General features: G+C 44.6%; 44 protein-coding genes and 4 tRNA genes (1 of these 48 only partly in view). 19 read left to right on the top strand and 29 right to left on the bottom strand.

Translation table 11 applies throughout. The features are described from left to right. Nucleotides 1–166, top strand: partial view of a DMT family transporter gene (locus tag FTU91_RS00525; RefSeq protein ID WP_180080207.1) — the final stretch only. The gene continues 752 nt to the left of window position 1, outside the view; the window shows 166 of its 918 coding nt (coding positions 753–918); its start codon lies beyond the left edge, outside the window; its stop codon occupies nucleotides 164–166. Between the two features lie 19 nt (nucleotides 167–185). Here the strand turns inward: FTU91_RS00525 and coaE are convergent, their stop codons facing one another. From coaE to pilB, 4 genes are read right to left on the bottom strand one after another with little or no spacing between them, the layout of a single operon-like run. Continuing rightward, nucleotides 186–776, bottom strand: a complete 591-nt coding sequence (gene coaE, locus FTU91_RS00520) for a dephospho-CoA kinase (RefSeq protein ID WP_180042612.1) — start codon at nucleotides 774–776, stop codon at nucleotides 186–188. Between the two features lie 15 nt (nucleotides 777–791). Next, nucleotides 792–1652 (bottom strand): A24 family peptidase, encoded by an 861-nt coding sequence (locus FTU91_RS00515; RefSeq protein WP_180042611.1) that lies wholly within the window; start codon nucleotides 1650–1652, stop codon nucleotides 792–794. Beyond that, nucleotides 1652–2878: a type II secretion system F family protein gene (locus FTU91_RS00510; RefSeq protein ID WP_180042610.1), complete on the bottom strand. Its 1227-nt coding sequence runs from the start codon at nucleotides 2876–2878 to the stop codon at nucleotides 1652–1654. The genes FTU91_RS00515 and FTU91_RS00510 overlap by 1 nt, the downstream gene beginning before the upstream one ends. A gap of 27 nt (nucleotides 2879–2905) precedes the next feature. After that, nucleotides 2906–4618: a type IV-A pilus assembly ATPase PilB gene (pilB, locus tag FTU91_RS00505; protein ID WP_180042609.1), complete on the bottom strand. Its 1713-nt coding sequence runs from the start codon at nucleotides 4616–4618 to the stop codon at nucleotides 2906–2908. 280 nt (nucleotides 4619–4898) lie between these two features. Here pilB and tpiA point away from each other — a divergent pair, with 280 nt between their 5' ends. The 10 genes from tpiA to FTU91_RS00455 all read left to right on the top strand — a co-directional run bounded on the left by tpiA (nucleotide 4899) and on the right by FTU91_RS00455 (nucleotide 11997). Continuing rightward, entirely contained in the window at nucleotides 4899–5690 is a 792-nt protein-coding gene (gene tpiA / locus FTU91_RS00500; RefSeq protein WP_180080204.1) for a triose-phosphate isomerase, read from the top strand. Nucleotides 5691–5703: 13 nt separating this feature from the next. Then, nucleotides 5704–6033: a preprotein translocase subunit SecG gene (gene secG, locus FTU91_RS00495; RefSeq protein WP_180080201.1), complete on the top strand. Its 330-nt coding sequence runs from the start codon at nucleotides 5704–5706 to the stop codon at nucleotides 6031–6033. 53 nt (nucleotides 6034–6086) lie between these two features. After that, a tRNA-Leu gene (locus FTU91_RS00490) sits at nucleotides 6087–6171 on the top strand. Nucleotides 6172–6217: 46 nt separating this feature from the next. Next, nucleotides 6218–6294: transfer RNA gene (locus FTU91_RS00485), tRNA-Met, on the top strand. A gap of 73 nt (nucleotides 6295–6367) precedes the next feature. Next, nucleotides 6368–6444: transfer RNA gene (locus FTU91_RS00480), tRNA-Met, on the top strand. A gap of 92 nt (nucleotides 6445–6536) precedes the next feature. Beyond that, a tRNA-Met gene (locus FTU91_RS00475) sits at nucleotides 6537–6613 on the top strand. Between the two features lie 211 nt (nucleotides 6614–6824). Then, nucleotides 6825–7349, top strand: coding sequence for a ribosome maturation factor RimP (gene rimP / locus FTU91_RS00470; protein ID WP_086195210.1), 525 nt, complete (start codon nucleotides 6825–6827; stop codon nucleotides 7347–7349). 40 nt (nucleotides 7350–7389) lie between these two features. Further along, nucleotides 7390–8874 (top strand): transcription termination factor NusA, encoded by a 1485-nt coding sequence (gene nusA, locus FTU91_RS00465; protein WP_180080199.1) that lies wholly within the window; start codon nucleotides 7390–7392, stop codon nucleotides 8872–8874. Nucleotides 8875–8884: 10 nt separating this feature from the next. Next, the gene (infB, locus tag FTU91_RS00460) at nucleotides 8885–11590 is read left to right on the top strand and encodes a translation initiation factor IF-2 (protein WP_166169537.1); all 2706 of its coding nucleotides are present in this window, start codon (nucleotides 8885–8887) and stop codon (nucleotides 11588–11590) included. Further along, entirely contained in the window at nucleotides 11590–11997 is a 408-nt protein-coding gene (locus tag FTU91_RS00455) for a ribosome-binding factor A (protein WP_180080196.1), read from the top strand. The genes infB and FTU91_RS00455 overlap by 1 nt, the downstream gene beginning before the upstream one ends. A gap of 121 nt (nucleotides 11998–12118) precedes the next feature. Here the strand turns inward: FTU91_RS00455 and FTU91_RS00450 are convergent, their stop codons facing one another. From FTU91_RS00450 to FTU91_RS00375, 16 genes are all read right to left on the bottom strand, one after another. After that, on the bottom strand, nucleotides 12119–12517 hold the full coding sequence (locus tag FTU91_RS00450) for a Na+/H+ antiporter subunit G (RefSeq protein WP_180044584.1): 399 nt from the start codon (nucleotides 12515–12517) through the stop codon (nucleotides 12119–12121). 11 nt (nucleotides 12518–12528) lie between these two features. Continuing rightward, a complete protein-coding gene (locus tag FTU91_RS00445; RefSeq protein WP_086195215.1) occupies nucleotides 12529–12804 on the bottom strand; it encodes a monovalent cation/H+ antiporter subunit F in 276 nt (91 codons plus the stop codon). After that, nucleotides 12801–13322 (bottom strand): Na+/H+ antiporter subunit E, encoded by a 522-nt coding sequence (locus tag FTU91_RS00440; protein WP_086195216.1) that lies wholly within the window; start codon nucleotides 13320–13322, stop codon nucleotides 12801–12803. Before FTU91_RS00440 ends, FTU91_RS00445 begins: the two co-directional genes overlap by 4 nt. 2 nt (nucleotides 13323–13324) lie before the next feature. Next, entirely contained in the window at nucleotides 13325–15133 is a 1809-nt protein-coding gene (locus FTU91_RS00435) for a monovalent cation/H+ antiporter subunit D (RefSeq protein ID WP_180080193.1), read from the bottom strand. After that, entirely contained in the window at nucleotides 15133–15498 is a 366-nt protein-coding gene (locus FTU91_RS00430; RefSeq protein ID WP_166169527.1) for a Na+/H+ antiporter subunit C, read from the bottom strand. Before FTU91_RS00430 ends, FTU91_RS00435 begins: the two co-directional genes overlap by 1 nt. Nucleotide 15499: 1 nt before the next feature. Then, nucleotides 15500–18337: a monovalent cation/H+ antiporter subunit A gene (locus tag FTU91_RS00425; protein ID WP_180080190.1), complete on the bottom strand. Its 2838-nt coding sequence runs from the start codon at nucleotides 18335–18337 to the stop codon at nucleotides 15500–15502. A 397-nt stretch (nucleotides 18338–18734) separates the two neighbouring features. Continuing rightward, nucleotides 18735–20102 carry an AAA family ATPase gene (locus tag FTU91_RS00420; RefSeq protein WP_180080187.1) on the bottom strand — a complete coding sequence of 456 codons (1368 nt, stop codon included), beginning with the start codon at nucleotides 20100–20102 and terminating at the stop codon, nucleotides 18735–18737. A 30-nt stretch (nucleotides 20103–20132) separates the two neighbouring features. Beyond that, the gene (locus tag FTU91_RS00415; protein ID WP_180080184.1) at nucleotides 20133–21638 is read right to left on the bottom strand and encodes a 3'-5' exonuclease; all 1506 of its coding nucleotides are present in this window, start codon (nucleotides 21636–21638) and stop codon (nucleotides 20133–20135) included. Between the two features lie 13 nt (nucleotides 21639–21651). After that, nucleotides 21652–22434: a bifunctional phosphoribosyl-AMP cyclohydrolase/phosphoribosyl-ATP diphosphatase HisIE gene (hisIE, locus tag FTU91_RS00410; protein WP_180080181.1), complete on the bottom strand. Its 783-nt coding sequence runs from the start codon at nucleotides 22432–22434 to the stop codon at nucleotides 21652–21654. A gap of 230 nt (nucleotides 22435–22664) precedes the next feature. Then, nucleotides 22665–23744: a patatin-like phospholipase family protein gene (locus FTU91_RS00405; RefSeq protein WP_180080178.1), complete on the bottom strand. Its 1080-nt coding sequence runs from the start codon at nucleotides 23742–23744 to the stop codon at nucleotides 22665–22667. 163 nt (nucleotides 23745–23907) lie between these two features. Further along, nucleotides 23908–25008 (bottom strand): autotransporter outer membrane beta-barrel domain-containing protein, encoded by a 1101-nt coding sequence (locus FTU91_RS00400; protein ID WP_086195224.1) that lies wholly within the window; start codon nucleotides 25006–25008, stop codon nucleotides 23908–23910. Nucleotides 25009–25061: 53 nt separating this feature from the next. Further along, on the bottom strand, nucleotides 25062–26747 hold the full coding sequence (locus FTU91_RS00395; RefSeq protein ID WP_180080175.1) for a hypothetical protein: 1686 nt from the start codon (nucleotides 26745–26747) through the stop codon (nucleotides 25062–25064). A 204-nt stretch (nucleotides 26748–26951) separates the two neighbouring features. Beyond that, on the bottom strand, nucleotides 26952–28571 hold the full coding sequence (locus FTU91_RS00390) for an AarF/ABC1/UbiB kinase family protein (protein ID WP_180080173.1): 1620 nt from the start codon (nucleotides 28569–28571) through the stop codon (nucleotides 26952–26954). A 12-nt stretch (nucleotides 28572–28583) separates the two neighbouring features. Continuing rightward, complete coding sequence (locus FTU91_RS00385) at nucleotides 28584–29267, bottom strand: SCP2 domain-containing protein (RefSeq protein ID WP_180080170.1); 684 nt, start codon at nucleotides 29265–29267, stop codon at nucleotides 28584–28586. Between the two features lie 11 nt (nucleotides 29268–29278). Next, on the bottom strand, nucleotides 29279–30223 hold the full coding sequence (gene ubiE, locus FTU91_RS00380; RefSeq protein WP_086195228.1) for a bifunctional demethylmenaquinone methyltransferase/2-methoxy-6-polyprenyl-1,4-benzoquinol methylase UbiE: 945 nt from the start codon (nucleotides 30221–30223) through the stop codon (nucleotides 29279–29281). Nucleotides 30224–30391: 168 nt separating this feature from the next. Then, nucleotides 30392–31096 carry a hypothetical protein gene (locus FTU91_RS00375; RefSeq protein ID WP_180043268.1) on the bottom strand — a complete coding sequence of 235 codons (705 nt, stop codon included), beginning with the start codon at nucleotides 31094–31096 and terminating at the stop codon, nucleotides 30392–30394. 207 nt (nucleotides 31097–31303) lie between these two features. On the opposite strand from FTU91_RS00375, the gene FTU91_RS00370 reads away from it, so the two are divergent. Further along, nucleotides 31304–32722: a phosphate--AMP phosphotransferase gene (locus tag FTU91_RS00370; protein ID WP_180080167.1), complete on the top strand. Its 1419-nt coding sequence runs from the start codon at nucleotides 31304–31306 to the stop codon at nucleotides 32720–32722. Nucleotides 32723–32768: 46 nt separating this feature from the next. Here FTU91_RS00370 and FTU91_RS00365 read toward each other — a convergent pair whose 3' ends face one another. After that, complete coding sequence (locus FTU91_RS00365; RefSeq protein WP_086195421.1) at nucleotides 32769–33275, bottom strand: hypothetical protein; 507 nt, start codon at nucleotides 33273–33275, stop codon at nucleotides 32769–32771. A gap of 184 nt (nucleotides 33276–33459) precedes the next feature. Here FTU91_RS00365 and FTU91_RS00360 point away from each other — a divergent pair, with 184 nt between their 5' ends. From FTU91_RS00360 to FTU91_RS00335, 6 genes are all read left to right on the top strand, one after another. Then, on the top strand, nucleotides 33460–37152 hold the full coding sequence (locus tag FTU91_RS00360) for an exodeoxyribonuclease V subunit gamma (protein WP_180080164.1): 3693 nt from the start codon (nucleotides 33460–33462) through the stop codon (nucleotides 37150–37152). Between the two features lie 8 nt (nucleotides 37153–37160). Beyond that, nucleotides 37161–40859, top strand: a complete 3699-nt coding sequence (locus FTU91_RS00355) for a UvrD-helicase domain-containing protein (RefSeq protein WP_180080160.1) — start codon at nucleotides 37161–37163, stop codon at nucleotides 40857–40859. A gap of 63 nt (nucleotides 40860–40922) precedes the next feature. Beyond that, on the top strand, nucleotides 40923–42686 hold the full coding sequence (recD, locus tag FTU91_RS00350; RefSeq protein WP_180080158.1) for an exodeoxyribonuclease V subunit alpha: 1764 nt from the start codon (nucleotides 40923–40925) through the stop codon (nucleotides 42684–42686). Nucleotides 42687–43648: 962 nt separating this feature from the next. Continuing rightward, nucleotides 43649–43918 carry a 30S ribosomal protein S15 gene (gene rpsO, locus FTU91_RS00345; protein ID WP_005007057.1) on the top strand — a complete coding sequence of 90 codons (270 nt, stop codon included), beginning with the start codon at nucleotides 43649–43651 and terminating at the stop codon, nucleotides 43916–43918. A gap of 268 nt (nucleotides 43919–44186) precedes the next feature. Next, nucleotides 44187–46274, top strand: a complete 2088-nt coding sequence (gene pnp / locus FTU91_RS00340) for a polyribonucleotide nucleotidyltransferase (protein ID WP_180080235.1) — start codon at nucleotides 44187–44189, stop codon at nucleotides 46272–46274. Between the two features lie 259 nt (nucleotides 46275–46533). Then, nucleotides 46534–47769, top strand: coding sequence for a magnesium transporter CorA family protein (locus FTU91_RS00335; protein ID WP_180080155.1), 1236 nt, complete (start codon nucleotides 46534–46536; stop codon nucleotides 47767–47769). Nucleotides 47770–47879: 110 nt separating this feature from the next. On the opposite strand, the gene FTU91_RS00330 is transcribed toward FTU91_RS00335, so the two are convergent. The 8 genes from FTU91_RS00330 to FTU91_RS00295 all read right to left on the bottom strand — a co-directional run bounded on the left by FTU91_RS00330 (nucleotide 47880) and on the right by FTU91_RS00295 (nucleotide 56313). Further along, on the bottom strand, nucleotides 47880–48137 hold the full coding sequence (locus tag FTU91_RS00330; protein ID WP_086195236.1) for a YdcH family protein: 258 nt from the start codon (nucleotides 48135–48137) through the stop codon (nucleotides 47880–47882). Nucleotides 48138–48233: 96 nt separating this feature from the next. Then, nucleotides 48234–48572: a chaperone modulator CbpM gene (locus tag FTU91_RS00325; protein WP_166169495.1), complete on the bottom strand. Its 339-nt coding sequence runs from the start codon at nucleotides 48570–48572 to the stop codon at nucleotides 48234–48236. A gap of 10 nt (nucleotides 48573–48582) precedes the next feature. After that, complete coding sequence (locus FTU91_RS00320) at nucleotides 48583–49548, bottom strand: DnaJ C-terminal domain-containing protein (protein ID WP_180080152.1); 966 nt, start codon at nucleotides 49546–49548, stop codon at nucleotides 48583–48585. Nucleotides 49549–49691: 143 nt separating this feature from the next. After that, nucleotides 49692–50153: a DUF2147 domain-containing protein gene (locus tag FTU91_RS00315; protein ID WP_180080149.1), complete on the bottom strand. Its 462-nt coding sequence runs from the start codon at nucleotides 50151–50153 to the stop codon at nucleotides 49692–49694. Between the two features lie 429 nt (nucleotides 50154–50582). Then, nucleotides 50583–51038 carry a DUF2147 domain-containing protein gene (locus FTU91_RS00310; protein ID WP_180080146.1) on the bottom strand — a complete coding sequence of 152 codons (456 nt, stop codon included), beginning with the start codon at nucleotides 51036–51038 and terminating at the stop codon, nucleotides 50583–50585. 225 nt (nucleotides 51039–51263) lie between these two features. Next, the gene (locus tag FTU91_RS00305) at nucleotides 51264–52139 is read right to left on the bottom strand and encodes an Hsp33 family molecular chaperone HslO (RefSeq protein WP_086195241.1); all 876 of its coding nucleotides are present in this window, start codon (nucleotides 52137–52139) and stop codon (nucleotides 51264–51266) included. A gap of 50 nt (nucleotides 52140–52189) precedes the next feature. Further along, the gene (locus FTU91_RS00300; RefSeq protein WP_180080143.1) at nucleotides 52190–54031 is read right to left on the bottom strand and encodes a monovalent cation:proton antiporter-2 (CPA2) family protein; all 1842 of its coding nucleotides are present in this window, start codon (nucleotides 54029–54031) and stop codon (nucleotides 52190–52192) included. 59 nt (nucleotides 54032–54090) lie between these two features. Further along, entirely contained in the window at nucleotides 54091–56313 is a 2223-nt protein-coding gene (locus tag FTU91_RS00295; RefSeq protein WP_180080140.1) for a primosomal protein N', read from the bottom strand. 152 nt (nucleotides 56314–56465) lie between these two features. Between FTU91_RS00295 and gspF the strand changes: the two genes are divergently transcribed. Next, nucleotides 56466–57671 carry a type II secretion system inner membrane protein GspF gene (gspF, locus tag FTU91_RS00290; protein WP_166169485.1) on the top strand — a complete coding sequence of 402 codons (1206 nt, stop codon included), beginning with the start codon at nucleotides 56466–56468 and terminating at the stop codon, nucleotides 57669–57671.

Here is a 57671-nt window from a genome sequence, read left to right as displayed (position 1 = left end):
GTTTATGGCAGCAATTTTAGCGGTACCGCTATTGGGAGAGCCTTTAAGTCTGGCCATTATTTGTGGCTTGATCGGAATGGCGATCGGTGCATTACAGCCATGGCGCTGGATAGGTCATCAAGACAGTTTGCAGCAGCAACTTGATCAACAAAAAAAGCAGTCCTAATCGACTGCTTTTTTTAATTTCAGCGTTTCAAATAAGCTTCATGCAACGGTCTTAAATGGCTGTATAAATGGTCAAGATGACCGTCATTCAGCACAATATCATCAGCCAAACGACGCTTTTGTTCACGTGGCATCTGGGACTGAATAATTTTTTCAATTTGTTCAATGGACTGGTGATCACGCATAGCAGCCCGCTGAATCTGCAAATCAATTGATGCATCAATCAGCAGGGTATGATCAGTCAGTTCATGCTGGTTGGTTTCAAACAGCAGGGGAGAGACCAAGATTACATAAGGGCTGGTCGCAGCCTGCAGCTGTTGAATAATAGACTCTCGAATTGCAGGATGGGTAATACTTTCCAGCGTTTTACGTGCTTCAGGATATTTAAAAATATGTTCGCGTAAAGCCCGACGATTCAGCTCGCCATTGTCTGATAAAACCCAATCGCCAAAAGCCGCATGAATCTGTTGTAAGGCTGGCTGTCCTTTGGTTACTATCTCGCGCGCGACAATATCAGCATCGACCACAGTAATGCCCTGGGTTTCAAACCAGTTGCTGGCGGCCGATTTTCCACTACCAATCCCTCCCGTTAAACCCAAGATAAAAGTCATAGATGTCCCTAAAAATTACTGACCCAAATAGATTTTCATAATCTGCTCACCCCAAATAAAAGCAATCCATCCGGCAATGGCAATATAAGGGCCAAATGCAAAAGGCTGGTTCTCTTTGCGTACTTTCAGCAGAATAATGCCAATCACGGCACCGACGAAAGAAGAGAGCAATACGATCAATGGGAGCATCAATGGCCCCATCCAGGCACCTAAGGCAGCCAGAAGTTTAAAGTCGCCATAGCCCATACCTTCTTTACCGGTAATGATCTTAAACAGATAATAGACAATCCACAAACACAGGAAACCAATAATATAGCCCCAGATGGCAGAGGTTGGACTGGTATAGATACTATAGCTATTGATTCCCAAACCTAAGGCGGCCAGAGTTAAGGTATAGCGGTCTGGGAGAAGCTGGGTATCAAAATCAATAAAGGTCAGTGCAATCAGTACCCAGGTGAGGATCAGGCCAAACAGCATCTGCAGGGTAGGGCCGAAGACTGCCACAATAATCAGGGAACATGTTGCAGTTAACAATTCAATGAATGGATAGCGAATACTGATCGGATTTTTGCAAGAACCGCATTTGCCCCGTAAAACCAGCCAGCTGATGATAGGAATATTCTGATACCAGCGAATGGGTGTTTGGCATTTCGGACAGGTTGAATCTGGCTTGCTGAGGGTGATTTTTGTTTCGTCAATAATGGCCTGTTCGGGATGCAGCAATATTTGACAATCCTGCCGCCACTCTTGCTCCATCATTTTCGGCGTTCGATAAATCACGACATTGAGAAAACTGCCGATACAGAGACTAAAAAGCCCAACGGCAATATATAAAGCAGTTGGGTTAATCATAAAATAAGAAATGAAATCTTGCATTAAACCACAGAACCCATTTGGAAAATTGGAAGATACATGGCAATCACCAGACCACCAACCAGCACACCCAGCACGGCCATAATGAGGGGTTCCATCATCGAGGTTAAACCATCGACCGCATTGTCGACTTCATTTTCGAAATGCGTTGCGACTTTATCCAGCATGGCATCCAGTGCCCCAGACTCTTCACCAATCGCCACCATCTGTACAGCCATAGACGGAAATTTGTTGGTGACACGCATGGCAAATTGTAGCTGTTGGCCTGTGGCTACATCATCACGGATTTTCATCACCGCTGCTTCATAAACACAATTGTTAGTTGCGCCTGCAGTGGATTCCAATGCATCAATCAAGGGAACACCGGCCGCAAAGGTGGTGGCTAGAGTACGACTATAACGGGCAATAATGGCTTTATAGACCAGGTCGCCAAAAATAGGGGCTTTGAGGGCTGCTTTATCAAGAAAATCACGGAATTTTTTACTGCGTTTTTTTGCTTCAAGAAATCCGGCAATCATCGCACCAATGGCAATAATCAGAATAAACCAGTACTTTTGCATCCATTCCGACATATTTACCACCATTTTGGTAAAGGCAGGTAAATCGGCACCAAATGAACTAAAGAGGTCCTGGAACACAGGTACCACTTTAACCATCAAAATAATGGTCACGATCACGGCAACTACAATGACAGCTGCCGGATATTTCATGGCTTTTTTAATTTTTTGCTTTAACAGTTCGCTCTTCTCTTTATAGATCGCGACACGATCAAGCATGGTTTCCAGGGCACCAGACTGTTCACCAGATTCCACTAAAGAACAGAACAGGTTGTCAAAATATTGTGGGTACTTACGCAAGGCACCAGCAAAAGTATTGCCGCCTTCAACCTCACCTTTAATACCAAGTACTACTTCACGCATGGATGGATTTTCCAGACCCTCTGCTACAATCTCAAAGCTTTGAACCAAAGGAACCCCAGCTTTCATCATGGTGGCCAGCTGGCGGGTAAAAATAGTGATATCCAGGGTGGACACTTTCTTTTTCATTAAACCTTCGAGAATGTTTTTACGTTTTTCCCGAATATGTTTAATCGTGATGCCCTGCTTGCGTAAAGTCACTTTAGCAAGTGCCATATTCCGCGCAGGAAGTTCCCCTTTAAGTTTTTCCCCTTTACGATCAACACCTTCATAACTGAAGATGGGCATCATCTGTGCTTTTTTGACAGCCATGCGTTTATCCTTATTTTAAATTTTCATTTATTCACTGGTTACACGATTGACTTCCTGAAGCGAAGTCACCCCCTGCATAACCTTAATTAATCCTGAACGGCGTAAATTATTAAACCCCGATTTTTCAGATGCTGCTGCAATTTCAAGTGCATTACCATCTTCCATAATAATTTTCGAAATTTCAGGGGTCACTTTCATGACCTCATAAATACCGACACGACCTTTATAACCTTCACGGCACTCGGAACAGCCTACCGGTTGATATACCTGAAAGTCTGGATGTTTCAAATCTTCCTCAGTAAAACCCATTTCCAGCAGGCTGGGTCCAGGAATCTCTGCCGGAATTTTACACTGAGGACATAGACGACGTGCTAAACGTTGTGCAATCACTAGGTTGACAGAAGTTGCAATGTTAAAGGAAGGAACACCCATATTGCGTAAACGGGTTAAGGTTTCTGGTGCACTGTTGGTGTGCAGGGTCGACATCACCATATGACCGGTCTGGGCCGCTTTTACGGCAATTTCAGCTGTTTCCAGATCCCGGATCTCACCAACCATGACAATATCTGGATCTTGACGTAAAAATGATTTAAGCGCAGCAGAGAAGGTTAAACCGACTTTAGCGTTAACATTGACCTGATTAATCCCTTCCAGGTTAATTTCTACCGGGTCTTCAGCTGTGGAAATATTGGTATCTTCACGATTCAGAATATTCAAACCCGTATAGAGCGATACGGTTTTACCGGAACCGGTTGGACCTGTAATCAGTAGCATGCCTTGAGGTTTTTCCAGTGCTTGCATAAACAGTTCTTTTTGCTCTGGTTCATAGCCCAATGCATCAATACCCAGCATGGCACTGGATGGATCCAGAATACGCAGGACCAGTTTTTCCCCAAACAGTGTCGGTAAAGAGTTGACACGAAAGTCAATAGCTTTGCTTTTTGAAAGTTTGAGCTTGATCCGTCCATCTTGAGGTAAACGCTTTTCAGAAATATCCATTTGTGACATGACTTTTAAGCGCGAGGCTAAACGTGTGGACAGCTGTAACGGCGGATTGGCAATTTGACGGAGCACGCCATCAATACGATAACGCACCCGATATGACTTTTCATACGGTTCGAAATGTAAATCCGAAGCACCCATACGAATGGCATCAATTAACAGTTTATTGATGTACTTAACGATGGGAGCTTCATCCCCTTGAGGACCATCATCTTCATCTTCTTTTTGACTTAAATCATCTTGCTCTAGATTTAGATCGATATCTTCATCAGAAAACTCAAAACTGTCCGCCTGGGTAAAGTTTTGTTCAATCAGCTGGTGTAATTTCTGGTGCTCTACAATAATCGCTTCGATATTCATCTTACTGCTGAAGCGGATCGCATCCATGGCTTCTATATTGGTGGGATTACTGGTTGCGACGTAGAGTAAATTCCCGCGTTTAAAAATGGGCAGAATACAATGTTTGCTAATGATTTTTTCATCCAGCCCTTCTCGGATAATTTGAGCAGAGTCATAGGCACTCAAATCAAAAAGAGGTTCTCCAAATTCTTGAGAAATTTTTTCTGCAATAGCCAAGGAGGAAATTTTCAATTGATCAATTAAAAAAGGCACAATATCTTGATTGGCTTTTTTTGCATTCAATATTGCACTCTGCATATTTTCAGCAGAAACTAAGCCATCTTCGACTAAACATCGAATAAAACCCGTAAATCTTGGTGAACCTTGTAATGCTGCCATGCTCTAATATGCCTGCTTAATCAATTTGTTTATAATTGGTATCATTGAATTATACTTTTGTTATATAAAAATACCATATCTTAAAATGTTGTCATCTACTTAATATCAGATAAAACTTTGAACCAGTCGTATTACAGGGTGAAGTTTTTCTTGAGCGTAAAAAAGGGGATTGCAAAAAAATAAGAATCGCATAAAAAAGCCATGTGAAAATTTTCTGAAAAATCTTGAATTCCGTGTAGAATGTGCGCGGTTTAATGAATTGTTTTTAATAGGTTACTGTATGTCGGGTTCGGCTATTACTCCTTGGGTTGTCGGCAATTGGAAAATGAACCCAATGCAGGCAGATGCAAAAGCGTTGCTGCAAGATTTAAAAAAATTATTGCAAAACAATGAAATTAAAGAACAAGATTGTCATTTGGGTATTGCACCGACCATGCTGGCTTTGAGTGGTGTTCAGGCAGAATTGGCAAGTTCAGCGCGCCCTGTTTATTCCGTTGCACAGGATGTTTCCCGTATTGCAGGTACAGGGGCATATACCGGTGAAGTAAGTGCCGAACTGCTGAAAGATCAGCAAATCGGTTTTGTACTGATTGGTCATTCAGAACGTCGTGAGATTTTTGGTGAAACTGCCCAGATTTTGAATGAAAAAGTTAAAAATGCTTTAAATGCAGGATTAACCATTATTTATTGCGTAGGTGAAAGCCTAAATCAGCGTGAAAATGGTCAGGCCGAGCAGGTGGTGTTGCAACAAATCTGTGATATTGCCACAGTTGTTCAGGCTGAACAGTGGAAAAATATAGTGGTGGCTTATGAACCCATTTGGGCAATTGGTACGGGTAAAACAGCTTCACCTGAAGACGCACAGGCAATGCATGCCAAAATCCGTGCAGGTTTAACCCAAATTACACCTTTGGGTACAGGCATGGCAATTTTATATGGTGGTAGTGTTAAGCCGGAAAATGCAGTAGAGTTGGCAGCCTGTCCAGACATTAATGGTGCGCTGGTTGGTGGTGCATCTTTAAATGCAGAGTCTTTTTATAAAATTGCCCAGGCTTTTGCAAATACAAAATAATTAGGAGTTCAGCATGCATGCATTTGTGCTGGTAGTACATATTATCTTAGCCATTTTAATGATTGTATTGATTCTGGTACAACATGGTAAGGGTGCCGATGCGGGTGCATCATTTGGTGGTGGTGGAGCAGCAACCGTCTTTGGTGCTTCAGGTTCGGCTAATTTTTTAACACGTTTAACGGCAATTTTAACAGCCTTGTTTTTTGTCACCAGCCTAAGTTTAGCGGTGTTTGCTAAAAAGCAAACCACTGATGCCTATAGCTTAAAATCGGTACAAATGACTGCTCCTGCACAAAGCCAATCGCCTGAAACTTCACCAGTTGCACCAAAAACTAGCGAATAAATATATTTAGTTCTTTCTTTTTGGGTCTGATCCGACTAGAATGCGTCACAGCTGCGGTGGTGGTGGAATTGGTAGACACGCTACCTTGAGGTGGTAGTGCCTTCGGGCGTGGGGGTTCAAGTCCCCCCTTCCGCACCAACTTATAATCCAGAACATAAGTTGGTGTAAGCAGCAAATCTGTTGATGCGGGATGGAGCAGTCTGGTAGCTCGTCGGGCTCATAACCCGAAGGTCGTTGGTTCAAATCCAGCTCCCGCTACCAATCTTTATTTTAGATGTAAACTAAAATAAGCACTTTGATAATTTAAGGTGAGATTAATTTTTTGCAATGTTGTTGCGGGATGGAGCAGTCTGGTAGCTCGTCGGGCTCATAACCCGAAGGTCGTTGGTTCAAATCCAGCTCCCGCTACCACTATTTGATTAGGGTGCAACTTAATCAAGCAATCACTGAACAGTTTTTGATTGAAAATGATCAGCAGATTGTATATAATTTTTGCACGTTGATGCGGGATGGAGCAGTCTGGTAGCTCGTCGGGCTCATAACCCGAAGGTCGTTGGTTCAAATCCAGCTCCCGCTACCAAGTTTCTAAAAGGCTCACAAAAAGGTGGGCCTTTTTGCACAGTGGACTTTGGTTTTTCTGTGTAAATAGGGGCGATTACGCCCTTTTTTATTGGCTATTGTGTAGTGTCCGACATTTATTGGTCAAATCGTCATGTTTCACTACTAATATAGTTGAGTTAGTCTGAACCGGTCACCGCGACCATTGAATCGCACCATAATGACGAGAGTAAATGAAGCTATCAAATAAAACTCAAGCACTCCAAGACCTAATCGCTCCTGCAGTGCAAGCATGCAATGTCGATCTTTGGGGAATTGAATTTCTTCCTCAGGGTAAACGTTCTTTATTGCGTATCTATATCGATAAAGCAGATGAAAATAACGAACAACCTGTCATGAATGAAGATGGCGAGCTTGAGCAGGGTCGAGGTATAGGCGTACAAGACTGTGTTCGTGTAACACAGCAAGTGGGTGCCATGCTTGATGTACATGATCCAATTTCTGGTGAGTATTCACTAGAAGTTTCTTCTCCGGGTTGGGACCGTCCATTTTTCCAGCTTGAACAGATGGCTGGTTATATCGGACAAACCGTTGCGCTGCGTCTGATCAGTGCTGTAGATAACCGTCGTAAATTTCAAGCCAAACTGATTGCTGTTGATCTTGAAAATGAACTCATTCAAGTGGAAGTTGAAAAGCAACAAATCCTTGAAATTGATAGTCATAATATCGACAAAGCAAATTTGATTTACCAAGATTAATTTATCCAAATAAATAAGAATCTGAACGAATAGGTGACTTATGGCACGTGAAATTCTTACCGTAGTAGAAACGGTTAGTAACGAAAAAGGTGTACCTCGTGAAGCGATCTTTGAAGCGCTAGAACAAGCGCTTGTTGCTGCGACTAAAAAGAAATTTTATGAGGGCACAAACTCGGAAGAAGCACGTCTACGTGTGGAAATCGATCGTAAAACAGGTGATTACCGTACTTTCCGTCAATGGGAAGTGGTGGCTGATGAAGATCACGAAATGCCGGCATGTCAGGATGCGATTTCGGATGTGGATCCTGCCAAATGGTCTATTGGTGACATTCGTGAACTCGAAGTGGAATCGATAGACTTCGGCCGAATTGCTGCGCAAATTGCCAAACAGGTGATTGTGCAAAAAATTCGTGAAGCTGAACGTGCTCTGGTTGCTGATGCCTATGAATCTAAAGTCGGTGAACTCATCTATGGTGAAGTGAAAAAGCAAACCAAAGATGGCTTTATTATTGACTTGGGTGACAATGCGGAAGCTTATCTTGCCCGTGAAGAGATGATTCCTAAAGAAATTCTTCGTCCGAAGCAACGTGTAAACGCGATTTTATATAGCGTGAACCGTGAAGGTCGCGGTGCACAACTGTTATTGTCACGTGCACGTCCTGAAATGCTGATTGCATTGATGAAAAAAGAAATTCCTGAAATTTCTGAAGAAATCATCGAAATTAAAGCAGCTGCACGCCAGCCGGGTGTTCGTGCTAAAATTGCTGTGAAAACCAACGATCACCGTATTGATCCTGTAGGTGCATGTATTGGTATGCGTGGTACACGTATCCAGGCTGTACAGTCAGAACTCAACGGTGAACGTATTGATGTGGTGGTGTGGTCTGATGATCCGGCACAGTACATTGCTAGTGCGCTAGAGCCTGCAGATGTATCCAGTATTGCGATTGATGAAGATGTTCACAGTGCAGATATCATTTTTGCGGCGAGCGATCAGTTGGCACGTGCTATTGGTTCACAAGGTCAAAATGTCCGTTTAGCCTCTGAATTGACTGGCTACAAATTGGATATGATGCTCGAAGAGGAATTCTACGCACGTCAACAAAATGAAGCTCAACAATATCTCGACATGTTTGTCACCCGTCTGGATATTGAAGAAGACTTGGCAATGGCTTTGGTTGAAATGGGCTTTACTTCTTTGGAAGAAATTGCTTATGTTCCAGCTGAAACATTTGATGAAATCGAACTGGATGCTGAAACAGTTGAATTATTGCAAAGCCGTGCGAAGGAAATTACCTTGGCTGATGCATTAAAACAACAAGAAAACATTCAAGAACCAAGTGCTGAACTTGTTGCAATGCAAGGGATGACACAGGAAATCGCATATGCCCTTGCGGCTCGCGGTGTGGTGACTGTAGATGATTTAGCTGACCAAGCCACTGACGATATTGAAGATATTGAAGGTTTAGGTACGGAAAAAGCGGGTCAACTTATTATGAAAGCGCGCGAATCATGGTTTAACTAGGAGGAAATATATGACGGACAAGTCGATTAAAGAGTTGGCTCTCAGCGTGGATCGCCCCGTTGAGAAGCTCCTAGAGCAGGTTCGTGACGCAGGTTTACCCCAACGTAAAGCTGAAGATATTATTTCCACTGAACAACAAAATACTCTCGTTAACCATTTGAAGAAAGTTCATGGTCAGGACGATGGGAATGCAGGAAAAATCACGTTGAAACGTAAAACAACCAGTACTGCTAAAGTGGCCAGTACATCAGGTAAGGCGAAAACAATTAATGTAGAAGTTCGTAAGAAGCATACATTTGTTAAGCCAGATCCGGAACAGATTAAAGCTGAAGCTTTAGCGAAAGCACAAGCCGAACAGAATTCGCGTGAAGCTGAGCAAAAGCCAGCAGCGAAAGCTGAAGAACCTAAGCAACAACCTGAATCTAAAGCAAAACAGGCTTTAGAAGCAATGCGTGCAGCAGCGAAGCAAGAAACTGCGAAGCAAGAAGTACCGAAAGCAGCGGTTGTGGTAAAACGCAAGTCAAACAACAAGCCGATTGTAAAACAGCCGGTTAAAGTGACTGAAACACCAGAACAGAAGAAAGCACGTGAAGCACAAGCTGCACAGTTAAAAGCAGTTGAAGAAGCGGCACGTCGTAAATCGGCTGAAGAAGCACAACAACGCACGCTTGAACAAATGCGCCAAATGGCTTCCAAGTATTCTTCAGAAGATGCCACGGCAACAATTCGTGTGATTGATGATTCTCCACTGGCTGCCGGTCTGGTTGGTCAGGCATATGAAGATTCTTTTGCGAAAGAAGACCGTGAAATTAAACGTGGTGGCAATACCACCAATGCGCGTGCACCGAAAAAAGGTGGTCGTCGTGGCGAAGAGCAATCTTTCCGTGATAACTCGCATAAACGCGGTTTAAAATCAAGTCAGGCGAACAAGCATGGCTTTGAAAAACCAGTTAAAAAACAAATTTATGATGTTGAAATAGGCTCAACCATCATCGTAGCTGACTTAGCTGCGAAAATGGCAGTGAAGGTGCGTGAAGTTATCAAGGCACTCATGAAAATGGGTGAATTGGTTACTCAGAATCAGGCGATTGACCAAGAGATTGCAGCGCTGGTTGTTGAAGAAATGGGTCATAACCCAGTTCTAGTTTCTGATACTCAGGCTGAAGACAACTTGCTTGAAGCGGCTGAAGAAGCGCGTGGTGCTCAAACCACTCGTGCTCCTGTCGTAACCATCATGGGTCACGTTGACCATGGTAAAACCTCGCTGCTTGACCGTATCCGTCGTACTAAAGTGGCTGCAGGCGAAGCGGGTGGTATTACCCAGCATATCGGTGCTTATCACGTGAAAACGGATAAAGGCATTATCACTTTCTTGGATACCCCAGGACACGCAGCGTTTACCGCAATGCGTTCACGTGGTGCGAAAGCGACTGATATCGTGGTGCTGGTTGTTGCAGCGGATGATGGTGTAATGCCACAAACTGCGGAAGCGATTGATCATGCACGTGCTGCTGGTACGCCAATCATTGTTGCAATTAACAAGATGGATAAAGAGTCTGCCGATCCTGACCGTGTATTGAACGAATTGACCACGAAACAGATTGTACCTGAACAATGGGGCGGTGATGTACCGGTTGCCATGGTTTCAGCACACTCAGGTCAAGGTATTGATGAACTTCTAGACCTGATTTCAATTCAAGCAGAATTGCTAGAGTTGAAAGCATCTGAAGAAGGTGCTGCTCAAGGTGTGGTCATTGAAGCACGTGTAGACAACAGCCGTGGTGCGGTAACGTCTATCTTGGTTCAAAACGGTACATTGAATGTAGGTGATCTTGTCCTTGCAGGTTCATCTTACGGTCGCGTTCGTGCGATGGTGGATGAAAATGGTCAACGTATCAAATCTGCAGGTCCGTCAATTCCTGTAGAGATCTTGGGTCTTCCGGAAGCACCAATGGCAGGTGATGAAGTTCTTGTTGTGAATGACGAGAAAAAAGCACGTGAAGTTGCCGATGCGCGTATGGATCGTGAACGTCAAAAACGTCTTGAACGTCAATCTGCAATGCGTCTTGAGAACATCATGGCATCGATGGGCAAGAAAGATGTGCCTATTGTGAATGTGGTACTCAAAACTGATGTGCGCGGTACTTTGGAAGCATTACACGTGGCACTTGCCGAACTGGCAACTGATGAAGTGAAAGTACGTATTATTGGTTCAGGTGTCGGTGCAATCACTGAGTCTGACGTAACGCTGGCTGAATCTTCTGAAGCGGTATTGCTTGGCTTTAACGTTCGTGCCGACAATACTGCGCGTCAAAAAGCCGATGAAGACGGTATCGACATTCGTTACTACAGCATCATCTATCAATTGATTGATGACGTGAAAGCAGCAATGAGCGGTAAACTTGCTCCTGAACACCGTGAAACAATTCTGGGTGTGGCTGAAGTGCGTGAAGTGTTCCACTCAAGCAAATTCGGTGCGGCTGCAGGTTGTATGGTACTTGAAGGTGTATTGCACCGTAATAAACCAATCCGTATTCTTCGTGATGACGTGGTGGTGTTCCAGGGTGAGCTTGAATCTCTTCGTCGCTATAAAGAAGTGGTGGAAGAAGTTCGTGCCGGTATGGAATGTGGTCTTGCAGTGAAAGGCTATAAAGACATCAAAGCACAAGACAAGATCGAAGTGTATGATGTTCAATTGATTAAACGGAGTCTTTAATGGCGGGTAGTCAACGTCTGAAGCGTATGGCAGATTCAGTTCAGCGCGAGTTGTCTGAACTGATTCGTCAAGAGCTGAAAGATCCACGCCTGGGTGGTCTGGTGACCATCTCTGCGGTGAAAGTTAGCCCAGATTTAGGATATGCCGAAGTTTATGTGACCGTGATGGGGCGTGAGCTGGGCGATGAGCAAAGTGAAGCGGCAAACAAGGAAACGTTAGATGTCTTGAATAAGGCATCTGGTTTCCTGCGCCACGAACTCAGTCGTCGTATCAAGACACGTATAACGCCTCGCTTGCGTTTCCATTACGACAAAACCAACGCATATGGCAACTATATGTTTGGTCTGATTGCAGAAGCAGTGAAGGATTTACCTCCAACTGATGATGCAAAAAAAGATGATGAATAATCGCTAAAAAGAAAAGCCACCTTCGGGTGGCTTTTTTGTGGCGGAAAATTCTGCTCAGAAGAATAAATCTGTGTAAAACGGTATAAAATTTTAAGTTAAGTTTAGAATAACAAGAACGGTTTCAGCTGACATCATTATGTGAATCATTTTCTGTTTTGGGATTGCGACGCCGGGTACGTTGCCAGGGCAAGGGGCGTTCAAGTGCTTCAGGTACTTCACCACTGGTTGAGCGTAAACGTAAATGTAGTGCTGCCTGTGCCATAAGATTTGCAGACACAGGCGCAGTAATGAATGCCAGCAAAGTCAATAACAGTTCGGCAAAACCAAAGCGTCCCTGAAAGGCTGAAAAGATCATGGCAGCAATGAGGAAACTGCCCAGACCCAGGGTACTGGATTTGGTCGGCGCATGCAGGCGCATAAATAAATCGGGCAGACGAACCATCCCAATGCCGCCCACCAGCATGAAGAATGAACCAATCAACAAAAAAATTGAGACCAGGATTTCCATGAGAAGTTGCATCACTGTTGCTCCTAATCGACCACATGGCCAGTGGTAAAGTAGCGTGCCAAGGCTGCGGTGGACACAAATCCAAGCATGGCAACCAATAAAGCTCCTTCAAATAAGGAGGTGCTTGCCCAGTAGATACCCAGAATGACCACCAGACAGGTCGCATTCAGAAACAGGGTATCCAGTGCTAAAAGCCGGTCCACGATGGAAGGGCCAATCACCATACGGATCAGACAAAGAAACATGGAAATGGTGATTGCAACCATACACAGACCAAGTGCATAAGGCAAAATACTCATGAATCTTCTCCTAATTCCACATCAAAAATTTCGATCAGTGCTTTTTCATAACGATTTTTAATTTCGATAATATCGATCTCTGCATTATCGGTACTCAGGGCGTGAACCAGAATATCACCACGATCGTGATCGATCCCTGCAGTTACGGTACCCGGCGTAGTGGTAATAATCAGGGCCAGCAATACATTGACCTGTTCATGCTGGGTTTCCAGAGGCACACGAAACCATTTCGGATGCAGTTTATGGGTGGGACCAAGCACCTGTTTGGCTACTTTAATATTACAAACAATAATGTCCCATAACACCACAAAGAATAATTTGATAGCCAGAATCCAGTGAATATTTGGGGTGTTGCCAATAAACGGTTTGACTAGATATGGAATAGCAATGCCCAGCAATAAGGCCATCAGCAAGGTTGCCAGATCCAGACTATGCGCCAGCATGATCCAGCTTAAGGCCACAATCACGGAGACGAAGGGATGCGGCAGCCAGCGGTCCAAAAACGATGTTTTTTGCATGTTTAAGGCTCCATAGGCTTGAGTTTGGCATCATCCGGATCAGCAGTTTGCTGGTCTTGCTGCTGCCTGATCTGGCGTTGTTTATATTCTGAAATGTGCTCACCTTCTAAAGTCTTTTTCGAGATGATATACGGAATCAGATGCGCATTCGGATCGACGGTTTCACCGCCATATTTGGTTTCAGGTAAATTTTCAGGATTATAGGGCTGTACGCTAATCACCTGATTTAGGTCATCTTTGTATAAAATTGTATCTTCATACACAGCATTATTCTGGATCTGTTCAGCCGTTTTAAACATGTATTGCTGAATCGGATTTGCGCAAACCATATAGAGTACCAAGCCTGACAACAGCAGATAAATGGTTTTGTCATTGCGTATCGGGGCATGATTGGGTATGGCTTGATATGCTTTAAATGCTTCGGTTTCCGCTTGATCTTCAGGTTTGCTGGCACGCCAGAACAGAATGAATCCCACCCGGGTAAAGGCAATAATGCTGAGTAAACTCACCAGCAGCACCACCGCAATAATCACCCCCTGATAAGGGGAATGTGAAGTCGCCTGCAAGATAAAAACCTTGCCTAAAAAGCCGCTAAAAGGCGGTAAACCCGCCATCATCAAGGCAATGAAAAAGAAGGTAAGGGACACTGCTTTGTGCTGTTTCATTTTCGGAGCGATGTTGAAATGATCTTTGAATGTACCGCGCTGTGAGGTAATCCAGCCACAGAGCAGATAAAACGCAGCGCCAATAATGGTGCTATGCACCAGATAATACAGTCCTGCAGCCCAGGCCAATGTATTAAATAATGAAATGGCAATCAGCAGCGTGCCAATCGAAGATAAAATCATAAAGCCGACAAAACGGCGTAAACGTTCCGCGCCAATGGCACCAATCACGCCATAAATCGAGGTGACCAAACCGATCGGAAGTAACCAGTTGGCCAGAATATCCTGACTGAAATCATCATCAAAAATCGTGCCATTGACTCGAAGAATGGCATAAATGCCGACTTTAGTCATAATGGTGAAAATGGCAGCGACTGGAGTGGTGGCTACGGCATAGGTTTTTGGTAGCCAAAACCCGACTGGCAACATGGCAGCCTTGATGCCAAAAACCACAAATAACAATAAGCCACCTGCAGCTGCCAAGATATGCTGGTCTCGTTCTAACAGCGGGATTAAACGTGCAACATCGGTCATGTTTAAACTACCGACGCTGCCGTAGATCATGCCTAAGCCAATTAGGAACAGCGCAGAGGCCAGCAGGTTGATGGTGACGTAGTGAACGCCGAGTTGAAAACGGGCCTTGCCTTGTCCGTGTAGCAGCAGGACATAAGAGGCCATCAACAGGATTTCAAAGAATACGAATAAATTAAATAAATCGCCGGTCAGGAATGCACCGCACAAGCCCATGAGCAAAAAATGGAACATGGCATGGAAATAACGCCCTTGAGTATCCCATGCATGACTGGCAAACCATAAGATGGGTGTAGCCAGAGCGTAGGTCAGCACCAGCATCAGTGCGGAAAGCTGATCCAGAACCAGCACAATACCGAAGGGTGCAGCCCATTCACTGAGGCTGTAGGTGCTAATTTGCCCGCTGCTGGCGAAGATTAAATACACGATGGCAGTGCCTAAGCCCAGGATTGAAGAGACGTAGCTGATGCCACGACGCCAAGGTTGTCGCCAGTCGTGTGCTAATGAACCTTTGCCGGGATTACCCAAAAGAACCAGTAAGAAACCGGTAAATGCCGGAATTAAAATGCTAAATATTGGGGTGTGTTCAGTCCAGAACTGGATGAAGGCATTCATTAAGGCTCATCCTCACGCGGGTCAATCGGGGTAATTTCTTCTTTTGAGTCGACATGGTCGGTACCGCTTTCATAACGGCTGCGTAAAGCCAGCTGGACAATAAAGGCCGTGGTGGCAAAACCGATCACAATGGCTGTCAAGACTAGCGCTTGAGGTAAAGGATCGGTCACTTTGCTGGTTTCAGTCAGTATAGCCGGGGCATTGATCTGAATTCGTCCCATGGCAAACAGGAACAGATTGACCGCATAGCCAATCATGGCCAGTCCTAAAACCACGGGAAAAGTACGTGCACGCAAGATCAGGTAAATTCCCGTGGCAACCAGTAAACCAATGGCAGAGGCAAGTAAAAACTCTAGACTAATCATTTTATTCCCCCTTCAATACTGGACCAGACATGCTGGAGTGGCGTGAGTCACCCAGGACGGAAATCATCAACATGGTGGCACCCACGACGGTGACATAAACCCCGACATCAAATAATGCAGCGGATGCCAAATGTATATCACCTAACAGGGGCGGAGCGATATGCACATGGGCACTGGTCAGGAAGGGACGTCCCCAGAACCAGGCAGCGAGTCCGGTCAGTCCTGCAATGCTTAGACCTGAACCAATCCAAATTTCATATAGGCGGCCGGATTTGGCTCTGAGCATCTGTTCAGCTTGGTCTTGTCCTAAGGCAATGTACTGGATCACCAGGGCCAAAGCGGTAATCAGACCGGCAATAAAACCACCACCGGGCAGGTTATGGCCACGCAGGAAGATATACAGGCTCACCACCAGAGCCAGAGGCAATACCCAGGATGCAGTAATACGGAACATCAGCGGAGAGGGATTAAAGCGGTAGGTCAGGCCCTGGGTAATGGTGGTGCCGTGCGCACGCATGCCATCCATTAAACACAGTGCGCCAATTGCAGCAATACCCAGTACGGTAATCTCCCCAAAGGTATCGAAACCACGGAAGTCGACCAGAATTACGTTGACCACATTGGAACCGCCACCGAGTGGCAGTGACTGCTGCAGAAAGAACCATGAAATCGAGTTGTGGTCACGGGTCAGCATTAGCCAGCTAATCCAGCCAATCCCCAGACCACCCCCAATAGCAATCAGGGCATCGCGCCAGCGCCGTGAAACGCTGGACTCATAAGGAGTGAGCTGTGGCAGTAAGGACAGGCTCATCAGTAGCAATACCGTCGTGACCACATCGACCGTGATTTGGGTGAGGGCCAGATCAGGTGCAGACAAGGTCACAAACACTAGGGTCACGACAAGTCCGACCGCACCACTAATCAGCACGGCCTTAATTCGTTCATGGTGAAACCACAGCATCATCCAGCAGGCTGAGAATAAGAGCAGCCACAACACAATGGCAATTGCTGGCGCATGGACGAGTTCACGTGTACCAGTGGTCAGGCCTTGATTGATAAAGGGCATAGTCAGCAAAGCACCACTAAACACTACAATCCACATCAGATAGCTTTGCAGTGAACCATTTTCAGTTTGCCGTTTGAACTTGCGTGAACTCAGTAACAGATGTTTTAAAAATAAATCAAATAGCACTCTGCCCTGAAATTTTCCAAGCACAGGATCGAGATCAATTTCCCGAATGCGACCGCCTTTGGCCAAAGCAAAATAGAAAATGATTCCGCCCAAAAGTGCAACAATACTCATCACTAAAGGCAGGTTAAAACCATGCCAGATGGCCAAATGGCTACCGGCAAAGTCAGACACTTGAGTGCTGGCACGTGCAGTTACGTTGACAATATTTTCCACCAGCAGTGCAGGTATCAGGCCGACCAGAATACATAAAACCGCCAGCAGTATGGCGGGTACGCGCATACCCAAGGGCGGCTCATGTGCTTGCCGGTTCGGGACCCCTGCGCCAATCGGACCATCGAAAAATACCCCATGCACTAAACGTACCGAATAAGCGACTGCAAAAATTCCGGCTAGGGTTGCCAGAATGGCAGAAACAATAAGCACAGGACCTGAAAGGCTGGCCAATAGTTCAGTAAAGAACATTTCCTTCGACAGGAAGCCATTGGTCAGCGGCACACCGGCCATAGAGGCGGCGGTGATCATGGTCAGGGTGGCAGTAAAGGGCAGGAGTTGCCAGATCCCACTAAGCTTACGCAAATCACGGGTTCCGGTTTCATGGTCAATGATCCCGGCAATCATGAACAAAGCCGCTTTAAAGGTGGCGTGATTAATAATATGGAAAATGGCAGCAGCAATTGCCAGTGGTGAACCTAATCCCAGTAAGCACACAATCAAGCCTAAATGACTGATGGTGGAGTAAGCCAATAAGCCTTTTAAGTCTTCCTTGAAAATGGCAAAGAAGGCAGCCATACATAAGGTGAACAAGCCCACGAAAGTCACAATATTGTGATACAGCGCTGCACCGACAAAAATTGGCGTAAAACGTGCCAGCAGGAAAATTCCGGCTTTGACCATGGTGGCAGAGTGCAAATAGGCTGAAACCGGCGTCGGAGCTGCCATGGCATTCGGCAGCCAGAAGTGAAACGGGAACTGGGCACTTTTAGTAAAGGCACCCAGTAAAATCAGCAGCAAGCTTGGAACAAATAGCGAGTGACTTTGAATTTGATTCTTCATCGTCAAAATCTGGTCAATCTGATAGGTTCCGGTGATTTGACCGAGCAGAATGAAACCACCCAGCATGGCCAGACCACCCATACCGGTAATGGTCAGAGCCATACGTGAACCACGTTGTGCAGCTTCGTAATTGCTCCAGTAACCCACCAGCAGGAAGGAGGAAATACTGGTCAGTTCCCAAAAAATAAGCAGTAAAATTAAATTGTTAGAAAGAGAGATCCCGAGCATGGAGGCCATGAACAGCATCAGCAGAAGATAGAGTTTGCTTAGAGAATTTCTAGGATTTAAATAATAATAGGCATAAATATAAATCAGCGTTCCGATCCCGCTAATCAGCAAGCAAAACAACAGGCCTAAGGCATCCAGACGAAAGCTTAAGTCAATGCCTAACTGGGGTAACCAGGCCCAGCTTTGTGTCATTGTTCCGCCATTAAACACATCTTTGGCTTGCAGCAGTAACAGAGTCAGACTACTCAGGCTGACCCCTAAGGCGGCTAAAGCCGTTAGCCCGCGTGAAAATTTCAGCCACGAGACAAGGGTTGTGCCTAGTACTAACGGTAGCAAAATAATAATCGGTAGCACACTCATATCCAAAGTCGTGAGTTAGGCTATAAACACCTAAGCGTGAATCTTATCTTCCAAGGATTACAGGAATGCAAAGAACAATCCAAACTTCTCAATCTTGAAAGCCGGTTTGAGTTAAAAAATGAAAAACAAGCTGTGTTGCGCAACCTGTAAAAAAGTCATAGTAGAATCGGATTTTACTATTAAACTTTAAATATACATGATCTTATTGCATGAGTAAAACAACATCGATTATTTTTGCGCACACACTCGGGGCTGTTGATAGTGCATAAATGATGGGTCAACAACCTCTACTTATTATACGCCTCTCTATGCTTGAAGGGCGTAGCGTGTTTGGCCAGATGAATCCCTGAAACCGGATTTTTAAAGATGCTGACTATTTTGTAATACGATTCCATCTTTTGGCTCAGGGTATAGGATGAGAGGACGATGTATCATCCTTTTGTTGCATTAAGTGCAATAATTCTGTTTGTTGTTCGGGTGTTAAATATTGCTGGATCTGCTCTAACAGGCTTTGTGGGGTCATGCTTTCTGATTCAGGCTCAGTTAAGGCATCGGCTTCAATCACTTCCTCATTAAACACCAGATTTTCATAAATCGTGTCAAACTTTTCCTGTAACGGCTGTAGCTGCATATCAAACAGCTGTTTATGCTCCAGTTTTAAACATTGATATTCAGCTGCATGTTCCAATAATTCAGTGCGGTTGCCAGTGGCAATAATTTGCAGGCGCGGAAAAGCCTGATGCAGGCGCTGCAAAATCACTTGCGAGGTATTTTGATCCAGCTGGTGATCAATGGCATCAATCAGCAAAATGCCGTCACCTTCCAGACAGGGATATAAACTTTTGGGATTGAGCAGGCACAAACGCCGTACAATATCTCCCATCAGGGCGATCCAGTTTTTAACACTGTTGGAAAGTTGCTGATAGAGCATGATTTTTCCCGCATAACTCACCATCAGTTGCAATTTAGGCTGATACTGCACATAAATGTCTTCAAAATTGGGAAGAACGGTGCTCAAAGCCTGTTTTAAAGCGTCCAGACTCGGCGCATTCATTTGCTTTTGGGCATTGACCAATTGCTGTAAAAAATCTTTGTCTTTATTTTTCTGGATGGACGAATTGGTAATGAGCTGTTGAAACAGCTGCGCAATCTGAGCATTTTCAATATCGCTGATTTCACGAAACCATTCAAAGAAACGGCTAAAGGTGGTATAGGGAATGCTGGAAATTTCATAGGCATGTGAAGTCTGAAACACCACAGGATTATTTTTGCTCTGAATATTCATTTCATGGACAAAACGTTCTGCCGGATAATAGGCAATTAAGGGCAAGCCTTGCTGCTGATCGTGCTTCAGCGCGTTATGATAGAGTTCCACCAGATTGTCTAATTGCTGGGTTTCGGCTTTGCTGGTGCCAATGCCATGACTATTTAAAGTTTTATAAATCTGCCAGTCACACGTCGTCAGGGGCTTGTCTCCAGCTTCGCTAGAGGCATTTAAAGTCCCAATATCTGGAGGAATCTGAACCCGAATATCAATTTTGGATTGCAGGCGGGTAAACATGATGTCCTGGTCCTGCATGACCACACCGGCAGCACGCGAGTCTTTATAACGGGATGCAAACCAGGTGAGTGCCTGATAGGTGAATTTTAAAATGCCGGTTTTACCGGAGCTTTGATCGCCCAAAATCAGGGTGATGGGTTTGTCATTAAATTTCAGCTTGAGATCGGCAAAATGAAGTGCATGTTTGAGTTGAATGGAGTCAATTTTCATAAAACACCTGCCTTGCAGCTAAAGCGAAACTTATTCTCCCACAGCTTTCCGCAGCGAGACCGGCATTTGCTTTTTCAGCTGTTGCAGCAAATCGTAAATGTGGTGAATATTTAAATTTACTTTAGCACGTGTACAAGCCACGTAAAGCAATCGTAACTCTTCGTCACTAATTTTATGGTCTTTTTCATTGACTTTAAACTGATAGTCATCTTCGATATGCACACGGTCCCATTCCAGGCCTTTGGCTTTGTGTGCGGTCGAAATAATGTAGTCGGCCTGTTCAATCGGGGTGATTTTGGCCAGCGCCCGTTTTAATGGATCGGTGCCGTGATCATCCACCAGTTTCACCAGTGGTTTAATGTCACTGCCATCATTAGTTTCACAGTATTCATGCACATCATGCCAGGAATTAAACCAAGCCAGTTCGGGTACATCGGTGACACGGCGGCCCTGTTTCAGCATACTGGCTGCATCAACAAAACGGTTTAGTCTGACATGATCGGCCTGCAAACTGACCTTGTCACCATGCACCAGTCCTGAAAGCAGCAATTCCATCGCGCGGGCATTGGTACGGCACAAAATTGCATCGCGCTGTTTGGTATGCGGTTTATTCACCACTTTGGAATTCAGTAACGGGTTGCCGAGCAAGGGCACGGTTTCGTTTAATGCACCTAAAATGGCGTTGGCATTTAAGGCAATCTCTTCACCAAAACGGAACGAGGTGGTCAGGCGCGATTCAGGCAGCGGTAGCTGTTGCATGGCATTGACCGCACCACGCCAAGCATAAATTTGTTGATGGGCATCGCCGACATAAATGACCTGGGTATTTCTTTGACGCAGCAAAATTCCGAGCATAAGCGGGTCGGCATCTTGTGCTTCATCAAACAATACATAGTCTGCAGGAATATTCGGTTCAGACAAGGCCCAAAGCTTTAGATAAATATCATGCCCAATACCGGCCTGATGATTGGGATCAATCGATTCTAACCAGCGCCGTTCAATGGCCGGATAAAGATGCTTCTGCAATTCTTCAATATCGTCCGGATGCAACCAGCTCGGTGCCTGCAGATGTCGCGGTGCCGGATACTGCGAACTGGTTGAGCAGAAATAGCTGACGGCATTGGCTACCAGACTGGCGAGACGTGACGGCATCATGACATATTTTTCATAACGGCCGCCCATCATTCGGCGCAGGGTAATCGGTTGTAGCCAGTATTCCTTGGCAATAAAGCTCGGACTTAAACGCGGCAAGCGCAGTTTGTCGGTGACACCGCGTGGCACACTGCGAAAAGCCAGCGAGTGAAAGGTCCGGCAGTCGACATTGCGATGAAATTTACTTTGTGCTTCTGCTGCAATGGCTTTGTTAAATGCCAGATACATGCCACGGCGCTCGGGCATGGCATCACTGATCATTTGCAGGGTAGTGGTTTTACCTGTGCCAGCATAGGCAATCACTTTGAAGGAATTGCCTAGACGTGCATTATCTATAGCAAGCGCTTGCTCATAGGTGGGATTAGGCTTTTTAGATACTGACACGGTAAAGACTGAATTAATGCTGACGATTGGCTTTTTCCACCAGGCCAGACAGGCCTTGGCGACGCGCCAGCTCGTTTAATACCAGTTGTGGGTCGAGGTCGAAATAACCCAGCATCACAATGGTGTGGAACCATAAATCGGCAACTTCGTAAATCAGGTCGTTTTTATTGTCTGTATTGGCTTCAGATTTAAAATCTTTGGCTGCGATGATGGTTTCAACGCTTTCTTCACCGACTTTTTCCAGAATTTTGTTCAAGCCTTTGTGATACAGTTTGGCGACATAAGATGAATCCGGGTCGGCTTTCTTGCGCTCTGCCATCATCTGGCCCAAATAATCCAGAACTTCGACCTCTTCAGACTGGGCAGTCGAGGCATTCATGGCCAGAGTATGTGGATTGGTTGATTTTTCAGCATAAATCTGGCTTGGATCTTTCAACTGTGCATCGACAATTTCCCAGCCATTTGCGGTCAATTTGCGATAAAAACATGATTCACGACCAGTGTGACAGGCAATACCGCCGTGCTGTTCAATCTGCAACACAATCACGTCGGCATCACAGTCCAGACGGATTTCATGCACAGTCTGGAAATGACCGGATTCTTCACCTTTGTGCCATAACTTGTTGCGTGAACGGGAGAAATATACGGCCTGATTTTTCTCGGCAGTGAGTGCCAAAGCCTCACGGTTCATCCAGGCCACCATCAGGACACGTCCGCTTTGATGATGCTGGGCAATGGCAGGGATCAGACCTTGTTCGTTAAATTTTACTTCATCGAGCCATTGCGCGTTGTTCATGAGAATTTCACCAAAAATATGTTCAAAATGGAAAACAGCGAATCAAAATCGCAGCTGTATAGTGTACGTGATTAGCGACTGTTTGAGAAAAAAATATACGTATGAACCTTTTGATTTCTGATTCAAACGGTTCAGATGCTTTATTCACCAAGAATTTTATAATATTCCAAGCATAGGAAAATAAACTGATTCACTTAATCAAGCGCCTATAGTTTTTCCTCTACTTGATTTTATAAATCCTGCATCAGCTGCGGAAAATTCTGTTTTTCCACCATTTCCAAAAACTCATCCCCCATGCGCTGGCTTTCTGCTATCGACTGATTCCACATTTGAATCCGCTGTTTCTGGTCCAGCCCTTTTAAAGTGAAATCTTTACGATCCGGCAAACGACCGAGTGGTAGGGACTGTAAATATTCGATTGAGGGGGAAAGCAATAAGGTGCGTGCCTGATTTTCCGGATTAGCCTTGCGCTTTTTCAACATTTTGTCAAACCAGCCCGGAGTAATGCTGTCGCTAAAATGCGGATATAGCACAATGCCTTGGCTCTGAAACGGCAGATCAAGGTGATAATCAATTAAACCGCCATCACGGTAACTGCCTTTCGGTGCATCGGGAATATCGCGGATTGCCGCCATCACTCCAGGGATAGACGCAGAAGCCATCAGCCAGGAGGTGACATTGCTGAGATTTAAAGGCTGATAATGCGTGGTAAAATCATCATCGACTTTAAATTGTGTCCCCATTTCCGGTTGGCTGATTACCCTTTGCATAAACAGACGGTTGTGCTTACGTGCCACGGCATTACTGCCAATAATGCCGGCAACCGATGCCAGTAAAGGCAGGGATCTGTCACTCTGGAAAATGTGCTGGGCTTTGACCGAGATGACGGTCAGATGATAGTCCGGATGCTCAACCAGCTGCTGTTCTTTGCCTTGCACCAGATCGAGCAGCATGTTATGGCAAATTTGCCCCACTTCCTGCCGTGACATTTTTTTATGGAAATGCAGGTTGGTATAAAGCTCCGCAAGGCGTTCGGTGCCTTCCTTCGCACCCCATGCAGCAATACTGGCAAAGCGCCAGCTACCGATGGATGAACCAATCAAGGTTCTGCGCCGTGGCGCTTGTGCCAGGAAATCGCCAAAAATGGCTTGATCGAGGCCTTGAATGCCAAGGCCTTTGGGGCCACCTGCTGCACCGGGAACAATATCGACAAAATTCGCCTGCAAACCTTCTTTTTCAATGAGTTGGCGTGCCAACCGGCCAGCACGGACATTTAGAGAAGAAGGGCGTTTTTGCAAGATTTGCATCATGATCTATCATTCAATCTACAGGTGTACTGTTATTCTAATCTGTCTGGGGTACGCAACAATGGCGAGATCATTCAGTGAATGACTGATGAGTCAGTAAAAATAAAAATCCGCATCTTACGTAAAGCTGCGGATCGATAAACGGTTTTTTAAAAGGATTTTAAGCCTAGAACATACGGATATTGAGCCCTAAAGAAGCCAGTCCATAACGTTTATCTAGGCGTGATGCCGTGACCCCGTTATAGAGAAAGGGAATATTGCCAACAAAGTTGTTCTGATAGATTTCACCCTGCAAGAAAGCAGTGATCTGTGGAGTGAAATCGTAGCTGAATTTTACGCCAAGTGTATGGTTGTCTTTAATCGCGGTATTACCAAAATTACTCACGCGATCATCAATATCGTTACGCCATAAACGCTGATATTGATAGGCAATTTGGCTTTCAAACTGTTTATAGCGCCAGTTCCATGAGCCGCCTAGGCCTGCATAATAACTATCGTAATTCAGGTCTTTCTCGATATCAAAACCAAACTCGTTGGCATTACCTTGAATGTTCAACTCATTGATAGTAATACCATCTTTTGAGCAAGGCTGAGCCAACTGTGCATTATATTGATTACTGTCATTGACTGAGATGTCCATTAAGCAGCCTGCCAGCTTAGCCTGAAGGTCAACATTGCTGACTTTTACTTTGCTATAACCTACACTGGCAAAAGCATTGAGCTGGTTCATCGGATCAAGTTTACGCGAGAAGATGGCATCGAGCTGTAGCTGAAGGTCTTCTGGGCTGTGTACCTGAACCTGATTAAAGGTTTGCTGATTCACCAAGGTTGGACTGGATTTAGATAGGGTATCTGCAGTATTACCCCAGAGGCTGGCACGGAAACTTAATGCATCGCGCTTTTTCAGCTGTAGTTCCGGCGTGTAACGTAAGGCGAGCAAGGCACTGTCAATTTTGTTGCTATCCTGACGGTATTCAATTTCACGTTGCCAGTAGCTTGCTTCAATGGACCACTGGGGATTTAGTTCATACTGACCAGACAAATGAAAACCTTGGTAATCTCCAGCTGAGCTATCACTGACCCCTTCGCTTTCACGCATATTAAATATATCAATGCTGTCATTGACTGCGTCCACGGCAAGATCTATTTGCAGTGTAGAAGCAGGAGCATTAAAGTTTTTTGCATTTAGATACGGATCATTCGGAGCAGCGTAAGCAATAGCAGTACCACCTAAAAATAATCCCAGAATGGCAGATATTTTCTTCATATTTTTTCCAGATGATAAAAAAGAGCTGCTTTGCAGCAGCTCTTTAGTTTCAATTATTGCGTTACTTTAAATTTAGCCGATACACCTGATCCATCAGTTGTACCTAAAGTGTATTTAGGTGCAACAGCAGGACTACCATTGTTAATAGCAATAATTGGTGCTGCCTTAATGACTGCAGTCACGGTAACAGTGTCACCTTTTAAGCTAAAATTGTTGAGCTGAGTTGCTAAAGATGCTGACAACGAACCTAAAGTCGCTGTATTTAGCGCAATTTTACCGTTACTTAGTACACTTTGATCAGCATTTACGGTGAAGGTGGTTTTTAAGCTATTGATTGTTGAATCAACCTTAATCTCTGTGCCTGCTGGAATGGTAGCTGCAGTTAATGTACCTGCACTAAAGTTAAGATTTAACTTATTTGCAGAGATTGTTAATGTTTTAGTGCCAGTGCTAATGTGTAATGCAGCAGCAGCAGCAATTGGGCTAGCCGTTGTTGTATATGTACCTATAGGAGTGATACCCACTAAAAGGTTATTTAAACTTGGTACTTGAATCGGGCTAGTGAGTGAAGCATTTAGTGCTGTAATCGTTTGGTTTACACCCTGTACATTAAAGCCATTCAATTCTAAATAGTCTGCATAGAATGAATTTGCTTTTTCAACGGTCGTTTTAGCATCAGCAGGGATTGTTATATTAGAAACCGCTTCAAATTCCTCAAGTGCATTAGTAATTTGAGTAGTATCAGTAGTATTAGAAGAAGCAACAGCTGAACTGATTGCCTTAAGGGCCGCTGTAGTTTCTGTATCAAGTGTTTCAGTCAACAGAGGAGCTAAAGCAGTTACAATTTTCTCCGCAGCAACTGACTGTTTTGCTTCAACCACCGCAGTTTGCGTCACTGTTTTAATACTCTCGGTACCTTGGCTGAATGTTGCAGCAGGTACATTTTGAATCGCAGTTTCAACCTTTTGAACATTGCTTGAAATGACTTCAGCACTTAACGCTGAAAGGTTGGTTTTTACATTTGCCAAGTTTGCCGCGGTCTCGGCTGGTAAATCTTCTTTTACTGCTTCTACAGTTGCTGAAATTGCAGCTGTAATTGTAGCTGTGCTTGTTAAGTTATTATCTGAGGTAGGAGCAGACAATGCAGCTTGTAATGCAGAAAATGCTACAGTATTTAAGTCCGCTTGAGTGGTGCTACCGCCTAGAGATGTTACAACGGCTTGAATTTGTTCAACCATTTGTTGCACTGCAACAGTTTTGGCATAGACTTCCTGATCTTTCATTGGATCAATTGACAGTAAATCTTTATCTGCTAAGCCCAAAGCCGTTGCAATTTGTTGCGTTGCTTCAGCAGGTGTAGCTCCTGCTGCAATACTGGCTTGAATCAGGGTAGTGATTGGCGAAACCACAATGGTATTCTGCTCAGTCGCTGTACGAGCAGGGGCTTTAATTTCTCCAGTAAACGGTAAATCTGTTGCTGTATCGATACCACCAGTGACAGTTACAGGACTTGATGTACAGCCCTGAGGGAAGGTGAATGTACCGTCACTTTTTGTTGTTGTGGTAGCATTATTACATTCAGTGAAAGTGACTGTAGCACCTGCTAGTGGCCCATCTACAGCCAGACCGTTAATAGTGGGTGCAGCAGGTGTAGACGAACTACTTCCCCCACCGCCACAAGCCGCCAATAATGAAGTTGCAATTGCTAATGTTGTTAGTTTAAAAGTTCGATTAAACATAGTATTCCCTAAAGCCTAAGTTTTAGTTATGAGTCATGCTTTACTTTATAACAAAAAAATGGTTAAAAAATAAGTGAAAAAAACACCTAAATTGAACTAAATGCAACAAATCATTATGAAATAATACTTGAATAATTTATTGATAAATTAATAAAAACTCAGCCCTCATATAAGTGGGCTGATATTATTTTTGAATAGGGAATCTTATTTCGCAATTCGCCAGACAGCCAGCAAGCTCGCAAGTATGATCAGAATAATAGATACATACCATGGCGAAATAATTGCAATCGAAAGCAGAATCGCCATCAGACTGCCAAACAGCCAGCTGCGTTTTTGCTGATGTTCCATTTGCAGACGCATGCTTTGCAGTTCATGCAATTGTTTGGAATGCCAGGCGGACTGGTTTTTTAAACCATTCAGGCTGTCAATCATCAAACTTGGTAAATCCTGCGCACCCAGCAGAAGGTCAGGAATCTGCTGGCCGATTTCCTTCATGTTTTTCACTGGATTCATGTTGGCCTTGATCCAGTCAGTTAAAATCGGTTTCGCCAGTTTCCAGATATCAAGGTCCGGGTAGAGGTCGGTGCCCAAACCTTCTACATGAACCAGTGTTTTCAGCAATAACATCAGCTGCGGAGGAATTTCCAGATGGAAACGGCGGGCGATATCCATCACTTGAATCAGGATGCCGGCAAAGTCCAACTCGCTCATCGGTTTTGATACCATTGGACCTACGGTGCGACGCATTTCACGGGCCAGAGCATCCTGGTCGGTACCCGGTGGAATCCAGCCAGCTTGGTGCACAATCTGAATCAGCTGCATGAAGTTACTGTTCATGACCGCAAGTAACATGCGTGCTACGGTCATCTGGTCATGCTTGGAGAGCTCACCCATAATCGCACAGTCCAGTGCAATAAAGCGCGGATTAGCAGGATTGATGGTTTCGACAAATACGTTACCGGGGTGCATGTCGGCATGGAAAAAGTTGTCACGGAACACCTGGGTGAAGAAAATGGTCAGACCTTTTTCTGCCAGCTCCGCACGATTCATACCCATCTGGTCAAAAGTCGCGGTATCGGAAATCGGAACACCGGTGATGCGTTCAGCCACCATCACATCTTTGCTGTCCATATACACTTCAGGCACATACATCATGCTTGAGCCAGTAAAATAATGGCGCATGCGACGGGTGTTGTCGGCTTCAAGGGTCAAATCCAGCTCATTTAAAATGATCTGGCGATAGTCCTGAATAATTTCCGATAAATGCAGGGCACGTGCGGCTTCCAGACGTTTTTCCAGCGCTGCTCCCAGCCAGTCCAGAATTTCAAAATCTTGCAGAATTTGCGTGCGAATGTCGGGACGGGTGACTTTCACCACCACTTCGCGGCCATCATGCAGGGCAGCCGTATGGACTTGTGCAATCGAGGCAGCGGCAAGCGGTTGTTCATCAAAACGTGCAAACAATGTATTTACATCGGCTTTGAGCGATTGCTGAATTCGTGTTTTAGCTACATTGCTGTCAAAGGGTTTGACCCGGTCTTGCAATAAGACCAGTTGCTGTAAAACTTCAGGTGGCATCAGGTCACGACGGGTTGAAAGCAGCTGTCCCAATTTAATCGCCAGCGGTCCCATTTCTTCTAAAGCCTGTTTCAGCTTAAGCGGATTTTTACGTTCACGGCTTGACCATGCTGCAGGGTGCATGCGAATGAAACTTAAAGCATGACGGGCTTTTTCCGGTAATTCTTCCGCAGGAAACAACGTGTCGAGTCTATAGTGCGCGGCGATGCGCCAAAGTTCGAGTAAACGTGAAACGTGCGGAATCATAAATGTAATTACCTAGTCTTGAGATGAAGCGGGTGTATCTGAATCGGCATCAATCTGTGCCTGAAGCTGTTGAATCTTGGCTTCAGCACGGTCTAAATTTTGATTGAAAATTCGGGTATCTTGTTGCAGATCGTCCATTTGCCAACGTGCAGCAAATAAACCTGTATCTTCTTTTAACGCATCTTCAGCAAAGAATAAATAACTTGCTAAGGAACGTTTTAAAAGTTTCGGTGCCAGCTGGATTTTACCCAGTTCATGGGCAAGGGCAGGGCCAATCCACGGACTTAAATGCGCAGCCAAATCCGGTTCAGCCTGTTGCAAAATGCGCTGAATATCCTGTAACAGGTGATAGTCACCCTGCAGCGGAATATTACCCACATCATCTGCCAGCAGCAGTTTGATTAGCTCAACCACATTTTTAACCTGTAAGGTTGCGGTGGCTGGCATAGATGTTTGTTGCGGGTCAAACGGGCGTTGCTCAAAAATGGACGGACGTTCTGCCTGACCGGTGACGGTCGGTTCCAGGCGCACTTTATTTTCGTCAAAAAACACATCAACAGACAGTTGCGGTGAGTCAATCACCACACGTAACATCTTGCCTTGCAACTGATTGAGCTGGATACGGGTAATGGCATCCAGATCAATCACATGATGAATTAACCGTTCAACTGCACCCAGTGCCAGAATCGACCACATAGTATAAAACCTTAAAGTTTAAAGCCGCGGTGAACCGCCACAATACCACCCGTCAGGTTGTGGTAATCACAGTTCTGGAAGCCGGCATTTTCCATCATCCCTTTTAAGGTGCGTTGGTCTGGGTGCATACGGATAGATTCGGCTAAATATTTATAACTTTCAGAGTCGTTGGCAATAATTTTGCCCATGATCGGTAAAGCCGTGAACGAATACAGGTCATACAGTTTAGAGAATGGCTCAAACACCGGTTTAGAGAATTCAAGTACCAGCAAACGGCCACCTGGCTTAAGCACGCGGTACATGGCAGCCAGCGCAGCATCTTTATCGGTCACGTTACGTAAACCGAAGCTGATGGTGAGCAAGTCAAAACTGTTGTCTGCAAATGGTTCCAGTGTTTCAGCATTGGCCAAAACGAAGTCTACATTGGTACAGCCAGCATCAGTCAGGCGGTCACGACCGACGTTCAGCATCGATTCGTTAATGTCAGACAAGACCACATGACCGGTAGGACCGACTTCACGGCTAAAGACTTTGGCCAGGTCCCCTGTACCGCCGGCAATGTCGAGCACATGCTGACCACGACGTACGCCCGACATATTAATGGCAAAACGTTTCCAGAGACGGTGAATACCGAAAGACATCAGATCATTCATGATGTCGTATTTGCTGGCAACCGAATGGAAAACTTCCGCCACTTTCTGGGCTTTATCTTCACTGCTGACGGTCTGGTAACCGAAGTGGGTGGTCGGACCGACATTACCGGTATTGGCACCACGTGGCAGATTGTATTTGGGTACTGAACCGGTCACTGGCGTATCGGTTAACTGTTGTTGTAAAGATTGTTGCTGACCTTGTGCAGTGCCTTGTGGAAGAGGCTCAGTTAAGAAAGGACTCACTTTGTCTGTATTTTGTGCCGACTCAGGGGTAGAGGGAGGCGTTTGTTTTTCGTTAGACATTAGAGTCACTCCTAACATAAAAATAGGGTTAATGTTGCAGTGCTTGCATGATGACAGATTCTAGGACGTTGTACAGCAATCCGCATGCAATTGTTATGAATAATATACATAAAATCTGCTCTGTGTTTTTATTCACTGCGCAATTTGTTATTTCCATCACAACATAATTTACTGAAACGGGTGAGGATCGCCTGCGTGAACCTTATGGATAATCTGACGTTCAACCGCGGTAAAATCCTTCACGAATTTCTCAGCTGACTTTAACGGTTTCATGGCCAAAAAGCCATCCTGCATAAATTCATACATGATGTTGAAATTATATTTGCTGGCCGCCCCCTTACACATTTTAAATGCAGTCTGAACCATAAACGAGCGCATGTATTTATCCAGGCTAAAACCCAGCTGGTCGAGTAAATCCAGCTGTTTTAAACGAGGCTGCCCCTGATCGAGTTTTAGATAAGTCAAACGCATCATCTCATCGTTTAGAGCTTCGTGCGGATGATAATCTTCAAGGAGCTGCATGGCCACCTGTTCATCCAGTTGTACCGCTAAAATGGCTAAAGATACCCCTGATGTGCCTGTTTTCACCGCATTTTCAGGAATCAGCTTTTCAGCCTTGTGTGCATATTTCATCAAGCGGGCAATCTGCTCAGCCAGTGCGTCAAAATCTGGACCGCCATAGAGACGGTTCAGAAAATACTCTGACATCAATACATTCTGCTTTTCAGCAAACTGTTTACTATGGGTGGCCTGCATGCGCTGTTTTTGCCAAGCCTGTACATCTTGCAGGCGCCGAAAAATGTCAGGATTTTGATGATAATTCAATTGATAATACAATTCTAAAAGATCATCCAATGCAGCCAGTTTAGACATGCTATGTCTCTATTATTTTTTAGATGGCTAAATATTAGAGCGAGACGGGCAAAGTCGCTATGACAAACAGCAAGAAAAATGGTTTAAATTAAGTCAGTTTGCCGAGAATCGCAGCAATTCTGAGCAATATAAACACTATGTGTTCAAATTCAGTCTAGGATTATGCTTGAATAGACTGAAATTTAGAAAAAAGGATAGGGGGAAAAGATGACACTGAAAAAAACAAAAAATCTGCTGCTGGATGAAGATGAACTTTCCCTGAATTTGATTGAAGCACAATATCAGTTAAGAAATACTCGTGGCCAGAGTAATGCCAAAAGCGTACTGGTGCTGGTCAATGGCATTGAACTGGCTGGAAAGGGCGAGGCGGTGAAGCAGCTGCGTGAATGGGTCGATCCGCGTTATTTACTGGTTAAGGCTGATGCCGCCAACATGTTCGATAACACACAGACCTACTGGCAGCCGTATGCAAGCTTTATTCCTGCCGAAGGCCAGCTCATGGTGTTGTTTGGCAACTGGTATAGTGATTTGCTGGCCACCGCCCTGCATGTATCCAAGCCTCTGGATGAATCGCAGTTTGATACCTATATTGCCAATATGCAGGCTTTTGAGCAGGACTTAAAAAATAATCATGTCGATGTGGTGAAGGTCTGGTTTGATCTGTCCTGGAAATCTTTGCAGAAGCGAATGGATAATCTGGATCCCCATGAAGTGCGCTGGCATAAATTACATGGTCTGGACTGGCGTAATAAAAAGCAGTACGACAGTTTGCAAAAGCTCAGCCAGCGTTTTACCAAGGACTGGAACATCATTGATTGCGAGGATGAAAAATTACGTAATCAACAATTTGCACAGATCATTTTGGCGGCTATGAAAAACTGTCCAGAGCATTTGAGCGAAGTAGAAACTGAATGGAAACAGGCGCCTGTTCCAGAGTTGTTGCTGCATCCAGAAAATCAGCCCACGACCAAAGAAGACTATAAAAAAGAGCTGAAAGAACTATCGGTAAAAGTAGCCGAGGCGTTACGTTTTGATGACCGTAAAGCCATTATTGTATTTGAAGGCATGGATGCAGCAGGCAAGGGCGGTACCATCAAACGGCTGGTGAAAAATCTTGATCCGCGGGAATATGACATTCACAGTATTTCGGCTCCTGAACGATATGAGATGCGTCATCCGTATTTGTGGCGTTTTTGGACCAAGTTGCAGACTGATGAAGACATCCGGATTTTTGACCGTTCCTGGTATGGACGGGTGCTGGTGGAACGCGTGGAGGGACTGGTCAGTGAGCATGCGTGGCAGCGAGCGTATGATGAAATTAACCGCTTTGAAAGGGATCTGGCCAATAGTCAAACCGTAGTGATCAAATTCTGGCTGGCGATTAGCAAGGATGAGCAGGCCGCCCGTTTTAAAGCCCGTGAAGAGACGCCAAACAAACGCTTTAAAATCACTCCAGAGGATTGGCGCAATCGGGAAAAATGGGATGCTTATTTGGATGCAGCTGCGGATATGTTCGAACATACCAGCACCACTTATGCACCGTGGCATATTATTGCCAACGATGACAAAAATACCGCACGTTTAGAAATATTAAGAACCATTTTAAAGCAGCTGAGAACCAATTAGGTTCTCAGCTGCAAGCGGAATTTTTTATTAATAGAGCGAGGGATGATTAACTCGCCGCTTGGGCTTGCTGTTTTTGTTGAATCCCTTTGGCAATTTTGTAACAGTCTTCTACGTGAGCTTCGGCGACTTTCTTCATCACAATGTAGCCTAAACTTGCAGCAACAAGTTGACCACCTAGCGGAATAAATTTAGTCACCTGTTTGGTGATGACCTTTGCTACCACATTGTTGAGGGATTTTTTCACTGCGGTACGTGCCACCACCAGGCCGGAAAATTCTACCCCCCGTTTACGCAGTTCATGCCAGTGTACTTTTTTGGTTTCAGGGTCATAGACACTGATTTGTTCCGGAGCCAAACCAAAACGTGCATTCACTTCCGGAATGAGTTGTGACAAAATTCCGACATCGATGACCACATCCAGAAATGGAACCGGAATGACGGCTGCACCTGCAGAACAGTAAGCACGTTTTTTGACAAGTTCCAGGCATTCTGCCCGAATGCTTTCCAAGTCTAACTGAGGATCGATTGCGTCTGGAATTTTATCTATTTTCATCATGTAAATACCTTAAATTTTGTGTTATTTGTTCTATTCAACCATCATTAAGGTGTGAATTTCAAAGCCTTTTTAAAGCTAATGTGCAGTTAAAACTGACATAGACAGACGCCGTTGTATAGTAAATAATCTTTATGCTTTTGTAGGCGTTTCATTTTTTAAAAAATATTGGGGTAATGCAGTCATGGCCATTCATGTGATTCAAAGTCAGCGTATAGACGTGCTGGTGCACGCCATGCTGACGACCGTGAATAAGCCTGCCACAACACCTTTTCAGGTGCTGCAAACTCAACACTTTATTGTGCCGTCGCATGCGGTTGAAGCCTGGCTGACCCAAAAGCTGGCAGAGCAAAAAGGCATCAGTGCCAATACCCAGTTTCATCACCGGATTCGTGGTTTCCAATGGTCAGCCTATCAATGGGTGCTGGTCGATCAAAAAGAGCAGGTGCGTAAAGCCAATATTCCACGAATTATTATCAAGTGGCGCGTGTTTCAGGCATTAAAAGCCTTTATTCAGGGCGAAAAAAATTCTTTACAGCTTGATCATCCTTTATATTCCATCGTACAGCGGATTTATGACAGCGCCGACCGTTTGGAACAGGGCATTGAAAAGCAGCTGAAAAAGCAGGGCATGCTGTATTGGGTGGCAGAGCAGGTATCACGCCTGTTTAGCCATTACATGGAATATCGCGGCCATTGCCAGAAAAATTGCCCTCCCAATATGTGCAGCTGTCCAACTAACTGGCTGCAGGCTTGGGGACAAAATAAAGAACTTCCGATTGAGGACATGTTCTTTAAAACCAATAGCGACATTTCTGAATTTACCCTGAATCAGGCGCGTGAACTGGAAGCCTGGCAGCGTTGGCTGTGGCAGGAAGTGTTTCATCAGGACTTTGAACAGATGCAGAGTATTGATGCTATGTTCTGGGAAACGCTGGATCATCCTGAGACCCGCAAGGCAGCATTAAAAAAATTGCCACAACAACTGGTAATTTTTACCCTGCTGGATTTGCCTCCCATGCAGCTGGAGTTTTTACGCCGTCTGGGGCAGTACCTTGATATTTATATTCTGCATTACAACCCTTCACAGGAATATTGGGCCGACAGTGTCGATCCGAACTGGAAAGCACGTTACGACCTCAGGGTCAAAGAACGCTTTATTGCGAAAAACCCCAAAGCCAGTGATGCCGACATTGAACAGTTTTTCCAGGAATTTACTTTAAATTTCAATGCAGAACAGCGCGAGTCGCGTCATCCTTTGTTGACCCGTTTTGGCAAGCAGGCGCGTGACCATTTCTCCCTGTTATCGAATTTATCTTCGGGGGAAGATGGGGTCTGGGCAGATGCCTTTATTGATGAATATAAAGCGAATTTACTCGGTAAAATCCAGTCTGATATTTTGTATCTGGTGGAGCCAGAGCAGCATCAATATGTACTGGATGAACAGGATGATTCGATACAAATTCATGTTTGCCATTCCAGTTTGCGCCAGCTGGAAGTGTTAAAAGAACAGCTGATTCACTGGCTGGCACAGGGCACCAAAGAAGCACCGCGTAGACCCAGTGATATTTTGGTGCTCAGCCCAAGCTTAAGCGAGCTTGAACCGCTGATCCGCAGCGTATTTGCACCGCCACCCAGCGAACGTGACCTGATTCAGCATAAAGCCGGCAGCAGTCATCAACTGTCCAAAGACAGTGTATATCTGCCCATTCAAATTGCCGGTGTGGCACAACTGGATGCGTTGAATGCTTGGCGAGCGGTACTGGGCCGGATTGAACTGATTCAGGGGCGTTTCAGTATTGAAGATTTTGCCGACTGGCTGAGTTTAAGCGCGACCCAGCAGCGTTACAGTCTGGACGTCAATGCCATTGAACGCATTACGGAATTGCTGATTGCTGCCGGTTTTAAACGCGGACTGGATGCCGAGCATTTAAAGCGTAGCCTGTGCGAAGGCGATGAAGACTATCGTTTTAGTTTTAAATTTACGCTCGACCGTTTGGCCTTGGGGATTGCCATTCCTGAGCATCGCCTGTTTCAGGGCACGCTCAGTTTTGCCCAGGTCCTGCCCAGCGATTTTGAGCTGATTGGCAAGCTGATCCAGATTTATCAGGATTTTGACGCGCGCCGGGACTGGATGATTGCGCATGAGCAAGGACAAAATGTCCCTGTAGAGCAGTGGCTAAAACGCCTGATGCAGGATCTTGCCGAGTTTGAAGAAACTGGCGTCGAGTCATTATCGACCGTGTATAAAATCATTAAAAAACAGGAACGAATGCTGACACTGGCCAGTTTCTACGATGAGCACGATCATCATGCCTTGCGCAGTTTAAGCCTGCCTCTGCCTTATCTGTTGGCAGAAATTAATAACACCTTGGAAATGCAGCTGGACCATGCTGAACCGACCGGGCAGATTACTTTTAGCCAGATCGGGCAGATTCGTCCTGTGCCGTATAAGCTGATTGTGATGTTGGGACTGGACAGTGGTAAGTTTCCCAATCGTAGCCAGCATTTACCTTTTGATTTGATGGATTTGCTCAAACCGCAGCTCGGCGACCGTTCCCGTCTGGAAGATGATCAGGGGGCATTTTTAGATCACTTGCTATTGGCGCAGGACAATCTGTGGCTGTTTTATAACGGCTTCGACATTAATGATGGTGAAGTGCGTGATCCATCCACCGTGGTGCAGGAACTGGTACAGCATCTGGCCTATATTGTGCAGAACAAAAGGCCCGATGCGGAAGCCGATGAAACGGTAATCATCGGCGGTGTAGAGGTGCCTGAACAACTACGCTCGCTGCATCATGTGCATCCCTTATTACCTTTTGATCCACTGGGCTTTGAATCGGCTCGACCGGTGCGTTATCAGGATCAATGGTTCTGTGTAGCGGGACAGATTCGTCATGCCACCGGACAGCGTGCCTCCTGGGTAAATATGCCGTATCAGCATCTGCAGCAGGATGTCTGGGTGCTGGACAGTCATCAATGGATTCAGGATGTCACGTTTCCGGCGCGGCTTTATTTAAAAACCTTGGGGGTGGAAAACCTGCGCCCTGAAGATCTGCCTGCGGTACAGGAACCTTTGTTGCTGGATGGTTTGGGGCGTTATGCCGTGCGCCAGTTCCTGCAAAAACAGGAGGGGACGGCTCAACCTGAATTGCTGATGGATCATCTGCCGATAGGCAAACTGCAACAAAGCAGCTGGCAAATGAGTCTGGTGGAACAGCAGCGTTTAAAAGACCGCTTGCTGAAATATGCCCCTGAAGTGACCCCGACTACACAGCAGGTGTGGAAGGTGAATGATCACATGTATATGAACATTCATTTGCCGAAAAATGGCGCAGCTAAATGGGTCAGTCTGGATGCTTCAAGTGCACGTGCCAAGCGCCGTGCCAAAGTCTGGCTGGAATATCTGCTCTGGCTAGGTTATCTGAATTTGGGTGATTGTGGCGAAAAACTGGCGCGGATTGTGGTGTTTAGTGACCGGACCATCTTGTGTCATGGCGTGACGTCCAATAAAGCCCGCGAGTGGCTGGATCACTGGCTGGCCGCTTGGAAATATGGGCAAAGCCAGCCGTTGGTGTTGCCTGCGGCCTTGCTGCTTAAAATTGCAGAAAAAGACAAGCAGCATAACTGGCAAGCCAATGAGCAGAACCAGATGTGCATTGACGATATGGATGTGATTTATAAAGACTGGCATGAAGATGGCAAGTTTAGCGGCTTTTCGGTGACGGATAATGAAGCTACCCAAATGCACCGTGACTGGCAGTTTATTTTACAGGAACAGGATGCGACTGCATTGCTGGAAGATGCCTGCGCACAATTTTCCTATCAGCTCTATCAACCAGTGTTTATGCATCAACAGGCCATTGAAGAATAAAAAATAAGATGAATTCTCCCCAAATATTAACTCAAATGTCTTTTAACCCGATTGTCGACATGCAATTCCAGGGCTTGCACTGGATTGAAGCTTCGGCCGGTACAGGCAAGACCTTTACCCTGTCTAGCCTGATGGTGCGGATTTTTCTCGGGCCATATTTGCCCAATCAGGTGATTGCCACCACCTTTACCCGTGCCGCCGCTGCAGAGTTGAAAAACCGTATTCGGGCACGTCTGGTAGAAACCTTGCGTTATTTTGAACGCTGTCAGACCCTGACCGAGACTGAAATTCAGGCCAAAATTGCCGCTGAAACAGACCCCTTATTTCAAAAGGTGCTGAGTGACTATGCTACGCGAGTGGATTTTGCCCGGGAACGTTTAAAACTGGTGATTGACCAGCTGGATGAGCTGTTTGTCGGTACATTGGATAGCTTTAGCCAAAAGCTGCTGCGCGAGTTTTCCTTTGAAAGTGGCAAAATTGAACGGGCCGATATTACCGATGATGCCAAAAGCTATACCTACCAGCTGATTCATGATGTGCTGCGTGAATGGATTCAGTTGCAGCCGCAGAATGTAGTGGATTATCTGCTGCTGAATCAAAAGCTGAAGTCGCAGGAGGCTTATGTTCCGGTAGTGGAAAATAGCCTGAACTTTGCCTCGGCACAGTTTCAGGAAGTGCAGGCGCCCGAGCTGGATTTAAAGCAGTTTGAACAGCTGGTAGATGACTTTATTCAGCTGGATTTAAGCCTGATTGCGGGCTTGAGTGAATATTATTCCGCAGATGGACAATATCATTCGGTCATTGGCAAAAAATGGCGCACTGATGCCTTGATGCAGCACACCTTGTGTGAAGATTTACCAGCGTTTATTCAGGCTCTATCGGAACAGCGCAGCTATGCTTTATTTGCCCCACATTTTGAAAAGACCCTGAAAAATCTCACTGAACTGGCGACCAAAAAAGTTCTGAATAAATGTGCTGAAGAGGTATTGCATCAGTTTGAACAGCACCCAGTGATGCAAGCGCTAAAAAGTTTTTGCGAAGCTTTGTCCCAGCTCAATCTGGATCTGGATTTGCTGGATGCCTATCTGAAGTTTTATTTAAGTCGCGAAGTCAAAAAACGCTTGCCGCAAGTACTGCAGCAGAAAAGTGAAACCACTTTTGCCCAGCAGATTCGCACGCTTTCAGAAGCCTTGCAAGGTGAGCAGGGACTACGCTTTGCCAAGTTTGTCCAGGCGCGTTATCCCTTGATTCTGGTGGATGAATTTCAGGACACCAACCAGGATCAGGACAATATGCTGGCGCGGATTTGGCGTGATCAGAAGCGCTATATGCAGGGCTGCATGATTATGGTCGGTGACCCGAAACAGGCGATTTATGGCTTTCGCGGCGGCGACATGCTGACCTATAACAAAGCCCGTGCCGATGTGCTGTCCAAACAGGGACGGCAATACAGCCTGTGCCATAATCACCGTTCGGTTAAAGTGCTGGTGCAGGCGGTGGATGCCCTGTTTCAGCGGCAGATGGACTTTGGTGAAGAGGTGATTTATAGCCCGGTTGAAGCCGGCTCGCGTCCCCATCCAGCACTCATTGATGCAGAGGGTGAAAATCATCAACCGCTGCGCTGGCTGTTGCTGAATGATAAAAAGGACGAGCCGATTCAGGTCGCCTGGAAAATTCGTGATTTACTCAATCAGTGCATTGAAGAAAAACTCTATCTGGCGGAAAAAACCGGTCCCAGATATCTGATTGAAAATGACATCGCAATTTTATCGAAAAACCATGATGGTTTGGATAAAGCCCAGTATGAACTGGAACGTTTGGGTATTCGGGTCAATCGTCCATCGAAACGCAGTGTGTTTGACCATGCGGTTGCCAAGGATGTTGGGGCGGTACTGGCAGCCATCATGCATCCTTATGACGAGGGCAAAATCAAGCGGGCTTTACTCAGCCGTCTATTAGGCTTTAATTTGCAGCAATTGATACAGCTGGAAGCTCAGGCCGATGGTTTGAGCCAGTTCATTTACGACTTTGATTGCATTCGGGAAATGTGGCTGCAAAAAGGCTTTTTAACCGCGTGGCAATACTGTCTGAACCTGTTTCAGGTCTGGAAAAACCTGGTCGCCACCCAGAGCCGCGATAATGAACGTAGCGTGGTTAATTTGCGTCATCTGACCGAATTATTGTGCCAGTACAGCGAACAGTATCAGGGCGCACAAAAACTCTATCATTGGTATCTGAAACAGCTGCAATCTCCGGCAGAACGCGAGTGGGAGCTGGAACGCAAACTGTCGAATGAGGCAGGGGTGCAACTGATGACCATTCACCAGTCCAAAGGACTGGAGTTTAAAATTGTGTTCCTGCTCGGGGCAGATAAAGATTTTAGGGAAATGAACAAAACCCTAAACTTTTCCACGGTAGAACATGTTCATCCGGTGACCGGGACAGTGGATATTCAGCGTGTGGTTGCGGTGAATGACAAGCATTTGCTCGATCAAAATGCAATTGATCAGCACAATGCCCGTGCTGTCGCAGAGCAGCATCGACTCTGGTATGTGGCGCTGACTCGGGCCAGCCATCGGGTCTATGCCCTGTTGCAAGATCAGGAAGGCAAGTCCAATCATGGTTTGGCTTTCTGGCGTGGGCAAGACTTTGCGCATCCTGCCAGTGCTGACGAAGCATTGCTTAATGAAAGACCGCTCAAGCTGCAAGCCAAGCAGCAGGAACTTTTGCCTTTACAGGCTTTGCAATTCCCTAGTCAGCGCTTTTATCCACGTTCCAAAACCAGTTTCAGTGCCTTGGCCCAGCATTTAAGCCGTAAACAGGCTATGGATGCGCTGGCGGTGAATACCGAGCAAATGCCAAGTGCCGCAGATGAAATGCATATAGTTGAGCCGATTGAAACTGTGACCAATCAACCGTTGGCATGGATCAAACACAATTTTCCGATGGGAACGGTTGCCGGAACTTTCTTGCATGAAATTTTTGAACATATTGATTTTAAAGATCAGCAAGACTGGTCTTTGGAAATTCGCCGCCGTTTTAAAAATGATTATCCCGCTTTATGGCAAGAACTTTCGGCAAAATATGAGCAGGAGTTTCAGCAGGTCGATGAAGAACAGTTGATTGGCTGGATGGGCGAATGGCTAGCCGAGGTGTTAACGACACCCTTACATCAGGATTTTCAGCTCAATCAACTGAATGAACATGAATATCTGGCAGAATTTCCGTTTTATCTGTCCCTGTCCGACCATGTCTTGGCCATCCAGCGTATTCATCAATTGTATGCAGAACACGGCATCGACATGCTGGATTTTAACCCGGCCAATTCTGCACGCTATCTCACCGGTTCCATCGATTTGGTGTATTTTGATGGCCAGCATTATCACATCGCCGATTATAAAAGTAACTTTTTAGGCACCGATCAATCGCACTATGTTGAGACGGAAATTAAGCAGAGCATGTCGCAGGCCAGTTACTGGTTACAGGCTGGTTTGTATCTGGTGGCATTACATCGCTATTTAACGGTACACATGCAGGACTATGACATTGAAAAACATTTGGGCGGCGCAAGTTATCTGTATTTGCGCGGTATGAAGGGGCAGGCGCAACAGGGCTTTTATCACTGGAAGCCGGAGGCCGAATTTATACTACGGCTTGATGCTATTTTGGGCTGTTTTGCTGAAGATAAAAACAGCAAAATAGCCTGATTTATGAAAATTAATGTCTTTTAAACAACAGATTAAGCTGTGGATAAATTTGAGGATAACTGTGTGGAAAATAAACAATATAAAGATGATCAAGGCGCTGCATGGATCAGCACTTGGAGTCGGTTTATTCGCCAGCAGTCGTTTAGTCATGCACAGCAGGACGAAGATAGCAGCGATATTATTGAACAGGTTCTACAGGCAGTTCAACACGGCGACAGTTGTATTTCTGCAACTCGGCAGCAAGCCGATACACTGCATGATTTAGTGGTTTTGGCTGAAAATGTCGAGCAAAATATCGCGCCTTTTGTTTTTGATCAGCAGCATTTGTATCTGTATCGTTACTGGGCGATGGAGCAGTCTCTGGCCCGGCAAGTGGTACGTCTCAAACAGCAAACCATTGCAGCGGTTGATCTTGTAGCTTATCCCGATTTACTCACTGACCCCTATCAAATTCAGGCTTTGCAGATGGTGGCGAAGCAGGCACTGAATATCATTACTGGCGGACCGGGAACCGGAAAAACCTATACCTTGGCGCGAATTATTGCCATGCTGAATCAGGCGATGCCGAATATCCGCATTGCCATGGCTGCGCCGACCGGTAAAGCGGCACAGCGCATGAAAGAAGCACTACAAAATTCACTGAATGATGAAAAACTGCAAGGCTTGGTGACGGATGAGTTAAAACAGCTGAATCCGATTACCATTCACCGTTTATTGGGGCTAGGAAGTAGTTATCAGCCACGCTTTCATGCCCAGCAGCCTTTGCCCTATGACGTGATTGTGGTCGATGAAGCTTCCATGCTGGACTTGAATCTGGCCAATATGTTGTTGTCTGCGGTACCGGATCAGGCTCGCCTGATTTTACTGGGCGATGCTGACCAGCTGGCTGCGGTAGACGTGGGAGCCGTGCTGGCCGACTTACAGCAAGTCCCGGCTATGGCTGAAAATCGGGTCAATTTGGTCAACAGTCGCCGTTTTAAAGCGGGGGCGTTGATTGGGAAAATGGCACAATTCATTCAGACCCAGCAAGCTGTGCAAACCAGTGCAGCCTTACTCGACCAGTTTGCACAGCAAGTGGTTACTCCGGGTGAAATCCAGGCAGTGTCATTGCAGGCTGAAATGGCGGATCAGATCCAGCTGGAATATCTTCCTACTCATCTGTCCAGGCAATTTGACCGGACAGCGTATTACGACAAACTGATGTTGGGCTATCACCCCTATATTGAAGTGCTGAAAAGCTATTTAACCGCCGATGAACCTGAGCTTTGGGTAGCACAGGTGATCAAGACTTTTGATGATTACCGAATTTTGGCGGCAATTCGTCATGGTGCCTTCGGTTTAGGTCAGCTGAACCAGCAGATTGAACAGCGCTTACTGGAGGTTTTATCGTTACAGATGAGCAGGCAAGGCGATTGGTATGTTGGTCGACCAGTGATGATGACCTATAACGATTATCAACTGGGTTTGTCGAACGGGGATATTGGGATCTGTTTTAAACGTAGCCGTGATGGACAGTCACAGTTTGAAGTCTATTTCCCGAGTTTGGAAAAATGGGTACCCGCTACCCGCTTACCGAAAAGTATTGAAACGGCATTTGTACTGACCATTCATAAATCACAAGGTTCGGAATTTACCCATACCGCAGTGGTATTGGATGAGGCTGCGAAAAATTTACTCAGTAAAGAATTGCTGTATACCGCAATTACCCGTGCCAAAAAAGTAGTGAGTGTGCTGGCTGATCAAGAGGCTTTTGTACAAGCCTTAACCATTAAAACCATAAGAAAAAGCGGGGTATTAGATAAAATTAATAATTTACTAAATTGTTAATTGTAAATAAATAATTTAAAGATTTGTACGAAATTGCTTACATCAATTCGAGAAATTGGCGCATAGAGCTTTAGGAATGTTTTTGAGATGATGGCTGCACATAAAAAGCTCAACACGGAAAGTTGGGTAAAATCGCCATAACATAATAATAATGCCGAAAGACAGCGAACTTACAATGAAGTAAGTATAAAGAGGAAACTTACAGCCGCTAAGCCTTGTAGTTTTGGGAGAGACTACAGGGCTTTTTTATATGCACAATTAGGCGATTTATTACAAAAATGATTGGCTGAAATGACCACTATTAAGTCCTAGTTGTAGCGCTAAAAATCAAATACGGTAGATAGAGGTGCTTTTGTATAAATTACATCTTTGGTTTGTGTTAATGTGTTTGATTTTATTAGATATATTTGATTTTTTGGGTTACATGAAATATAAGAAATAATAATTAATGTACGAAAAGACTTACAAGTAGATACGAGAAAGTCGACTTTTTTACACAATGTTTTGTGGCAGAATCTACCACATAAGGAAGTAAAGCTTCACACAAGGAATGTTTATAACGATAAACGCGAAAAGCGTAAATTATGACTATAAATAAAAGAATAATAATTAAAACATAAGAAACTACAGCGCAAAAAAAGCCCAAGCCTAGCTTGGGCTTTTTTTTATCTTCAATCCGTAACGGGAAAATAAAAAGAGGCGCTTTCATGGGTAACACAGTTTCCCCAGTTTTTTAGAATGAACGTTAAGCGTTAAGGTATCAATTCAAAGTGGAAGGGATAAAATAAAAAATGAATAATTTTCAATGAATTGATATAAAAAAATGAAAAGCGGTTTCTCTTTTTGCAATCCCCCGGATTTTCCCTTAAAATAACGCACTTGCTGTAGTGATGCACGGCAGTCAATTGAGAAATCAATTGATTTCTATCAAATGTAATTTTTAAGCATCTCGGAGAAATCGAATGGCTTTAACAAACGCAGATCGCGCAGAGATCGTTGCTAAATTTGCTCGCGCTGAAAACGACACTGGTTCACCTGAAGTTCAAGTAGCTCTTTTAACTGCCCAAATCAATGATTTGCAAGGTCACTTTAAAGAACACAAACACGACCACCATAGCCGTCGCGGTCTTATCCGTATGGTTAACCAACGTCGTAAGCTTCTTGACTACCTTAAAGGTAAAGACGCTACTCGTTACAGCGCTTTGATCGCTGCTTTAGGTTTACGTCGTTAATTCGATTAAACTTATTTTTTCGGACTATTGCATGTTAAATGCTGTATTGCTGAAAATTAAGAATATACCTGGCTTTGGTTAGGTAATGGGGAAGGGGCGATTGTTTCGCTCCTTCTTTGTGTTTAAAAATAGTGTATTCATACATTTTATAGTCTAGTGAGGTCGGCTTCTAAGCTTTGTCATTTATGCAGTTGATGTGAATGCCAAACCTTAGGGGTCTCCACTAGAATAACTGTTCAAAAGAACTAGGAAAGAAAAATACATGTCAATGTTTAATATTGTTCGTAAAGAATTTCAATTTGGTCAACATCAAGTTGTACTAGAAACAGGTCGTGTTGCGCGTCAAGCCAACACCGTTCTGATTACTATGGGCGGTGTAACCGTACTGGTTGCCGTGGTTGCTCAACCGACTGCTAAAGCAGGTCAGGACTTCTTCCCACTGACTGTTAACTATCAAGAAAAACAATATGCTGCTGGTCGTATCCCGGGTGGTTACGGTAAACGTGAAGGCCGTGCGTCTGAAGCTGAAACTTTAATTTCACGCTTAATCGACCGTCCAATCCGTCCATTGTTCCCAGAAGGTTATTACAACGAAATTCAGGTCACTGCGACTGTGGTATCTTCTGATAAAACTATGGAAGCCGATATTGCAGCAATGCTCGGTACTTCAGCAGCACTTGCTATTGCAGGTACGCCTTTCCGTGGTCCAATCGGTGGTGCGCGTGTTGGTTTAATCAACGGTGAATACGTTCTTAACCCGAACAATGAACAGTTAAAAGAATCTGACCTTGACCTCGTTGTTGCAGGTACGGAATCTGCAGTATTGATGGTTGAATCTGAAGCGAAAGAACTTTCTGAAGACCAAATGTTAGGTGCTGTGCTTTTCGGTCATGACGAAATGCAAATTGCAATCCAGGCCATTAAAGAATTCGCTGCAGCTGCGGGTGTGAAAGAATCAACTTGGGTTGCTCCAGCGAAAAATGAAGACCTTCGTGCAAAATTAAAAGAAGCATTTGAAGCGAAAATTTCTGAAGCCTATACCATTGCGGTGAAACAAGACCGTTATGCGGCATTGGATGCACTTCAAGCTGAAGCAGTTGCTCAATTCGTTCCTGAAAATGACGAAACTGGCATTGCAGATGACTTGAACGAACTCTTTGAAGACCTTAAATACCGTACCGTACGTGACAACATTTTGTCAGGTAAACCACGTATTGACGGTCGCGACACCAAAACAGTTCGTGCACTTGACGTACAAGTTGGCGTTCTAGACCGTGCTCACGGTTCTGCATTATTCACACGTGGTGAAACTCAGGCCTTGGTAACAACGACTTTGGGTAATACACGTGATGCGTTAATGGTAGATACATTAGCGGGTACTAAAACTGATAACTTCATGCTTCACTACAACTTCCCTGCATACTCGGTAGGTGAAACTGGTCGTGAATCTGGTCCTAAACGTCGTGAAATCGGTCACGGTCGTCTGGCGCGTCGTGGTGTTCAAGCCGTACTTCCGGCAGCTGACCGCTTCCCGTACGTGATCCGTATTGTATCTGACATCACAGAATCAAACGGTTCATCTTCAATGGCTTCTGTATGTGGTGCTTCATTATCACTTATGGATGCAGGTGTTCCACTTAAAGCACCAGTTGCCGGTATTGCAATGGGTCTAGTGAAAGAAGGCGAGCGTTTCGCAGTACTTTCTGACATCTTGGGTGACGAAGACCACCTTGGGGACATGGACTTTAAAGTTGCAGGTTCTGCAAACGGTATTACTGCACTTCAAATGGATATCAAGATTGAAGGTATCACTGAAGAGATCATGGAAGTTGCGTTAAATCAAGCATATGCAGGTCGTATGCACATCCTGAATGCGATGAACCAGGTGATTTCACGTGCCCGTCCTGAAATTTCTATGTACGCGCCGACATTCCAGGTGATCAGCATCAACCCTGACAAGATCCGTGACGTGATTGGTAAAGGTGGTGCGACCATCCGCGCAATTACTGAAGAAACCAAAGCAGCAATCGACATTGAAGACAACGGTACAGTTCGCGTATTTGGTGAAACTAAAGCTGCTGCGATGGCTGCAGTTGCGAAAATCCAGGCGCTTACTGCTGAAATCGAACCAGGTACAATCTACACAGGTAAAGTGATTCGTATCGTTGAATTCGGTGCATTCGTGAACATTCTTCCGGGTACTGATGGTTTGCTTCACATCTCTCAAATTTCGAACGAACGCATTGCTAACGTTTCAGACGTATTGTCTGAAGGTCAGGAAATCAAGGTTCAAGTGGCCGATGTCGACAACCGTGGTCGTATCAAACTGACCATGAAAGACATCGAACAAGCTTAATGGTTTGAATTTCACATGACTAAGCTCATGTGAATGAAAATGATTAAAAAAGCCTTGAGCTTCGTCAAAGCAATCACTTTGGCTGGCTCGGGGCTTTTTTATGGGCAGCGAAAAAATTCGGTTTAAAATATGTAAATCCAGTTGTATGTTATTGCTTAACACTTTCGCACAGCTGATAATTTCATCGCCGATAGTATGATTAAATTATTGAAATTTCCATTAATTAAACAATAAGAAAGTACCCTAGAGAATTGTTGATATGCAGGTTTATTATTTCTACCAACATCCCACTGAACAGCATATTTTTGTACAGAAAACCCAAAATGTTACAGCCGAACCTGTCTTTCTGTGGATTGATTGCACCCGGGAAGATGTCGTGAATCGTGCGGATGAGTGGCAAAAAGAAATCTATCAATATACTCAGCTGATATTAAATGAATTTCATATGAAAGATATTTTAAATTTGGAGCATCCTTGTAGTTTCGATACTCTGGAAGATTATGACCTGCTGATTTTCCGTAAACTGATTACTCCGGATGATGATATAAAAATCGGAGCACAAGCGCTGGAACAGCATGAAAAGATGTTTGGTTTAGCCACCACACCGGTGAGTTTTATCATTACACCTCAGGCGCTGATTACGGTGCGTGAGCAAGGCAATAGAGCGGTTGAAAATTATATTTCCCGGATTGAAATGAATTTCACCCGTTCTGTGCAAGATCAAAACAAATCGCGTAAGGTTTCTACCACACCTCTAGATTTAGCTTTACGTTTGTTAAATAGCATGATCGATGGTTATTTAGATTTGCGTGTACCTCTGACCCGACGTGTCGAGTTCTGGCAGCAAGAATTACTGCAAGGTCATCGCAGATTTACCAAATGGAATCAGTTATTGCAGGAAAGTATGTCTTTTCAACAAGTGGAGAATCTTTGCGAAGAACAAATAGATGTCTTACAAGAACTGCGGGACGAAATTGTCGATAATTACCCTCATTTAAAAGGCAAGAAGAAGTCTGAACGGCAGGATATTATGCTGGTACGGATGGATGATCTGGTCAGCCATGTGGGTCGAATTCAAAAACATACGGTTCGTCTTCGTGCTTCAATTCAGGCAGCCATCGATTTACATTTTTCTGCAATTGCCAACCAGACCAATGAAAACATGCGGATTCTGGCCATTATTACCGCGATATTTGCCCCTTTAACCTTATTGACCGGGGTTTACGGAATGAATTTTGAGTTTATTCCAGGCTTAAAATCTCCGACCGGGTTCTGGAGCATGCTGATCGTGATGCTGATCACGACGATACTGCTGGTTTATTATTTTTATCGTCGCCATCTGGTGGGGCGTGGGGAAAAGAGTGTCATTGATTTACTGGCCCAACAGCATCAGGATCAACGCGTGAACCTGTTCTGGTTTTTAAACTATGAGCCGATTAAGCACTCGGTCAAAGAAACTATGAAAGAAGTTGAAAAACTGACCAAGTTTAAATAAAGGTCAGTTTTCAGCAAATTTTTATCCATATTCACTGTGTTCGATGCACAATCAGCACAGTTCAATTAAATTTAAAAAATGCTCTCGGCCATTTGCTGTATGCTGCCAGATCAACTGACCTGAGCATTTTGGGTTAGTATTCTATAAATTTCATCTTTCATTTTCAGCTTCTTGCGCTTCAATAAATCAATATCCTCATTAACTAAATTAACTGGATTAAGCTCAAGTTGAGCGATTTCTTTATCCAGTTCCTGATGGCTCTCAAATATTTTTGCGAAATGAGGATCATCATGACGCAATTTGTGGATGAGTTCTTGATGCTCAGGAAACATACGCTTCACTTTTTTATTACATTCTTTGGTTTTCATAAGCCTAGATTATTCTCCAGCATTGAATTTCAGAACAAAATAGTCAGTCATCACCTACCTATCTATAAAAGATAGCAGGGAGACTGAAAAGTACCTTTAAGCATTTTTGACATTCAAGTGTCTGACCTGTTTACGTAATTGCTGTACCTCATCAATTAAATCCAGCATCATTGCCACCGCAGAAAAACTGGCATCAAAGTCGCGCTGCAAACGGTAGGCCCGACGTGCACGCGAAACATCGTGACCAAAAAATTGATGAATTCTTTCTTCTGGGCGCGTGTCTAAAATATCGTATTCAAGTAGCTGTAAAACCCACTCCGGACTTTGTCCGCATGCATCCGCGAAATGCTTTAAATCAAAACTGTAATGTTCATCAATGACATCTGCAGGATTAAATTCATCAGATATAATTTCACGATAATGAATGGTCGTCATGATGTTCTCCTTAATCATTGCGAGGCTTAAACTTGGTAAAGGCTTCGGAAAAAGCCTGATAAGCCTGCTGTTCATGTTCAGTTTGCGCAGTTGGGTAAACAATATTTAAAACCAGATAGAGATGACCGGGTACTTTGCTTGGAATCCCTTGGTCCTTGAGTCGTAGCTGTTGACCTGTTTTGGCATTTTTAGGCACGTTTACCTGAATTTTTTTACCTTCAGGCGTAGATATTTCAATGCTTTGACCTAAGGCGGCTTCCCAAGGGGAAATATTCACATTGTAATAAATATCGGCACCTTCAACCCGTATCCGTGCAGTATCCTTATAGTGAATTTCAATGTACAAATCACCATTTTTACCGCCATTGATGCCACTTTGTCCTTGTCCAGAGAGACGGATATTTTGTCCTTCTTTCATGCCTTTAGGAATTTTGACCTGCAAAGTTTTGCGTTGAACCTCCGGCTCGCCATAGGCATTTAAGGTCGGAATCTGCAAGGTAATCTGCTGAGTGGCTCCCTGATAAGCAATTGCCGGATCAATCTCTATACTTGCATGTTGATCTTCACCCTGATAACTGCGTTGTTGTTGGTGCTGTTGCTTTTGATATTGGTAGTTGGCTCCGCCAAAACCAGAACCAAAACGTCCAAAAAGGTCTTCAAAACCACTAAAATCGGACTGCTGCTGGTTAAAACCCTGACGGTAAAATTGGTTATGGTCAAAACCTCCTGTGCCAGTCTGTGCTCCAGATTGATAAAAAGCTTCAGGATGATCCAGCTGGAAATCGTATTCAGCTTTTTTCTCTTCATTGCTTAGCGTGTCATAAGCGACATTAATACTTTGCATTTTTGTTTCAGCATCGGTTTCTTTGCTGACATCGGGATGATATTTTCGAGCCAATTTCCGGTAGGCTTTCTTGATTTGATCTTGGGTGGCATTTCGGTTAATGCCAAGAACTTCATAATGATTTTGAGGCATATAATGGGAATCTGGGTTTGATCATGTTTTAATCATTATTATGCTTTTCATAGTTCTGAAACAGTATTGATCTGTGCCTTATTGTTTCAAATTATGACAAAAAAAGGCTCCGTAACCGGAACCTTGAAAAATGCTGAATGCGATTAATATTTAATCCAGGTCACACTACGCCCAATCACGGAAATTCCGACATAACCGCGCAGATTCAAATGCTTGCCACTGGCACTAAGACGTGCCTTGCCTTTATAGATTTTGCCACCAACCGGATCAAGTACACGGCCATTGTTAAATTCACGAGGATTGTCCGGATTTTGGGTAAAGCCCCAAATAAAGGGTAAGCCAATAAAAGGCTTATTTTTTAAGTTGCCCGGGCAACTGGAACAGATGACCATTTTTTCTGTACCGGGTACACTCCGGGTTGCGACGATGATTCCTTCATAAGTGCCATCTGGCTTTTTGCTAATTTCTACATCCGCACGAGAATAGCCGGTCCGGTCATCAATGGTTTTCCATTTACCCACCAATGGATCATTTTCAGCAAAACTGAAAGATGAAACAGCAGCTAAAATTACCCCGGTCAAAATCCCTTTATATAAATTCTTCACTAATTTCCCCTGTTGAATGAACTATTTTTTAATTTTAGAGTAAAACGCCTAATTTATAGCGATAAGTATCTATAAAATCAAATGATTAAATTGATAAATAAGTCACATAAATAATTAATAGTGCTAAGGGAGTTATTTTTTAATTTCTTTTTGATTAAAAAATATTCGATTTGGATATTAAAAATTTAAAATTTTATTTAATTAATATTTAAGCTGAATGCCAAAATAAAGTTTTTTATGAAGAAATTATTATTCTTATAATTTTTAGTAAGTGAGTTTATCTTTTAGTATATCCAAGTTATTAATAAAAAATAATTTATTTCATAGTTCATAAATGAGACTTGAACTGAATCTTAAGATTATAAATCTGGAGGATGCACAAGTTTTTAACAGGATGGAGATAAAAACTTGTGCTGAATGAAAAGCATGTTAATTCACTCTAATCCAGGACACGGTACGGCCCAGCAGGCTAGTACCAATAAAGCCACGTAAGGTCAGGACATTGCCTCGTGTATTGAGACGACCCTTACCTTGATAGACATGACCTGAAAGGGGATCAAGTACTTGACCATCAATAAATTCATCTGTCTTTTTAGGGTTTTGCTTAAAGCCTGACAAGATCGGTAAGCCAATCAGAGAGGCATTTTTGAGTGCTCCTTTGCATTTTTCACAATGATCAATAGCGCTACGGTTTGGAATGGCATGGACTTGGATCATTGTTCCCCGATAAGCGCCATTTTCTTGCTTGGTGATGAGAACTTCAGCACGGGCATATCCTGTTTTATCATCAATCGTTTTCCATGTCCCTACCAAGTCAGGAGCTTTTGCATGAATAAAAGGACAGGTCAGCAGTAATAATAGACTAAGCATTATTTTTGTGTTCATGTGGTCAATATTTCCAATTATTAATTTATTTTTATGCATTAGAAATAAAGCATTATTTGAGATTGTTTTGCTTTATTTTGAAAGCGGATTTTACGCTAAAATATTTAAAATACAAGTGTAAAAAAACGCTATAAAAGGAAGTAAAAAATGATGTATTTTATTTTGGCCAGATAAAAAAAGAGCAGTAATTATTATTACTGCTCTGATTTTATTTACTTGATCAAATTAACTTAAGTGTTTGCCAAATAAACCAAAGGCTTCTTCCGCAGTAAATGTGTAGCGGGTACTACAGAATTGGCAATCCATGGTAATGGGATTCTGGAACTCTAAAGTTTCACGTACTGCTTCCACACCAATTTGAATCAAGGCATTGGCGCAACGCTCTTTAGAACAGGTACAACCAAAGCTTAATTGTTCAGCTTCAGGTAAACGCACATCTTCTTCATTGTACAGACGGTAAAGAATTTCAGTCGGTTCCAAATCTGTGAGTTCCTCGGCTTTCAATGTCTCGGTCAGTATGGTCAGGCGTGGCCAGAGGTCTTCATCCACACGTTGCTGCTCTTCTTCACTATTGCGTGGCAAGAGCTGAATCAGCAGACCGCCAGAACGTTCAGCTGTGCTGGATAAAACGATTTTCGTTGGAATTTGTGCAGATAAATCATAATACTGCATCAGACAGCCGGCCAAAGTATCATGCTCTAAGGCAATAATACCCTGATAGCGTTCACCGAATTCAGGCTCAATATTAATAAACAGTATCGGATTGACCAGGGCATTAAATACCGTGCTGCTGTTTTCTGCCTGAAAAAAGCGTGGATCTTCTTCATAATCGGCTGATGCACGTAGCTGGCCTAGATGGTTACATTCAGCCATAGCCCATTTAAAAGTTCCAGCTGCCTGAATTTGCAGGCTGATCCGGCCTTTAATTTTCAGGGTGCTGGCTAACAATGCGGTAGCGCTGAGCATTTCCCCCAAAAGGATTTGAATGGCTTGCGGATAATCACGTTGCGCAAGAATCGTTTGCAGAACGCTTTCCAGATGAACCACTTCACCACGAATCGGGCAATTTTCAATATAAAAGCGTTGACGTAATTCAGACATAAATTTCTCCAATAGCCCGTGTTAATGGTGTCTATATTGTAAAACACAAGCTAGTTACTATCATCTCTTGTGACATCAATACGCTGATGTGCTAAGCCGCGTTGTAAATTGACGCCAGTAGGTTCTTGACGAATTTGCGCATCACTTTCAAATAAATGCTCAAGTTCTGCCAGTGCATTACGATGGGTCTCATAAATTTTCTGTTCATCAGTATAAACCCGTTGCTGTTGAAGCAATAATTTCTCATCGTAATCACGAAACAGTTCAATACTCTTATACGCATCTTCTTCGCTAATCTCTAATTCGCGTAAAGCGCGATAAGCCATACCTAGCGATGATAAATAAGTTTCACGCCAGATCTGTTCGACACCTAAATCGCGCAGTAAATGCACATGATGACGGTCTCGGGCACGCACCAAAAGTTTCAGATTGGGATAGTTTAAACGAATATGACGTGCCACATTCATGGAGTCTTCAATATCATCAATCGCTAGGACAAAAACTTTGGCGTGTTCAATGCCTGCGGAACGTAAAATATCGGGTTGTGTCGCGTCCCCATAGTATACCGTGCCGCCATAGTTGCGTACGAAATCGACTTTTTCCAGGTTACTGTCAATCGCGGTAAAAGACTGGTGTTGTAAATGGGCAATACGGGCAATAATCTGGCCGAAACGGCCAAAACCGGCAATGATCATCGGGTTATGGATATCTGGAATTTCATCATAAACTGGCGTTTTTTCTTTATCTATTAAAGGAATAATCCAGCGACTGATCAACCAGTAAAACATTGGGGTGAGCACCATGGAAAGGGTCACAATCAGGGTCAAAGGTTCAAGCATGGCTTGAGTAAGAACTTTTTCACTCGTCGCGACTTTCAGCACCACAAAGGCAAATTCACCGCCTTGGGCCAGACAGGTGGCCAGCAGCAAACTGTTACGCCATGAATAGTTTAAATAACGGGCAATCGCCATCAGGGTGATGCTTTTGACCAGCATTAAAATGAGGGCACCGCCAATAATCAACCAGGGCATATCTACCAGCAGGGATAATTGTGTGGTCATGCCCACCGTCATGAAGAATAAGCCCAGCAGCAGTCCCTTAAACGGTGCAATACTGGCTTCCAGTTCATGCCTGAATTCGGAGTCGGCCAGCAACACCCCGGTTAAGAAAGCGCCCAGGGTGGTACTGATGCCGAGTACATCCATTAGTACCACGACACCCAGTACAATAAACAAGCCGACTGCGGTAATCAGTTCATGCGCGCCACTTTTGGCCACAAAGCGGAAAAATGGCCGCATCATATAGCGGCTAAACAGGAACAAACCGCTAAAGGTGGCAATAATGGCGGCAAAGTAGGCCACTCCATGGTGGGTCGATTCAGTACCTGCCAGTAAGGGAATAATCGCCAGCAGGGGAATGGCCGCAATGTCCTGAAACAGTAAAATAGAAAAAGATTGTTGCCCGAAGGTGGTGTTGAGTTGCTGCTTTTCTGAGAGCAGCTGTAACACAAAGGCAGTGGAGGATAGCGCCAGCGCCATACCAATCACAAAACTGGCGGCCAGATTCTGCTGTAAGGCAAAAAAAGTCACGACTGCCAGAATAACTCCGGTAATGCCGACTTGTAAGCTGCCCATCAGAAAGATGGATTTGCGCATTTCCCACAGTCGTTGTGGACGCAGCTCCAGACCAATAATGAACATCAGCAAGATGACGCCAAATTCGGCCAGTTCCTGAATCGCGTCCGGATCGCTGGCCATATTCAATACGCTGGGACCGAGCAGAATGCCTGTAAACAAATAGCCGAGTACCGTGGCAATGCCAAAACGCTTGGCGAGCGGCACCAAGAGCAGCGAAGCACCCAGAAAAATCGTAATTTGTAACAGTAGCGACATTAGTTTGTCCTGGAATTTATTTTAATTTCAAGGAATTTAAGCACAGCATAAATGTTGATTTAGCTTAATTCTTGAGGATCTATATCGAGTGTCAGTTTCATGTTTGAGGGCTTTTCATGCAACATATTTTGCCACCAGGTACGGATATAAAAATGTAATCGGGCCCGATCTTGTGACAGCAGCACCATATGCGCCTGATAACGCCCGGCCTTACGTTCCATCGGGGCAGGAATCGGTCCCCAGATATCAATCAGGTTTTCCGAAACCTGTCTTAACGCCTGAGCATGCTGCTGTAAAAATTCCTGGTTCTGTTCCTGACTTTTCGATTCACAGCGTATTAATGCTGCATAACGAAAAGGTGGCAAAGCTGCGGCCTGACGTTCTTTTAAGGTCTGTTTGGCAAAATACCGGTAATCCTTGTCAATTAAGGTATTCAGCAAAGGGTGATCCGGCCGCAGGGTTTGTAAATAGACTTCACCTTTGCGTTCACCGCGTCCGGCACGACCAGCGACCTGTACAATCAGTTGTGCCGTGCGTTCGGTGGCACGAAAATCGACACTGAGCAGGCCGGAATCAATATCTAAAATAGCCACTAAAGTGACATAGGGAAAATGATGTCCTTTGGCCAGCATCTGGGTGCCGAGCAAAATCACCGGTTCACTTTTCTGGATTTTGTCATAAATTTTTTGCCAGCTGCCGACCCGGCTGGTGGAATCGCGGTCGACCCGAATCACGTCGAAATGGGGGAACAGTTGTTGCAGGTTTTCTTCCACTTTGGCGGTGCCCAGACCAATCGGTTTTAATTCACTATGCTTGCACTGCGGGCATTGTTCCGGTAGACGGTGAATGCTGCCACAGTGGTGACAATGCAAATGCTGATAAGGCTGGCGATGCACGGTAAAGTTGGCATCACAATGCGGGCATTTGGCCTGCCAGGCACAGCTTTCACAAATCAGTACCGGGGCATAACCGCGACGGTTGAGGAACACCAATACCTGTTCTTTTTTATCCAGACGTTTTTGAATTTCATCAATCAGACTTTGGCTCATGCCATTCTGTTTTTGTGCAATTTTCAGGTCAATCAGATGAATCTTTGGCATCACGGCTGCACCGGCACGCTGATTCAGTTCTAAACGGGTCATTTTCCCCATTTCAACCAGTGCATAGCTGTCAATACTCGGGGTGGCTGAGCCTAAAATAATCGGACAATTTTCCAGATGGGCACGGTACATTGCGACATCACGGGCATGGTAGCGAAAGCCTTCCTGCTGTTTGAAAGACAGGTCGTGTTCTTCATCCAGAATGATCAGTCCCAGATTGGGCAGCGGCGTATAAATGGCTGAACGGGTGCCTAAAATAATCGAAGCCTTGCCTGTTTGTGCAGCTTGCCAGGCTTGCAGGCGCTTTGAATCGTTCAGTCCTGAATGCAGTAGTACAATGTTGCCATGAAAACGTGACTGGAACCGGCTGATGGTCTGCGGGGTCAGGCCAATTTCAGGCACTAAAACCAAGACCTGTTTACCCTGTTTCAGTACCTCTTGCATGATTTGCAAATACACTTCGGTTTTACCGCTCCCGGTCAAGCCATCCAGTAAAAAGGCCTGATATTTTTTCTGGGCTTTCAACACCTGTTGAATAGCTTTTTTCTGATCTTCATTGGCGGTTAAGGGCATTTGTGCCAGTGTGACCGCTTGCGGGCGAAAATCCTGATGTTCCAGAATACATTGTACAATCGCCTTCTTTTCCAGCACTTTGAGTGTTGTTGTTTCAATTCCTGCTAAATTTAAAATATTTTCTGTGGTGCCTTGAGGATGTAATTTCAGCACTTTATAAGCCTGTTGCTGTTTTTCAGAGCGCGTCAGCTTGTCTTCAGCATGTAAATCTAGAACTTTCCACATGCGGGCCAATAAATTATAGGGTTTGCCCTGACGCAGAAATGTCGGCAGGGCACTCTGAAATACTTCACCAATCGGAAATTGATAATATTGCGCGGACCAGGTCAGCAAGCTTAAAATTTTTTGATCTAAAAGCGCTTGTTCATCCAGCAGTTCAGTGATGGCTTTGAGCTTAAAACGTGGATCAATCGGGGTATCGGCCGTTAATTTTTCAACAATAATGCCCACTAGATTTTGCCGTCCAAACGACACAGCCACACGTGCCCCGACTTCAGCTTGCTGATATTGTTCAGCCGTTAAGGTGTAGTCAAAACAGTCATAGAGATGTACAGGTACGGCAACACGAATGCGATAAATGTCGGCTAGAGTCGGTGGTGTATTTGGCATAAATAAAGGTCAACTGGTCCTGATCAAATTTCGTCGTGCTAAGGATAGAGTTATGTTAGAGTGAGCAAATCATTTATAGCTAAGAATATGAATGATTTTGGTAGTCAGACGCAACCGCGCTGAAGCAAATTTTAGAAAATTAGAGCATCACAATGCCTGCATATCAATTTACTGCCATTGATGCTTCAGGGAAGCAGCAAAAAGGCGTGTTAGAGGGTGATTCGGCACGTCAAATCCGTCAACAGCTCAGAGACAAAGCGCTTATTCCTGTGACGGTTGATCCTGTTGAGCAAAAAGACAAGCATAACTCAAAACGCTGGTTTCAGAAAAAAATCACTGCCTATGATTTGGCCCTGTTTACCCGTCAACTTTCAGTTCTGGTGGCAGCTGGAATTCCTTTGGAAGAAGCGCTGCGGGCGGTAGGCAAGCAAAATGAAAAGGCTCATGTGCAAAACCTGTTGATGTCAGTGCATTCCAAAGTGATGGAAGGTTATTCACTGGCCAATGCCTTGCAGCAGGCCGGACGCTTACCGGATTTATATATTGCCACCATTGCAGCGGGTGAACGCTCGGGACATCTGGATTTAATTCTGGATCAATTGGCCGATTACACCGAAAACCGCTTTGCCATGCAAAAGAAAGTGCAGGGCGCGATGATTTATCCGATTATTCTCATGCTGATGTCTTTTGCCATTGTGATGGGGCTGATGACTTATGTGGTTCCGGATATTGTCAAAACTTTTGACCAGAGCAAGGAGGCATTACCGTGGATTACGGTTGTGCTGATGAAAGCCAGTGATTTCATTCGTGTGGCCTGGCCGTTTTTACTGATCGCCAGTGTACTGGGTTTCATCACTTTGGCACGTTTTTTAAGAACGTCTGCCGGGCATTATGCCTTTGATCGTTTAACGCTCAAATTGCCATTATTTGGTAAATTATCGCGTGGTATAAATGCAGCACGTTTTGCCAGCACTTTATCGATTTTGACCCAGTCTGGTGTACCTTTGGTCGATGCACTTAAAATTGGTGCCGCGGTAAGTAATAACTGGGTAATCCGTGACTCTGTTAACCAGGCGGCCGAGCGTGTCACTGAAGGTGGCAACCTGGCGACACAACTGGAACGCAGTGGTTATTTTCCAGCGATGATGGTACAAATGATTAAAAGTGGTGAAGCATCCGGCGAGCTGGATCGTATGCTGCAGCGTGCCTCCACCATGCAGGATCGGGAAGTAACTACACTGATTTCCACTTTACTGGCATTACTTGAGCCTTTAATGCTGGTCTTGATGGCAAGTATCGTGCTGGTGATCGTGATTGCTGTGATGATGCCAATTGTGAATATGAACAATATGATTTAA

The sequence above is a fragment of the Acinetobacter sp. YH12201 genome (genome assembly GCF_013418145.1).
Lineage (GTDB): Bacteria > Pseudomonadota > Gammaproteobacteria > Pseudomonadales > Moraxellaceae > Acinetobacter.
The sequence above is the reverse complement of the archived record's forward strand: the minus strand, read 5'-3'. Positions and strand labels throughout refer to the sequence as shown.

Bases quoted from the DNA above. Each gene is read 5' to 3' on its own strand.
- rimP (WP_086195210.1), top strand. From the start codon at position 6,825: ATGAAGCTATCAAATAAAACTCAAGCACTCCAAGACCTAATCGCTCCT.
- FTU91_RS00445 (WP_086195215.1), bottom strand. From the start codon at position 12,804: ATGAGTATTTTGCCTTATGCACTTGGTCTGTGTATGGTTGCAATCACC.
- FTU91_RS00455 (WP_180080196.1), top strand. From the start codon at position 11,590: ATGGCGGGTAGTCAACGTCTGAAGCGTATGGCAGATTCAGTTCAGCGC.
- FTU91_RS00390 (WP_180080173.1), bottom strand. From the start codon at position 28,571: ATGATTCCGCACGTTTCACGTTTACTCGAACTTTGGCGCATCGCCGCG.
- FTU91_RS00310 (WP_180080146.1), bottom strand. From the start codon at position 51,038: ATGAACACAAAAATAATGCTTAGTCTATTATTACTGCTGACCTGTCCT.
- hisIE (WP_180080181.1), bottom strand. From the start codon at position 22,434: ATGAACAACGCGCAATGGCTCGATGAAGTAAAATTTAACGAACAAGGT.
- secG (WP_180080201.1), top strand. From the start codon at position 5,704: ATGCATGCATTTGTGCTGGTAGTACATATTATCTTAGCCATTTTAATG.
- FTU91_RS00435 (WP_180080193.1), bottom strand. From the start codon at position 15,133: ATGAATGCCTTCATCCAGTTCTGGACTGAACACACCCCAATATTTAGC.
- nusA (WP_180080199.1), top strand. From the start codon at position 7,390: ATGGCACGTGAAATTCTTACCGTAGTAGAAACGGTTAGTAACGAAAAA.
- FTU91_RS00320 (WP_180080152.1), bottom strand. From the start codon at position 49,548: ATGCCTCAAAATCATTATGAAGTTCTTGGCATTAACCGAAATGCCACC.
- FTU91_RS00450 (WP_180044584.1), bottom strand. From the start codon at position 12,517: ATGCAACTTCTCATGGAAATCCTGGTCTCAATTTTTTTGTTGATTGGT.
- FTU91_RS00515 (WP_180042611.1), bottom strand. From the start codon at position 1,652: ATGCAAGATTTCATTTCTTATTTTATGATTAACCCAACTGCTTTATAT.
- pnp (WP_180080235.1), top strand. From the start codon at position 44,187: ATGTTTAATATTGTTCGTAAAGAATTTCAATTTGGTCAACATCAAGTT.
- FTU91_RS00375 (WP_180043268.1), bottom strand. From the start codon at position 31,096: ATGTCTAAACTGGCTGCATTGGATGATCTTTTAGAATTGTATTATCAA.
- FTU91_RS00330 (WP_086195236.1), bottom strand. From the start codon at position 48,137: ATGAAAACCAAAGAATGTAATAAAAAAGTGAAGCGTATGTTTCCTGAG.
- FTU91_RS00440 (WP_086195216.1), bottom strand. From the start codon at position 13,322: ATGCAAAAAACATCGTTTTTGGACCGCTGGCTGCCGCATCCCTTCGTC.
- ubiE (WP_086195228.1), bottom strand. From the start codon at position 30,223: ATGTCTAACGAAAAACAAACGCCTCCCTCTACCCCTGAGTCGGCACAA.
- FTU91_RS00385 (WP_180080170.1), bottom strand. From the start codon at position 29,267: ATGTGGTCGATTCTGGCACTGGGTGCAGTTGAACGGTTAATTCATCAT.
- rpsO (WP_005007057.1), top strand. From the start codon at position 43,649: ATGGCTTTAACAAACGCAGATCGCGCAGAGATCGTTGCTAAATTTGCT.
- FTU91_RS00360 (WP_180080164.1), top strand. From the start codon at position 33,460: ATGGCCATTCATGTGATTCAAAGTCAGCGTATAGACGTGCTGGTGCAC.
- FTU91_RS00430 (WP_166169527.1), bottom strand. From the start codon at position 15,498: ATGATTAGTCTAGAGTTTTTACTTGCCTCTGCCATTGGTTTACTGGTT.
- gspF (WP_166169485.1), top strand. From the start codon at position 56,466: ATGCCTGCATATCAATTTACTGCCATTGATGCTTCAGGGAAGCAGCAA.
- infB (WP_166169537.1), top strand. From the start codon at position 8,885: ATGACGGACAAGTCGATTAAAGAGTTGGCTCTCAGCGTGGATCGCCCC.
- pilB (WP_180042609.1), bottom strand. From the start codon at position 4,618: ATGGCAGCATTACAAGGTTCACCAAGATTTACGGGTTTTATTCGATGT.
- FTU91_RS00510 (WP_180042610.1), bottom strand. From the start codon at position 2,878: ATGGCTGTCAAAAAAGCACAGATGATGCCCATCTTCAGTTATGAAGGT.
- FTU91_RS00305 (WP_086195241.1), bottom strand. From the start codon at position 52,139: ATGTCTGAATTACGTCAACGCTTTTATATTGAAAATTGCCCGATTCGT.
- FTU91_RS00365 (WP_086195421.1), bottom strand. From the start codon at position 33,275: ATGAAAATAGATAAAATTCCAGACGCAATCGATCCTCAGTTAGACTTG.
- FTU91_RS00300 (WP_180080143.1), bottom strand. From the start codon at position 54,031: ATGTCGCTACTGTTACAAATTACGATTTTTCTGGGTGCTTCGCTGCTC.
- FTU91_RS00335 (WP_180080155.1), top strand. From the start codon at position 46,534: ATGCAGGTTTATTATTTCTACCAACATCCCACTGAACAGCATATTTTT.
- FTU91_RS00420 (WP_180080187.1), bottom strand. From the start codon at position 20,102: ATGAAAATTGACTCCATTCAACTCAAACATGCACTTCATTTTGCCGAT.
- FTU91_RS00355 (WP_180080160.1), top strand. From the start codon at position 37,161: ATGAATTCTCCCCAAATATTAACTCAAATGTCTTTTAACCCGATTGTC.
- FTU91_RS00370 (WP_180080167.1), top strand. From the start codon at position 31,304: ATGACACTGAAAAAAACAAAAAATCTGCTGCTGGATGAAGATGAACTT.
- tpiA (WP_180080204.1), top strand. From the start codon at position 4,899: ATGTCGGGTTCGGCTATTACTCCTTGGGTTGTCGGCAATTGGAAAATG.
- FTU91_RS00325 (WP_166169495.1), bottom strand. From the start codon at position 48,572: ATGACGACCATTCATTATCGTGAAATTATATCTGATGAATTTAATCCT.
- coaE (WP_180042612.1), bottom strand. From the start codon at position 776: ATGACTTTTATCTTGGGTTTAACGGGAGGGATTGGTAGTGGAAAATCG.
- FTU91_RS00400 (WP_086195224.1), bottom strand. From the start codon at position 25,008: ATGAAGAAAATATCTGCCATTCTGGGATTATTTTTAGGTGGTACTGCT.
- FTU91_RS00295 (WP_180080140.1), bottom strand. From the start codon at position 56,313: ATGCCAAATACACCACCGACTCTAGCCGACATTTATCGCATTCGTGTT.
- FTU91_RS00405 (WP_180080178.1), bottom strand. From the start codon at position 23,744: ATGATGCAAATCTTGCAAAAACGCCCTTCTTCTCTAAATGTCCGTGCT.
- FTU91_RS00395 (WP_180080175.1), bottom strand. From the start codon at position 26,747: ATGTTTAATCGAACTTTTAAACTAACAACATTAGCAATTGCAACTTCA.